The following is a 45,725-nucleotide window of genomic DNA, read 5'->3' on the forward strand; positions in this document are numbered from 1 at the left end:
GACCCAACCTCCCCATACACCTCCGTCAACTCGAAAAAACTCCACGAAGCCGCCGAACGCGCCCTCGATCATTACCTCTGCCCCGGCGCCCACATCATGGGCAGCGTCAACGAACCCGCCCCGATGTACCTCGCCAACCCGGCCTACAACACCGAATCCCTGCTCGCCAACGCCAGTGAATCCCTGGGCTCTGCCAGCGAAATGCTCAACAACTTCGCCGCCACCCTCGACCCCGCCCACCGCAAGACCGCCCTGGGTATCGCCCAGATCCTCATGCTGGGTGAACTGGCCGTAAATCAGGCCTTGGATCACGTCGAGCTGAAGGGCTGATCCAGCACATGCCCAATAAAAAAACGCGGCCCAGCAACGGGTCGCGTTTTTCACATTCAAACTGGAGTCACCATGGATCCCCTGATCTCCACCATCGTTTCAGACTTCGAAAGCGAAGAGCAGGCCGCCAGCTACGACCGGTGGTTCCGTGCCGAAGTCCAAGCGTCAATCGACGACCCGCGTCCAAGTATTCCGCATGAGCAAGTGATGGCTGAAATACAGGTATTGATGGAAGAGGTTCAATGCAGGTACCAGACACTTGAGGCGTCGAACAAGGACTGCACCGCAGCACCAAATTGATCGTTCCCACGCTCTGCGCGGGAATGCAGCCCCTGACGCTCCGCGTCAAATTCGCGAGTTGGAACGCGGAGCGTCCCTTGAGGCATTCCCACGCAGAGCGTGGGAACGATCAATACCCAATCATCAGCGCAAAAAAAACCGCGACCTCAAGATCGCGGTTTTCCAACACCCGACACTTACTGCTGCAAAACCGTCGCCTGGTTAGCCGACCCGAACTGCTGAATCGTCGCGGTCTGCGTCATCCCGCTCTGATCCACATTGGCAATGTTCCCGGTGCCGCCCTGGGTTACATACGCCACGTTCATGGTGTCAGCCTGTTTCACGGTGATCATGTTGTCGCTGCCATACAGCTGCGCGGTGTAGGCCTGGTTGCCGGTGCCGGATTGATCGAATTCGGCGCTGTTGCCCGAGCCGTTCGACGAGCCTTGAACCAGGTTGGTGGTGCCGCGTTGGTCGGCGATGAGGATGTTGTCGCTGCCGTTCTGGTCGAAGTACAGCTCGTTGTAGGAATCAGCCTGGCTGACCGTGGTTTTGTTGCCAGTGCCGGTCTGGTTAGTGGTCATGATCTGGCCGATGCCGTCCTGGGTGAAGCTGGCGATGTTGCCGTTGCCGGTCTGATTGACCGTGGCGCGCTGGTTGCTGCCGAACTGGCCGCCATGTTGCGGGCCTTTCCAGTTGCTGGCGTAGACCTTGTTGTCGTTGCCCACCGAGGTGGCGTTGAGGGTGTGGCTGTCGCCGTTCTGGTAGGTGAAGTGCACGTTGCCGTTGCCGACTTGATACAGGGCCAGGGTCGAGTTGACCGATTCGAACTGGTCGGCATAGATGGCGTTGGTGTTGCCGACCTGGGTGACGGCGGCGGTGTTGTTTTCGCCGAAGCTCTGGTCGACCACGGTTTCGTTGCTGTCGCCGTACTGGTTGACGGTGGCCTGGCTGGCCAGTTGCGAGTCTTGCCAGATTTCGGTGCCGTTGAGGTTGCCGAACTGGTTGATGGTGATGTTGCCGCCGGTGCCGTTGCGCTGGTCGCCGTAGGCGTAGTTGTTTTCGCCGGCCTGGTTGATGCCGATCTGGCCACCGTTGTGCAGGACCTGTTCGGCGGTGCCGTAGTTGGCGGTGCCGTACTGGGTGATCACCGAGCTGTTGCCGGTGCCTTCGTACAGTTGCTCGATGTTGGCTTCGTTGCTGTCGCCGAACTGGAAGGTCTTGCCTTCGCTGCCGTTCTGCGAGTCTTGGTAGACGAACGAGAAGTTGCCGGTGCCTTGCTGTTGTTGCAGGGCCTGGTTGCCGGCGCCGAAACCGAGAGACTGGCTGGCGTGGGCGGTGTTGAAGGCACCGGTCTGTTGTTGGGTGATGGTGCTGTTGTCTTCGAAAAGCTGCTCGGCGTAACCGGCGTTGTAATCGCCGACCGCGTCCTGGGTGATGACGCTGGTGGCGGTGTCCTGCACGGCGGCGGCGTTGTTGCCCTGGCCCAGTTGGGTCTGGGTCGCGGTGCTGAACGGGGCCTGGGTCTGCTTCACATCAGCGATGTTGGCCGTACCGAACTGGCTCTGGGTGGAAAGGCTGTCGTCGGCCATGGCCTGGGCACTGATCATGACCAGGATGGCGGCGGTGAGGGGCGTCAGTTTGAACATGATGAACTCTCCGATGATTGCAGTGCTTAGCGATATTGCTTGACCGAAACGCTCATGCCGTTGCCCGACTGGGTCACGGCGCTTTGCAGCCCCGTGCCGGCCTGCTCGATGCTGGCGTCGTTGTTGTTGCCGTTTTGCGAAATCTGCGCACGGTTGTGGCTGCCGGTTTGCGTGATGGACGCGGCGTTGCCGGAGCCGTTTTGCGTGATCAAGGCCATCAGGTCGCTGCCTTGTTGCAGGATGTACGCCTCCTGATTGCTGCCCGACTGCACGATCTTGCCCAGCAGCGACTGACCGTTTTGCGAGAGCAGGGCGAGGTTGACCTGGCCGTTCTGGTCGATCAGGGCTTGCTGGCCCACTGGAGGTGGCAGTTCGCCGAGATCGGCGCTGTTGGGCGCCAGGTCGTCGTTTTCCATCAGGTCGTCGGCGCGCACGCCCGCACTGACGCACAGGGCGAGCAGGCAAAGCAGGGCGGCGGTCGGCGTGTTCATGGCAAATATCCTCTTGGGCGTTAACCGTTGAGCGTTGCCCCGCCTGCCCGAAAGCAGGCGGGGCACTGGCTCAGAGCGTGGTCACCGACACCGTCCGCACGGTGCCCTGGGACGAACGGATAGTGGCGGTCGGGTTGGCTGATGGCACGACCAGCGTGTTGTTCAGCGTCAGCCGCCAGCGTCCGGTCACCGGTACCGTGGTGGTGCCCAGCGTTACCAGCCCGGTCGGGGTGGTGACCTGCACGGTGATGGTGTTGCCGGTGGTCACCGACGAGGTGCCGGCGAAGTCCCAGTTGAAGCGGCCGCCGGAACGGGCCTGCACGGTCGAGGTGGTGATCGTGAAGGTTTCCGCCGCTGGCCGTGGCGACACTTGCACCGTGACGGTCGCCGGCGTCGACTGGGCGTTGAAGCTGTCCCGGGCGATGTAGGTGAAGGTCGTGGTGAAGGCCGTGGTCACGGTGGCCGGTGGGGTGTAGGTGATCACCGTGCCGTCGGTGCTGACCGTGCCGCGTCCTGCCGGCGGTTGGGTCAGGCTGGCGACGCCCAGCGGCGTGTTGCCTTCCGGATCGGTGTCGTTGGCTAGGACGTTGATCGGGATTGCGACACCCAATGTGGCGACGCTGTCGGCGACGGCGGTCGGTGGCCGGTTAGGCGCGACGGTCACCGTCACGGTCGCCGGGTTGGCCGAGGCCAGGCCTTTGCTGTCTTGCGCCTTGTAGGTGAAGGTCGTGGTCAACGGTGTCGTTACCACGGCTGGCGGGGTGTAGACCACCGAGGTGGTGCCGCTCAGCGCGACGGTGCCCTGGCCGGCGGCCGGTTGAGTCAACGCGGTGATGGTCAGCGGCACGTTGTTGTCCGGGTCGCTGTCGTTGGTCAGCAGGCTGAGGGTGATCGGCACGCCGAAGCTGGTGCTGCCGGTGTCGGCGACGGCCAGCGGCGCCTGGTTTTCACCGGTGTCCGGTGCTGCACCGACTACCACAACTGGCTCGGTGTCGCTGCCGCCGACGGCGGATTTGACCGTGACGGTGGCGGGTGGCTGGGTCAGGTCGGCCACGGTGATTTTTTGCAGCGTGCCGGTTTTCGACAGACGTCCGTAGCCTTGGGCAACCATATCCGGCACCGCGACTTCATCTGTCGAGGTGGCTTCGATCAGCAGGCTGTGGTTGGCCCAGCTGTAGCGGGCGGTCTGGATTTTCACCACGTCGGTGAGCTTGGCCGAAACGGCGGTCGGACGGGTAGTGCCGGCCGGGTTGGTCGCGGTCACGACCACCACCGACGGCAGGGTGCCGGTGCCCAGGCGCTGGCCGAAGAACAACCCGTTGTTGTCACCCAGCAGACTGGTCTGGCACGGCGTCGGTGGTGGGCCGGGCAGCAACGCCACGGTTTCGCGGAAGCACAGGGTCGAGCTGCTGTCAGCCTTGGCGAACACCTCGGCGCGTACACCGGCCGAGGTCCGGCGATAGGTGGCGCGGTCGATGGCGACTTGGGTTTGCTGACGATTGTCGAGGACCTTGCCGGCGACGGTGAACAGGTTGGTCTGAATCGAGCCGGCGCCCGACGGACCATCGATCCGCAGGAAGTTGGTGTTGAACGGGCTGCCGGTCACCGCTTCGGTGAGATTCGGGTCGCCGACGAAGGTTTCGATGCCGCCGGTGTCCGGGTTCACTTCGGTATACGGGCCGTTGATGCTGCGCAGGAACGGGCCGATGGCACCGTTGAGCGCGCCACTGAAGTTGCCCGGCGCACCGATGCCGATGTCTTTGGTGATGTTGATCGCCCGCCGGCCAGGGGTGGTGACGTTGACGGTTTCAACGCCGTACGGGTGGGTGATGGTGTAGGTGCCGGCCACCGGGACGTTCACCCGGATGCGGATCCGCGCGAAGCTTTGCTGATCGCCATCGACCGGATTTTCCGAGGCGAACGCCGCTTCGATGCCTGCGACGTAGGCGTCGACACCGAAACCGGCGCCGTTGTTGGGGATCGCGGTTTCAGCCAGGAACCAGAAGGCTTCCGGCGGCCAGTTGTCCGGGAACACCATCGGCAGGCTGTCATCGAAGACGCCCGGTTCCGGCAGCAGGGTGCACATGTAGGCCGGCGGGGTGCTGGCCGGCACCCGCGAACTGGCGGCGCGCGACTGGCAGAGTTCCATCGACAGCTGATTGTTGTCCTGGTACCACATCGGGAATTTCCCGGTGGCGAAGGTGTAGGGGCCGGGATCGACAGCGGCCAGTTGCGCGAACGCACTGCCGGTCAGCGAGATTGTCAGCCCGAGCGCGTTGAGCGCGAAGCGTGGCCACTTGTTCATGATGCCTCCTGATGCGGATCTGGGCATGTGAGCGTTCATTGCACGATGACCACTTCTTCGGTATCGCTGCCGCCGTTGGACGACGTCACCCGAACCTTGGCCGGTGGAATCGGCGTGATCCCGGTGGCCAGGGTTTTCACCGCGCCATCACCGCCCAGCGCACCGATGGTGGCGCCGGTGCCGGAGGTGGCGGTGAGCACCGGTGGCGAGGTTTCGTCACTGGTCGAGGCCACCACGGTCAATTGCCCGGAAGTGAGGCTGTACTCGGCGCGCTGGATCACCACCAGGTCGGTCAGGTTCATGGGCAGGGTGGTCGGCGAGCTGGTCGCGATCGCCAGGTGGTTGTCGGCGGTCACCTGCAGCACGGAGGGCAAAGTCGGGTTGACCGCTGATTGCGCGTACCAGCTGCCGGTACTGTCGGCTTCTGTCATGTTCACCACGGGCGTGCTGCTGGTGATGGCGGCGGTGCCCGGCGCGGGCGGGGCTTTGACGAACACGTCTTGTTGGGCCACTGGTGCGCTTTCGCCGGGCTTGCGCGAGTAGGTGCTGCGCTCGGTGATCAGAGGCGTTGGCCGCACTACTGTCGACAACTTGCCGGACACGGCGAAAGTCGTGCTGCGCAGGTCGATGCCGCCCGGGCCTTCGATGCGTACGTAGTTGGTGTTGAACGGGCTGCCGGTGACCGCTTCGTTGAGGTTCGGATCGCCAACAAACTGTTCGGCCGCGCCGGTCAACGGATTGGTCTCGGTGTACGGCCCGTTGACGCTGCGCAGGAACGGACCGATGTCACCCTTGAGCGCGCCGTCGTAGGTTTGCGGGGTGCCGATGCCGATGTCGCGGGTCATGTTGATCGCGCGCCGGCCGGGGGTGTCGACGGTGAATACATCGACGCCGTAGGGGTGGGTGATGACGTAGGTGCCGGCAGTGGGCACATCGACCCGGATGCGGATTCGGGCGAAGCTGATCTGGTCGCCCTCTGCGGGGTCGCCGCCGCCGAACGCGGCTTCGATGGCGCTGACGTAAGTCAGGTCGATGCCGCGTGCTGCATCGACGACGGTGGTTTCTCCGGTGAACCAGAAGGCTTCATCGGGGAAGTTGGTGGGGAATACGAGCGGTTGCGCGTCATCGAACACGCCGGGGGTCGGCAGCAGCGAGCACATGTACGACGGGGCGCCGGGTGTGCTCGGCACGCGGGAGCTGAGCGCTTTGGACAGGCACAGATCCAGGGTGCGACCGTGGCTGTCCTGATACCAGCTGGCGAAACCGCCATTGGCCGGTGTGTAGGGACCCGGGTCGACGGCGAACAGAGCGGCCTGGGCAATGCCCTGGGCCAAAGCGCTCACGACCAGGACGGTCGCGGTTTTGGACAGTAAAGGGTGCATGAGTTAATCCCTCTATCAAGGTACCTGCCCCTTGGGGATGGGTCAGTTGCAGAGGGCTTTACAACTTCCATACCAACGACGGGCCAAACGGCGGCAAACGCCCGTGGCGCAAGGATTCGCGGCTTGTCGTGGGGGGGAAGGACGCACGTCCGGATAGGGCGACTGTCCCCAGCATTGGGGATTGTGGGGGCATGAACGCCTGGCGGTTTTCGCCTGACCGGGAAATCGGCCGAACGTGGGGCCGTTCACCCCCCGCATCCGGGCAAACACCCAACCGTGGGCTATAACCCTATAGGGACGTATCGGGAAGTCGCCGCCATGAACATGCAGTCAAAAACGCTACCGGTCGAGGAGGGCAGCCAGCGGCTGAACTCGCGCAAGCAGCCGTTCAACCTGTTGCGCTGGTTTTCATTGATCAGCATGGCGGTGATCGGCACCGTGGCGGTGGCGCTCGGGGCGGTGTCGACACGGTTCGTGATCGAAGAAAGCGTGCAGCGCGATGCCTTGCTGACCGCGCAGTTCATTCAGGCCATCGCGTCGGCGGAAGTGCGCCACGTCTCGATTCCCAATATCCGCACCATGGGGGAGTTGCTCGACCCTCGTCAGGACAACGATTTTCCCGATGTCGACCCGCAGGCCCGAGCCAGCGCCAGAGGCGAGTTTCTTGATCACATCGAGCATTTGCCGGACGTGATCCTCGCCAACATTTATGCGCCGGACCGTACCGTGATCTGGTCGACCAACCCGGCGCTGATCAACACCCGGATTCATGCCGACGAAGACCTCGACCGGGCCTTCGATGAAAAGATCCCGGTCTCGGCCAGCTATCACGACGTCGACAAGGCCCGCGAAGAACAAAAGTTCGTGGTGCCGCCGGAATACATCTTCATCGAAAACTACATCCCGCTGTTCGACGCCGAGGGCAAGAACGTCACGGCGATGGTCGAGATCTATAAAGAGCCCAAGGACCTGATCGCCCGCATGGAACGCGGGCTGACGCTGATCTGGCTGGCGACCGCGCTGGGCGGCGGGCTGATTTACCTGGGGCTGTACTGGATCGTGCGGCGGGCGGCGATTCTGCTGGCGGCCCAGCAAAAACAACTGATCGCCAACGAAACCTTTGTCGCGCTGGGCGAGATGTCCTCGGCGGTAGCCCACAGTCTGCGCAATCCGCTGGCGACCATCCGCTCCAGCGCCGAGCTGGCGCTGGAGTTCGACGCGGGGCCGGCACAGAAGAACATCAAGGACATCATCGGCCAGGTCGACCGCATGTCGAAGTGGGTGCGCGAACTGCTGCAATCGTTGCGACCGCTCAATGACGACCCGGAACCGGTGAACCTGGTGGCGGCGCTGCACGACAGCCTGATGGCGTTCGAGCAGCAGATCGCCAGGGCCGGCGTGCAGGTGGTGTTTCAACCTCAGCAGACGCCGATGGTGCTGAGCCAGCCGGTACAACTCACGCAAATCCTCAACAGCCTGCTGGCCAACGCGCTGGAAGCCATGGATAAGGGCGGCACGCTGACCATCACCCTCGAACCGAGCGACAGCCGTGGCGTGAGCGTCATGCTCAGCGACACCGGCAAAGGCATGAACGAGGAACAGCGCAGCATGGCGTTCCGGCCGTTCTTCACCACCAAGCAGGGCGGCCTCGGCGTGGGGCTGGTACTGGTCAAACGGATCATGGAACGCTTCGGCGGGGGCGTGAGCCTGGACAGCCGCGAAGGCGAGGGCACCACCGTTCGTCTGGCGTTTCAGCTCATTCAGTAAATTGGGGTGAACTTTCCCCCAGCAGTGGGTGTCAGGCCCCGGTCACCGGGGAGTGGGGAATGCAACAGCGCGTCCAAGTCCCTGTTACAACTGGAAATGATTTTTTGGCGAGGTAATTGCAAAACACCATCACCCCTTCCTTAGATGAGGCGGCTGGTGATGGACAGAGCAATGCGTGACCCCAAAAAGCTGTTCCTGTTGACGCCACTGAGCGTCTTTCTGATGTTGACCCTCGGCCAGATGACCGCGGTTCGAGCGAGCCCGATCGACGACGAAAATCAGCCGGAGGCCTCTGACCCGTCGGCCTATTACGACGAGCCCGCAGACCGCGCCGGTGCGCTCAACGCGATCCTGACCATGCCCGAGGCCAACGAAGACTCCTTCGATCTGCCCGACGGGGTCAAAGGCACGCGCAACACGACGCGCACGGAAAACATCCTGCCGCCCACCGTCCAGACCAGTTTCAATTACCCCACCAACGGCAAGCCGAGCCCGCTGTACGGTGCCCAGCCGTTCACTCAGCAACTGGTGCTGTTCGAAGAGTTCGGCCCGGAAAAACTCGACCCGACCACACCGGCCGCGCCGTTGAGCTTCCCGCCTGCGGCCATCGGCCCGGCACCGGCGCAAGACCCGAACAACATCGCCCGCAGCGCGCCACCCGGCACCGCGCTGGATGCATTCCTGCGTCAACCGGGGCTCACGCCATTTCCGAGCCAGTACGCCAACGTGGTTGACCGCAACCCTTGGCAGGCGCAGATCGAACTGTTTCTCAACCGTCACATCGGTTCGTCTGCCGAAGGCCGGCCACCGGGAAAAGGCTGGGCTCATCAGCGCTGGAACGAGTTCTACCCGCAAGTGGCCTACAAGACCGTACAGACCGGTGCGCGGCTGAACGGCGGTCTGCGTGACAGTCGGCAGATGCACGGTTATGCGGTGGGCGAATTCGGCCCCGGTGGTCTGTACCACAACGTCGCGGGCGTGCCGGCGACCGATGGCACGGCCAAGGGTGTCGACCCACGGTTCCACCCGGCGATGCCGGTGCAGGATCACAACTCGGTGTGGACCTTCGACGGCACGCTGCCGCCGAAACTGTTGATGGTGCGCTACGGCCAACCGGTGCTGATGCGGCACTACAACGGCTTGCCGATCGATCCGTCGGCCAACCGCGGTTTCGGTCTGCACACCATCACCACCCACGAGCACAACGGTCATGCGCCAGCGGAAAGCGACGGTTATGCCAACGCGTTCTTCTTCCCCGGCCAGTTTTACGACTATCGCTGGCCGATCCAGCTCGCCGGTTACGACAGCATCAACACCAAGGCCGAAGATCCACGCGCCGCATTCCCCTGCGCACCGGGGGAAACCCTGTGGGTCAACGACCTGCAGCCTGCGAAAAAGACCTGCGACCACGGCACCATCAAGATTCGTGGCGACTGGCGCGAAACCATGAGCACCCACTGGTTCCACGACCACATGCTCGATTTCACCGCGCAGAACGTCTACAAGGGCAACGCGGCGATGATGAACTACTACAGCGCCCTGGACCGTGGCAACGAATCGGTGAACGACGGCGTCAACCTGCGTTTCCCCAGCGGCAGCGCCTTGCCGTGGGGCAACCGCGACTATGACGTCAACCTGGTGTTCGCCGACAAAGCCTGGGATCAGCAGGGTCAGCTGTGGTTCAACCCGTTCAACACCGATGGCTTCATCGGCGATCAGGTGCTGGTCAACTGGCAATGGAAACCGACCCTCGACGTGCGGGCGCGCAGTTATCGCTTCCGCCTCCTCAATGGTTCGGTGTCGCGCTACTTCAAGCTCGCGCTGGTGCGTGAAGTCAAAGGCACCGGCGGCGAATTCCAGGGGCCGAGAAACTCCGGTGTGTCGTACAGCCGCGTGCCGTTCCACATGATCGCCAACGACGGCAACATCATGGAACACAGCGTGCCGTTCGACGGCTCGATGGACCTGGATGCCGACGGCGACAAGCAGAACCACAACGCGATCCTGCCGACTCAGGGCATCGCCGAGCGGTTCGACATCATCGTCAACTTTGCGAAAAACGGCATCAAACCGGGCGACAAGCTGTTCTTCGTCAACCTGCAGGCCCAAGACGACGGCAAGGGCCCGAAAGAAGTGATCCCGCTGGCCGACGTGCTGTCGGAGAAATACCTGGCAGTCATCAAACAGACCAGCAAGGGCCCGCAATGGGATCGGGGTGACCCGGTGGTAGGCAAGGTCCTGCAACTCAACGTCAAGGCTTATACCGGCCAGGATCTGTCGATGAACCCGGCGGCCTACGAACCGGCCAAACCGGGCAAGGCGGAAGGCCTGGTGATGATTCCGCTGAAGATCCACCGTGACAACGCTGCCGACAAGGCGCTGCTGGCCAAGGCGCTGCACCGGACCTTCACCTTCGGTCGCGCCGACGGCACCGATGAAGCGCCGTGGACGATCAAGACCGATAGCGGTTTCGGCTTCCACATGGACCCACGCCGGTTGAATGCCTCGACCAAACTGGCCAGCGGCCCGACCGACGCCGGAGTCAGCGGCATCGGCACCCTGGAAGTGTGGAACATCAAGGCCGGCGGCACGGGCTGGAGTCATCCGGTGCACGTGCACTTCGAGGAGGGGATCATCCTCAGCCGTGGCGGCAAGGCCCCGCCTGAATGGGAAAAATGGGCGCGCAAGGACGTCTATCGCATCGGTTCGGAGGCCGACGGGCTGGACAGCGTCGAGATGGCGATCAACTTCCGCGAGTTCGCCGGGACTTACATGGAGCACTGTCACAACACCCAGCATGAGGACAACTCGATGCTGCTGCGTTGGGACCTCGAGAAACCCGGGCAACTGCAGTTGATGCCGACACCGCTGCCGAGCTGGGATGGCGTGCGCTACGTCAACTCCGCCGCGCTGCCAACCTTCCGCACCGGCGACGGCTTCGGCCCGCAAGTGACCGTGAAACCATGAAAAGGGAGGGAGCCGACACGACCCAGCCAACGCCGCGCTCCCGCGCCCTGGGCATGCACCTGATTCTGGTGCTGGTTACCTGCCTGCTCGGCAGCCAGGTGCTCATCGCCCATCAGGCGCAGCCCGAAGGCGCCAGTGAGTCCGCCACCCCGTGGGGTGGCGACTATTTCCCCAACACCCTGCTGACCGACCAGGACGGTCGGCAGGTGCGCTTTTTCGATGACCTGATCAAAGACAAGGTGGTGGTGATCAACTTCATCTTCACTTCGTGCAGCGACTCCTGCCCACTGGAAACCGCACGCTTGCGCCAGGTGCAGAAACTGCTGGGGGACCGGGTCGGGAAAGACATCTTCTTCTACTCGATCACTATCGATCCGCTGAGCGACACCCCCGCAGTGCTCAAGGCCTATGCGCAACGCTTCAAGGTCGGCCCCGGCTGGAAATTCCTCACCGGCGAGTTCGAAGACGTCACCGAGCTGCGCAAGAAGCTCGGGCTGTTTATCGAAGGCGTCGACAACGGGCGCACCAAGGACCACAACCTGAGCCTGATCGTCGGCAACCAGAGCACCGGGCGCTGGATGAAAGCCTCGCCGTTCGAGAACCCGTGGATCCTCGCCGACCAGCTCGCCAACACGCTGCAGAACTGGAAACAGGCCAGCACCGAAGAAAGCTACGCCGACGCTCCGCAGATTCGTCCGCCGAGCAATGGCGAAGAACTGTTCCGCACCCGCTGCGCTTCGTGTCACAGCCTCGGCCCGCAGGATGGCGAAGGCATCGGCATGCGCAACATCGGCCCGGACCTGATCGGCGTGACCCGTCAGCGCGACACGGCCTGGCTCAATCGCTGGATCCGCGAACCGGATCGTGTGCTGGCGGAGAAAGATCCGGTCGCACTGCAACTGTTCGAGCAATACGAGCGTATCCCGATGCCCAATCTGCGCCTGGACGAGGCCTCGGCGCAGTCGATCATCGACTTTCTGAGTGCCGAAACCGAGCGTCAGCATCCGTCCGTGCAGCCCTTGGCCGACGGGGCATTGACGCCAGTAAAACCGGCTTCTGCCAGCGAAACGGTGAGTCGAATGCAGTAGCGGCTAAATAGCATCATTGAACCGTGTGTCACGGTCATTGCCACCTACACTCATTCGAGAGAGGGCGGCTGTAACCGGCTCGATACCATAACGCCAGGGCATCCCCATGCAACGACTGGAAGAACAGAAAACATCGGCACCGAACCTCGCGCTGGCGGCCATCAAGAGCTGGGGCGGGCAGTTCAATCTGCTGCGCTGGTTTTCGCTGGCCAGTTTTTTCATCATCGCGGCCGTGGCGCTGGGGCTGGGGTATATCTCCACGCGCTTCGTGGTCACCGAAAGCGTGGAGCGCGATGCGCTGCTCACCGCGCAATTCGTGCAGGCCATCGGCGATGCAGAAATGCGCCATGCCAACATCACGCCGCAACGGACCATGGGCGAGATGCTCGACTCGCGCCAGGACGGGAACTACCCCGACGTCGATCCGCTGTCCCATGCAATGGCCCGTGCCGAGTTTCTCGATCATGTCGAACATTTACCGGATGTTCTGCTGGCCACGGTGTACGCCCTGGACCGCACGGTCATCTGGTCGACCAACCCCGAACTGATCAACGTCAAGTTTGAAGACGACGACGAGCTGGATGAGTCGTTCGAGATGAAAGTCCCGGTGTCTTCCAGTTATCACAAGATCGACGATGAAAAACCCGAGCAGCGGCTGTCTCGCGAACCCAAATACCTGTTCATCGAAAACTATATTCCGATGTTCAACGCCGACAAAAGCAAAGTGGTCGCCATGGTCGAGATTTACAAGGAGCCGGCCGATCTGGTCGACCGTATCGACCGAGGGTTCGCCTCGATCTGGGCTGCGACGATCCTCGGCGGCGCGGCGATTTACCTCGGCTTGTTCTGGATCGTGCGGCGCGCCTCGACGCTGCTGCAGAGCCAGCAGCAGCAACTGATCAGCAATGAAACCTTTGTCGCTCTGGGCGAGATGTCCTCGGCGGTGGCCCACAGCCTGCGCAACCCGCTGGCGACCATTCGTTCCAGCGCCGAGCTGGCCCAGGAAATCGCCAGCCCCGGCGCGCAACGCAACATCGGCGACATCATCAGCCAGGTCGACCGCATGTCGCGCTGGGTTCGCGAACTGCTGGTGTCGTTGCGCCCGATGAGTGACGACGGCGAGGCGGTGGACCTGCTGGCGGCGGTCGAGGACACCTTGGGGGCGTTTGATGCGCTGATCCGGCGCAACGGCGTCGAAGTGCGATTCGCACCACAAGATTGCCCGCCGGTGGTCAGTCAACAGGTGCTGCTCACGCAAATTCTCAATAGCCTGTTTGCCAATGCCCTGGAAGCGATGCCCAGAGGCGGCGTACTCAGTGTCGAGATTGAAACAGCGCAGGCCGGTCAGGTGCGCATGACCCTGAGCGACACCGGCAAAGGCATGAGCGCGCAGCAGCAACAACTGGTGTTCAAACCGTTTTTCACCACCAAGCAGGGCGGCCTCGGGGTCGGCCTGGCGCTGGTCAAGCGAATCATGGAGCGGTTTCAGGGTTCGGTCATGCTGACCAGCCGCGAGCAGGAAGGAACCCGCGTCAGTCTCAACTTTAGAGTGGCATCGGGAGGGGAATATGGAACACAGCATTCTGCTGGTCGAGGATGACGAACTGCTGGCCGAAAATATTCAGACCTACCTGGAGCGCAAAGACTTCGAGGTGACGGTCTGCCACTCGGCCGAGGACGCGCTGGGGCAACTGGAAAGCTTCATGCCGGACATCGTCCTGACCGACAACTCGCTGCCGGGCATGAGCGGTCACGATCTGATCCAGAAGCTGCGCATCAGCGCGCCGGACCTGAAAGTGATCATGATGACCGGCTACGGCAACGTCGAAGACGCGGTGGTCGCGATGAAGGAGGGCGCCTTTCATTACGTCACCAAACCGGTCGCGCTGCCGGAACTCAAACTGCTGCTGGACAAGGCCCTGGCCACCGAACGGATGGAACGCACGCTGTCGTTCTACCAGGAGCGCGAGGCGCAGAAATCCGGAGTGCAGGCGCTGATCGGCGAATCGGCGCCTATGCTGCACCTGAAGAACACCATCGGTCAGTTGCTCGACGCCGAGCGGCGCATGGCCAACGGCGATCTGCCGCCGGTTCTGGTGGAGGGCGAAACCGGTACCGGCAAGGAACTGGTCGCCCGCGCGCTGCATTTCGACGGCGCGCGCAGCAAAGGCCCGTTCATTGAATTCAACTGCGCGTCGATTCCGGCCAACCTGGTGGAGTCAGAGCTGTTCGGGCATGAAAAAGGCGCGTTCACCGATGCCAAGGACCGCCGGGTCGGGTTGGTGGAAGCCGCAGATGGCGGCACGCTGTTTCTCGATGAAATCGGTGAAATGGATCTGGTGCTCCAGGCCAAGCTGCTGAAATTGCTGGAGGATCGCACCATTCGCCGGGTCGGCTCGGTGAAGGAGCGCAAGGTCAACCTGCGGGTGATCAGCGCCACCAATTGCAACCTTGAGCAGATGGTCCAGCAGGGCAAGTTCCGCCGCGATCTGTTTTTCCGCCTGCGGATCATCTCGATCAAGGTCCCGCGCTTGTACGCCCGTGGCGAAGACATCCTGCTGCTGGCCCGGCACTTCCTCGCCAGCCACGGCAAGCGCTATGGCAAACCGAACCTGCATTTCAGCGATCAGGCCGAAGAGCTGCTGCTCAGTTACACCTGGCCGGGCAACGTGCGCGAACTGCGCAACATGCTCGAACAGACCGTGCTGCTGGCGCAGGGCGATACCATCGCCGCGCACCAGTTGAACGTGTGCATGAGCCTGTGCGATGACCTGCCACCGCAGCATCAGCACGAGGTGCCGCACCCGCACTTCGAACCGCGCCCGGCGAGCAATACCGAATCGATGAACCTGCCGGAAGTCGAACGCGACATGGTGCGCAAGATGCTCGACAAGACCGACTGGAACGTCACCAAATCGGCGCGCCTGCTGGGCCTGAGCCGCGACATGCTGCGCTACCGCATCGAAAAACTCGGCCTGGCACGCCCGGACAAGCGTCAGTGGTAGACCGCGTTGCTGCGTGGGCTGGGCGTGCCGAGGCATTCGAGCACGCACGTCGGGTCCAGCACTTCGTCGTTGACGTAAATGCCGCGCTCGGCATCGTAGGTGCGGATAAACACCCGCACCGTCGCATCGGCCACGGTCGGCAGTTGCGAGTCCTGGAAAACACGGCGATCCGGGATGACGATGAAGTCCTGTGGCGGCGTGTCATCGAACGGCCGGGGCGGCTGAGCGGACAGCGACGGCGGAGCAGGGTGGGCAAAAGGCTGGTCCGACCCGTAGTAGTCGAAGTTGCTGTCCAGCGCCTGCGCCTGGGTGGCGGCGAGCAGACAGGCGGACAAAAGCAGTCGATTGAACATTCCCATGGCAGCACCTGTGGAAGCGGATTTCCCCAAGGCTATTAACTATAGCTGTCCGTGGTGCAGGCGTTGGTGCAGGTGTTGTCGGCTTACAAGTTCGCAACAACCTGCTGCGCGAGGCTGATCTAGACTCGGGCCGCTCAATTGTGAGCATCGCCCGGAGTGCGCCATGGAAGTGCCAAACAATAAAAACGCCGTCGAGAGCAATCGTCAGGCGTGGAACGATTCCGCCCGTCATCACCAGGACTCCCCCGAGTGGCAGGCCTTGCTGACCGACGTCGCGCAGGCTGATTTTTCCTGCCTCGACGACACCCTACGCGGCTTGCTCGAGCAGGTCGGTGTCGATGGCAAAGACGTCGTGCAGCTGTGTTGCAACAACGGCCGCGAAAGCCTGTCACTGTTCGCCCTCGGCGCACGGAACGTGGTCGGTATCGATCAGTCGAGCGCGTTTCTCGAACAGGCCCGCGAACTGAACAAACGTTCGCCGCACAACGCCGAATTCATCGAAGCCGATATTCATCATTTGCCTGAATCGCTGCGCGGCCGTTTTGACGTTGCACTGATCACCATCGGCGTCCTTAACTGGATGCCCGACATCGGCGAATTCTTCCGCCACGTCGCCTCGACTCTCAAACCGGGGGGACAACTGGTGATCTACGAAACCCACCCGTTCCTGGAAATGGTCGACCCCGAGGCCGAGGACCCGTTTCGTTTCGCCAGCTCGTATTTCCGTAAAGAACCGTTCGTGCTTGAAAAACCGATCGTCTACGTCGGCAAGGTCGAACAGCCGGCGGCCAAGTCCTACTGGTTCGTGCACAGCCTCGGCGCGATCTTCACCGCCGCCCTCGAGGCCGGCCTGAACATCTCGCACTTCAAGGAATACCCGCACTCGAACCGGGAAGAAGTGTATGACCAGTACCAGAACCGCGAGGCGCAGATGCCGATGTGTTTTACGTGGGTGGGGGTGAAGCGCTGAGTAGCGCAGCTTTCAGGACGTGGAGTGATTCAGCACATGTCCCGGTTGTGCACACAGATCGATGCCAAGGGCATGAATGACTTTAAGAACCGTGTCGAAGCGAGGCTTGGCTCCTGGTGCGAAAGCCTTGTACAGACTTTCGCGCCCCATGCCCGAATCCTTCGCAATCTGCGTCATGCCACGCGCCTTGACGACATAACCGATTGCACGAAGAAACTCTTCGTTGTCACCGTCGGCCAACACTTGGGATAGGTATTCACTGATGGCTTCATCACTGTCCAGCAGTGCTGCCATATCAAAAGCTGTCAAAGTCTGGCTCATGGTTAAACCTCCTTTGCCATTTTTTTTGCACGTCTGATGTCCGCGCTTTGTGTGGATTTGTCGCCGCCGGCCAGCAAAACGATAACTACACCGTTACGCATCGTGAAGTAGACCCGATACCCGGCGCCGACATCAACGCGCATTTCCGACACACCATCACCTACGGGTTTAATGTCGCCTAGATTACCTGCTGATGCACGATCTATGCGACGGGCAATAGCTACCTTGGCACGGAGATCTCGAATAGAGGCATGCCAGGTCACGAACACGGATGTCTGTTGCACGAAATAGTTCATGGCTCGACTGTATCCATTTGGATACGGTCGAGCAGTCAGCCGGTTCTGTTATCGGCCTTGGATGTGTCGTCTGCAGGTGTAGGCAAGTAGTCTCAGATTATGTAGGAGCTAGCGTCTCCGATAGCTCCCACAGTGCTGCTTTGGACCTTCAAGCCTGCGCAGCCGCCGTCACCACCGGCCGTCCCGGTTTGCGCAGCGGATCGAGGCGTGAACCCTCATAGCGCGTTTCGCGGAAGAACCGCCATTTGCCGAACAGGCAATAGACGTGGGTGACGCGGCCCTGTTCGTGGTAGCCCATGCGGATGTGCAGTTTCAGCGCCGGGATGTTGTGGGTTTCGCAGACGTCCACCACCTTGTTGCAACCCTGGGCGGCCATGGCTTCCCAGAGGGCGACCTGCACGTCCACCGACAGGCTGCTGCCGAAGTAGGCGCGGATCATTTCACCGCCGAACTCGAAGAACTCGCCGGGTTTGACCGGGAAGGTGCAGCCGTAATAGTGGCGGTCGTGGTAGTCACGAGTGCTGCCCCAGATAAATCCCACCGCATGGCCGTCGGCATCCAGGTACATGTGCCCGGTGTGGCCTTCGTTGGCCAGTTCGGCCATGGTCTGCACCCGGTCACCGAAGTGTTTGGCGAACGCGCCGGCATTCTCGGCGGTGATGTCGACTTTGCGCAGGCCGTCGTAGGGGCGCAGCTTGTGCGGCGGTACCGGGCTGACCAGGTCGCGCTCCATCCACAACAGTTCCCAATGGAAGAACACGTAGCGTTTCCACAACGTGCCGAAGGTACGGCCCAGGCCTTTTTGCTTGATACGTTCGCGCAGCTTTTCAATGACGCTCATGATGCCCTCCGAGGCCGGAGCCCGGGTGTTGTGGATGACGCTTTTGTGGGTATAGATCAAGCCGGCAAATTCATGTCAAAGCGCCAGCTTTGAAAGTATTGCAAGTTGTGTAACGGCTCAGATCGCCTCGGCACCCCGCAAAAAATCCTTGTTCAGATCGGCATAGGAAACCCGTGGAACCCCCGCCAGCCGCTGCTCTAGCAAGCGGCTCAGGGACTCTTCGGGTTGCAGATAGGCGTCGCCGAAATCCGCCCCGAGCTGGTTCGGATGGGCGACGATTTCCAGCACGCCGTCGGTCGGCGCGGGGGCGTTGCGCAGGTCGACCGGCGTGCAGACGTAATCCGCCGTCACCCCGGCCAATCCCTGCAATCGGCGGTTGAGCAACCCCTTGAACAGGCGCTTGGGCAGGCTGAGGTTTTGCCCCAGGTTGCGCGCCAGGCGCACCGGCACACCTTGATGGGCAGCGAAGCGCGCGACGATCTCGCCGATCGGCCAGATGTTGTGCACGTGCTGATGCGAATCGAGGTGGCTGGGACGCACGCCGTGATCGACGCAGCGCTGCCACTGCGCCTGCAATTCTTCCTGCACCGCTTCGCGATCTTCCCGGCCCAGCCACAGGCTGTGGCGCGCCAGGCTGAGGTCGAACACGCCGTGGCTGTCGCAGAAGGTGCGACGCTCAAGAATGGCTCGGCTCAGGGGCCGGCCATAGGTCAGGTTGAAGTGCAGACCGATCCGGCCTTCCAGCAGCGGCAGCCGGGCCATGGCGCAGGCTGCTTCGAACGCCGGCATGTTGGCCATGGCCGTGGCGGAACTGATGACCCCGGCCTGGAACGCACCGAAGATCACCGCGTTTTCGTTCGGGCTCAGGCCGAAATCGTCAGCGTTGACTATGACTTGGCGAGGCATGTTCGCCCTCCTTGCTGGGGTTGATCACAGGTGTCGCAATGACCGCCGCTTTGGCCGCCGCACGCTTCGCCCGCCATTGTTGCAACCCAGGCTTGAGCCGGTGCCAGACGCGCAGCCCCAGCCCCAGCAACAGGCCGCTCGGGCGCCACGAGTAGAAGCTCCAGCGCCAGTGTTCCAGTTGCCCGGTCATGCGTTCGTGCAATTGATGGCTGGAATTTTCCAGGCTGACCCGCGAGGCATCGATCCAGTGCCAGTTGTCATCCAGCCCCCAGCGAATCCATTCCTCCAGCAACACCCGGCCGCTGCCAAGGTCCGCGTATTGCGGCAGGAAGGCGAGGTTGTAATCGTAGAGCCGGCCCTGTTCGAACAGACCGAGTCGATAGCTGATGCAACGTCCGTTGAGTTCCAGCATCACCACGCGCACCCGGCCCGAAGCGGCGAGGGCGGTGAAGGCGTTTTCCATGCAGCGGCGGCTGCGGTCGCTGGCAAAGATTCCGACGCCTTCGTCGCCTTTCCAACTGACCGCTTCGACTTCGCTGATGACCTGCAGCAACGGGCCCATGCTGGTCGCGTCGGGCGTGATCCGCCGGACTTCGGCGCCGCACGCGGCAATCCGTTTGCGCGCCCGGCGCAGTTTGTAGCGCGGGTCGCCCGAGACTTCCTGGCGGTCAGCCTCGCTGATCAGGTGCACCGGCACCCGGCAGCTCAAGCGACGTTCGCCGGTGGAGCTGTGGACCATCCATTCGGTGAGCACGCTTTCGGCACCGACCGGCTCGGTGATTTCATTGAGTTGCAGCAGGGCGTGGGGCACTCGATGGCGAATCAGCCGCAGGGCTTGGCGCATGTCGTCGGCGTTCAACTGTGATAACAACGCCAGGCGATCGGCCAGCGGATAACCCAGGTGATGCACTACCCGAAACGGCAATCCGAAAAATCGTTCACGGCTCGCCACCAGTGGCAGGCACAGGCGCAATTCGTCTGCTTCCCAACCCAGCAATACATGCAGCCGCTCGTGCGCATCGAGCGCCTGCTCTGCCGCACACAGCCAGTCGAGGCTGTTGAACGGCGTGTGATCCGTCACCCGCAGGCGCAGCGCTTCAAAGGCCGCCGCCGGGAAGTCAGGTGCGCACAACGAGGTGCGCCATTCGAATCGCGCCATAGGCTCAGGTCGCCGTTGCTGTGACAGGTGGACGGGAAGGTTTGCGCAGCGCCTCCAGGCGCGATCCGCTGTAGCGGGTTTCGCGGTAGAAGCGCCAGCGACCGAACAGTTTGTAGATGTTTATGATCCGGCCCTGTTCGGTATAGCCCATGCGCAAGTGCAGCTTGAGCGCCGGGATGTTGTGGAACTCGCAGACGTCCACGACCTTGTCACAGCCCTGGGCGGCCATGGCTTTCCACAGCTCCAGTTGCAGATCCACCGACAGCTCGGTGCCCCAGTACGAGCGGGTCAGTTCGCCGCCGAACTCGAAGAACTCGCCGGGTTTCACCGGGAACATGCAGCCGTAGTAGTGACGGTCGAAGTAGTCCCGGGCGCTGCCCCAGATGAACGCCACCGCATGGCCCTGATCGTCCAGGTGCATGTGCCCGGTGTGATTCTCCCGGGCCAGCTCGGCCATGGTGCCGACCCGGTCACCGAAGTGGCGGGCGAAGGCGCTGACGTTGTCCGGGGTGATCTTCACCACCCGCAGTGGCGGGTAGGGTTTGAGGCTGTGGGGCGGCACCGGGCTGACAAGGTCGCGCTCCATCCACAGCAGTTCCTGATGAGAAAAGACGTAGTGTTTCCACACCTTGGCCAAGGTGGCCCGCAGGCCTTTGTGTTTGATGTGATCGCGGATTTTTTGCAAAACATTCATGGTCTTGGCTCCTGATGACGAGTCATCGCGCGGCACAGGCCAGCGCGGCCGGATATCAACAGGGCGGTCATGAGGCGCTCCAGCGCAGGGCAAACAGGGTCTGTCCCGGCAGCTCGAAGCGCACGCGGCCGTCCTGGCAGCGAAATGGTGCGTCGCGGCTGCGGTTGTCGGCGCCGAAGTAGCGCAGCGCGCCGTTGTTCAATGGGCATTTCGCGCCCGCGAGGTCGACATGCTGCAAGCGCGTGCCCTTGTTCACGCCGAGCAGCCCGCGCTGATCGTCGCCGGCCATCGCCAGCACATCGACTTCGAACGCATCGTTCTCCAGCCACAGCACCTTGTGCAGCCAGTGCTGCTGGATGAACTGCTGCGCCAGGCCCACCGGTTTCAACTCGAAGCGATCATCGCCCAGCACCCGCAACATGCCTTTGGGGTACTGCGGCTCATCGGCGGCCTGAAACCAGTTGAGCATCGTCAGCAAACCGTCCTGGGAGGCGTTGATCACCACCGAGGCCCACCACAGCGAGGTGAAATGGGTTTCCTGATCGTAGGGGCTCAGGCTCGAGCCGCTGGACAGGTTGGTCTGATCCAGCAGCAACGCTTTGCGCGGCTGGCCCTTGGCATCGAGGCCGACCAGATCGGCAGCGCGGCGCACGCTGTCGCGGTACACGCGAGTGGCGAGCAGGTCGCGAATCATCCATTCGTGCCAGGCCAGCGCATCGACCTGATCGGCGGATTCACTCAGCAGTCGCCGGGCCCAGTCGATGCCACGCTTATTCGCTGCGTTGTCCGCGAACGGCCCGTTGACCAATCGCGAACTGGCCGGCATCGCGATGCGCACACCGGCCCTGGCATTGGCCGGATCGCTGCGCACTTGGCGGGCCATGCTGGTGAAGATCGAACGGTATTGCTCGTAGCTTGAATAATTCAGGTTGGGCTCGTCGGCGAACCCGATGTAGTGCGTGCCTTTGCCGCCCAGCGCACGGGTGCCGGCGAGCCAGGCATCGAGTCCGCTGTTGCTTTGCACGTCGGCGCGCAGATCGGCCTGACGCTGACTGCCGGCGAGCAAGGTGATGTCCTGACGAATGCCGAAACGATCCTGATAGACCTGGCGAAACGCATCTTCGAAGTGCGGCTTCTTCGCCGTCACGTCGACGAAACTGTAGTAACTGGCGGCCGTCGGTTTCAGCGCATCGAGCAGCGGATGACTGGCGGGCGGCGGCATCACGTAGGGCAGGGCGATGCCCAGATCCGGGGTGCGGCCGAGGACTTTGTCGTGCAGGGTCAGGCGCATCTGGCCGTCGTCTTCGTGCAGCGGTTTGAGCTGTTGCGGGGTCTGCGCGAACAGATTGGCCGTACCGTCGAGCCAGAACGCCGCTTTGCCGCTGCCTTGCAGACGCAGGCGCCAGACCTGTTCGCGCTCGCTGACCGGCAACGCCACCTGATCGAACTGCCAATAGGCGCGATAGGGTTTCAGCGCCAGTGTCAGGGGCTGACCGTCACCGACCCGCTGCGCTTGCAGGGCGCTGACTCCGCCGTGGAACTTGCCCGCCAATATCGCGCGCTCACCCGCTGCGACCTTGAAATACAGTTCATCGCCGTTACGGGTTTCCGCACTGAAATGCACCTTGGCCGGGGCGAACAGCGCCACGGTGGTTTCGTCGTGCTCGACCCGGTAACTGCGGAAGCTGTAGCCGGGGATTTCCAGCTGATAACTCGCGGCCCCCGGCGCCAACGGCCAGCTCTGGCTGCCACGGGTTTCACTGGCCTTGATGAAGCGCTCGCCCTGTAACTGGCCGCGGCCGTCGAGCAGGTAAATGTGCTCTTCGTTGGCCTCCGCCTGCCACGCCGGCGCCCAGCGCACGGTCACCGTGTCGGGGCGATCCGCTTGCAGGTACAGACTGCCGTCGCGAATGTCGCCCCAACGCATCGACGCCGCGAAGGCGTCCAGCGACAGGCCGAGACCGAGCAGCAGGGCCAGGCCTTTCATGCTGCCTTCCGACGCTGCAACATCAGCCACATCGGCGTGAGGTCGCTGGGCAGAATGATCAGGGTTTGCCAGAACGCCACGCCGCTCAACCGGCAGTACAACACCAGCATCGCCACGGTCACCGCCAGATAGGCAATCGACGACGCTGCCGCTGCACCGACGATGCCGTAGGCCGGAATCAGCAGCAGGTTCAGCGCAAGATTGAGCAGCGCGCCGATCCCCATCAGCAGCGACACCGTGCCGGGGCGGTTCTTGCCGATCAGGTCCAGGCGCAGGATGCTCGCGTAACACAGGCCCAGCAGCCCCGGCAGTAACGCCAGCAGCGCCGGATACGCCGGCTGGTAGGCGACGCCGAACAGGGTGACGATCAGCCATTCGCCGATCACGGCCATGGTCAGGCAGGCGCCGAGCATCACCGTGGCGGTCAGACGCAGGGCCAGTGGCGTGACCTTGTCCATGCCTTCATCCTGTTGCAGCAGGCGTTTCATCAGCGGCGTGGTCACCGCTTCCGGAACGATCAGCAGCAATTCGGCGGCGGCGCTGGCCATCGCGTAATGCCCGAGGGCGGTGCTGCCGAGCAGGGCGCCGATGAACAGGTAATCGGAACGCAGGATCACTTGCTGGAACAGCAGATCCGGATGGCTGCGCGCACTGAAGCGCAGCAGTTCGTTCTGGCTGGCGCGATCCCATTGCAGCTGCAACGGCTGCGCGCGTTTGAGCCACAGCCAGCCGACCAGCACCACCAGACTGATGCCGGCCAGCCAACTGATGAGTGCAGCTTCAAGGGCCGCTTCTTTCCACATCCAGAACAGCGCGAGAAACAGCAACAGCGGCGCGAAAGATTCCACCAGCCGCAAGGCATTGAACGCGACCACCCCGCCGGACGCATTGTGCAAGGTCAGCAAGCCGCTTTTCAGCACGGTCAACGGCACCGCCAGCAGCAACAGCCACGCCAGCAGACCGAGTTGCATCGTTACGTCCAGTTCACTGCCGAACTCGCGCACCAGCGCCACCACCAGCAAAGTCAACAAACCCGCCAGCAGACAGCCGAACACCAGCACTTGCGCGAGCAACAAGCCCATCGGTCGTTGCTTGGCGGCCTGATAACCTACCGCCGAATTGAGGCCGCCGCTGGTGGCGGCGCTGATCAGGTCCGGCAGGGTGCTGAGCAGGGCGAACAGGCCCCGTTCGCTGGGGCCGAGAATCCGCGCCAGCAGCACATTCCTCAGCAGCCGCAGGGCGATCATCGCCAGTTTGGTGCCCATGCTCAGCGCCAGATGCTTGAGGTAACTGCCTCGACTCATGGCCGCGCCCCGCGATAGATCCGCCACGACAGCAGTTGCGGATTGCGCGCGGTGCGCTGGCTGACTCCGAATCGCGGCAGGTTCAGCGGATCGCCCGTGCCGCGATAGAGGCCGGTGCCGGTGCCGAGCGCGAAGGGGTAATCGTGATTGGCGATCTGCTCGCGCACCCGCTCATCGTTGTCGCCGTTGGGGTAGCAATACACCGGCAGCGGCCGGTTGCAGCCATTGAGCAGGGCATCGCGGCTGCGGCTGATTTCTTCGCCCAGGCGCACATCGTCAAGGCCGGTGAGGATGGCGTGACTGGCGCCGTGGGGGCCGAAACGCACCAGCCCCGACGCTTCCATTGCCCGCACCTGATGCCAGTCCAGCGCTTGTGGCAACGACTCCTGCGGACACTCGTCGGTCAGGCGTTCGAGTCTCTTCGGATCGAGCGCCTTGAGGCTTTGCAGATAATGCAACAGGGTCAGACTGCGGCGGTCCACATCAATGTCGTCCAGCAGCACTGGCAACGGCTGGCCGGCGGCACGCAGGCATTCGATCAGGTGCGTGCGGGCTTTTTCACCATGACTGCCCCACAGGGTTTCGCCGATGCTTTCCCACCAGAAGCGCTGGCGGCTGCCGATGAAATCGGTGGAGAGAAAAATGCTCGCCGGCACCTGATGTTTCTGCAGCAGCGGGAAGGCGTTGGCGGCGTTGTCGCGCCAGCCGTCGTCGAAGGTCAATGCCACTTGCGGACGCTCGGTGCGCAAGGCATTGGGTTGCAGGATCTCCATCAGCGGCACGCAATCGAAATGCTTGCGCAGCCACACCAGCAAGTGTTCGAAGGCCTTGGGCCCGACGCACAGTTCGTTGCGATGCGGCAGGTCGGCGGCGCGGTCGTTGGACAGCACCCGGTGCAACATCAGGATCACGCCGGCGCCGTGCAGCTGGTTGCGCCCCACGGACGAGTTGAGATAGAGCCAGCCGCTGGTGCGTTTAATCAGTTGTTTGATCGCCATGGCTCGATCCCTCTCAACGGTTTTGGTCAGGGTTCCACTGGGCATAACGCTGGCCGCGCAGGAACTGCCACAGGCCGATGCTCATGCCCGCCAGTGTCACCAGCAGGAACGCGGCAAGGCGGAACGGCTTGGGCAAGCGGTGTTGCGAATCCAGCAGGCCGGCAATCGCAATGGCGTAGCCGACCAGTTGCGCGATCAGGCAGAGGCGATAGAAACCGTGGTCTTCCCACAGCCAGAAATTGCTCAGCAGCAGCGGCAGCAACAGGATCGGCGCCAGGCGACGGATCAACTTGTGGCTGATCAACGCAATCGAATACAGCCCATGCTTGAACGGATTGAGCAGTTCGCTGCGTTGCGCCAGGCTTTGCAGGCCGCCGACGGTGACCCGCTGGCGCCGGCGGAATTGCTTGTCCGCTTCGTCCACGCCGTGGTCGATCACTTGCGCTTCGGGCACGTAGACGATGCGTTTGAATTTGACCGGGGCGCAGGTGCTGATGAAGAAGTCGTCGTTGACTTCGGCCGGCACGTTCTCGAACAGTTCGCGGCGCAGGGCCAGCAAGGCGCCGTCGGCGGAGACCATGCAGCCGGTACGGTTCTCGACCCGACGCAACCAGCCTTCGTAGTGCCGATAAAGGCTGTCGCCGATGCTCAAGCCACCGCCGGTGACTGGAATCACCATGTGTCCGGCACAGGCGCCGACCTGTGGGTCGCTCAGGGGCGCCAGCAGGTAGCCGAGGGTTTCCCGCGACCATTGGTTGTCAGCGTCGGTGAACACCAGAATGTCGCCCGTGGCCAGCGCCGCGCCGGCATTCAGGGTGGCGGCCTTGCCCTGGCGAGGCAGGTCGAGCACGGTGATTCGCGGGTCGACGACCTTGTGTGCGCAGGCCACGGTGGCGTCGGTGGAACCGTCGCTGGCCAGAATGATTTGCAGGGTCGCCGGCTGATAATCCTGGGACAGCAGCGAGCGCAGCTTGTGTTCGATGTGTCGCGCTTCGTTGTGGGCGGCGATGACGATGCTGACGTTCAGCGGCGGTGCCGGGCTGTGGCGCCACGCCGGGAACAGCGGCGCGAGCAGCGTCAGCAGCAGCGGGTAGCCGACATAGGCGTAGGCCGGCAGCAGCAGGCACATCCAGAAAATGAATTCAGCCACGGGCAGGCCTCCTGGCGTTCCAATGACACAGACTGAGAATGAACGCGGCGCCCGCCAGGTGCAGGCGCAGCCAGTGCAGGCCCCACAGTTGCAGGGTCAGGCAGACGTTGTGGTGCTTGGCGCTCTGGCGCACGCTGAGCACCAGCCCCGGCACCAGCGTCAGCATCACCATGATCGCGGCGTGATGGGGAAAGCCGTCGAGCAGCGCGGATATCGCCAGGAAATCGAGAATCCAGACGAAGATCGACAGCATCGGAAACCGCAACAGGCGCAGGCTGAAACCGTGGCTGCGCAGCAATTGCAGATGACTGCCCTGACGCCACAGTTCCTTGCCCATCCACTCGCGCCAGTTCATTTCGTAGCCCCAGTGCAGAGCCACGCTTTCATTGATCGAGAGCAGTCGCGCGCCGTGTTCTCTCAGGCGCAAGGTGAACTCCTTGTCTTCGCCGGTGCGCAGGGTTTCGTTGAAACCGCCGACCTTGTCGAACCAGCGCCGACGCATCAGCAGGTTGGCACTGGGCAGCCAGTCGACGACGTGGCTGGTGTGGGTGGTCGGGCGCAAGGTCCGGCGCTGCCAGGCGGTGGCGTACCACGGCGCGGCGGCGGGGGTGTGCAGGTCGAGACCGAAGACATCGGCCTGGCCACTGGCTTCGATGTCGAACAATGGGTGCAACCAGTCTTCCGGCATTTCGATGTCGGCATCGATGAACGCCAGCCATTCCCCGGTGGCGATGGCGGTCCCACGATTGCGCAACGCGCCGATCAGCAGGCCTGGCATCACCAGTACGTGGGCGCCGAACTGCCGGGCGATCTGCGGGCCTTCGTCGCTCGATCCGTTGTCGACCACGATCAGTTCACACTCGACATCCGCCGCGTGCGCCGCTTTTTGCGCAGCCAGCAGGGTGCGGCCAATGTGCCGGGCCTCGTTGAACATCGGGATGACGATGCTGATCCGGCTCATGCTTTGGCCTCCGTCATCGGTGCCTGCTCGGCTTTGAGGCGCAAGACGCTGGTCATGGCGAGCATGATCCACAGGTATTTCTGGTTCGGTGCGCTGAGGAACATCAGGAACAGCGTCAGCGACAGAAAACTCACCCCCAGGTGGGTCATCAGATCCGCCTGTTGCCAGTCACGTCGCAGCATCCACGCCTTGCGCGCCTGCATCAGGTTGTACAGACCCAGCGCGAGCATGCCGACGAACATCAATCCGGCGGGCACCCCCAGTTCGCTGAAGATTTCCAGGTAGGTGTTATGCGCCCGGCGATACAGGTCGCCGATCTTGCGGTTGGCGGAAAACGCCTTGGCGTAACCGGTGGTGGCGTAGTGCAGCGGGAAAGTGCCGGGGCCGGAGCCGAGCAGCGGGTTCTCGCGGATCATCTGGCCACCGACCACGATGTATGAGGCGCGGCGACCGAGGGATTCGTCGTTGTGGCCCTTGGCGCCGGCGCTCAACACGCTGAGGGACTGGATGCGCGCGATGTAACCGGCGGGCATTGCGTAGATCGCCAGCGGAATCACGATCGCCGCACCGAGCATGGCAAAACCGAGGTGACGTGGACGAATCCGCGCCAGTTGCGCGCGGTAGTGCCAGCAACCGATCACCAGACTCAAGGCCAGCACCACCAGCCCGGAACGCGATTCGGTCTTGGTCATGCCGCCGAGCAACAGCAGGCAGCATCCGCCCCAGAACAGCCGATGCAACAGGTTCGGGCTGCGGATGACAAGCAATAGCCCCAGCGGGATGGCGAAGGCAATCAGCAGGGCGAAAGCGTTGGGGTCTTCGAGCAAACCGGCAGCCCGCCCCTGATCCTGGAATTTGCTGGAGAACATGGCCATGGCGCAGGTCGTGCTGACGGCGAGGGTCACCAACCGGGCGAACAGGTCGAGGTTCAGCTCGCGGCCGATCAGCAGGGTGATCACAAACAGAATCAGGCCGACGCTGATTTCCCGCAGGTGGCCGAGCGACATGCCCATGTCATCGGTGTTGAGCAGGCTGAGAAAGTACAGGGTCATGAAGGCGATCAGAAAGCGCCAGATATTGCTGCGCAGGCGATCCGAGGGAATCTGGTGCATCGCCAGTTGCAGCATCAGGATCACCGCCAGCGACGCGCCGATCAGTTTGCTGCCCGACAGGGAACTGTCCTTGAAGAAACCCTCGAACGGCACCAGGGCGACGATGCCGAGCAGGCCCCAGGTCGGTTTGCGGTACAACACCGCGAACCCCACCAGACCGAGCACTGCGCCTGGCGCGAGGTAGGGCCAGGGGCTGGCCAGCAGAGCAATGCAGGCCAGCCCCAACAGACTGACGATCGAGAGCGGGAAAATCATGCGCGTGCCTCCCGTGCCGTGCGGATGTACAGCTGCGACCAGCGTTCGGCCAGGGCCTTGAGGTCGTAGCGATCCTGTTGCGTGCGTTTTGCGTTGTCGCGCAGTTGCCGTGCCAGGCCAGGCTCGGACAGCAAGGTGTCGAGCTGGCGGGCGAGGGCGGCGCTGTCGGTGGGGGCCGCAAGCAAACCGTTGTGACGGTTCTCCAGCACGTCGGGAATCCCGCCGACGCCGAATGCCACCACCGGCACCCCGGCCTGCATCGCTTCCAGCAGAATCATCGGCGTACCTTCGGTGCGCGAGCTGATCACCAGCGCATCGAGTTGCTGCCACCAGTGACGCATGTCGGTCTGGTAACCCGGCAAGCGGATGCGCTGTTGCAAACCGGCGGCGTCGATTCGCGCCTGCAAGTCTTCGCGTTCCGGGCCGTCGCCGAGCATCACCGCGTCGAGTTGCGGGTGCTGGTGACACAGCGGGATCAGCGCGTCGAGAAACAGATCCGGGCCTTTCTCACTGCTCAAGCGCCCGACGTATCCGGCGAGCCAGCGTTGTCTTGGCGCATCGGAAAGCAGCGCGGCGGCTGCCGGCAATCCGTTGGGAATCACCTGCAATTTCTCCGCGCGGACGCTGGCCTGACGGTGCAACACCGCGATGCTTTCGGCGACACACACCACCCGATCCACCGACGCCGTGCGGCACAGTTGCAGGCTCAGCCAGGTGTAGAACTTCTGCTTGCGGCTGCGCGGGGTGAAGCCGTGTTGAGTGATCACCAGCGGCAGGCGCAACAGCGTGGCGCCGACCCAGCCGAACAACAGGCCTTTGAAATTGTGGGTATTGATCAACGGACGTTCACCGCGCCGCTGACCCAAGTGCCGCAGCAGGGCACCGAGCCCTGCGCAGCCTTGTGCATCGACGCCGGCCTCGCGAAAGCGCGCGATCAATTCCGGCGGCGCATCGAGGAACAGCACCTGGTGCTGCCCCGGCGTCGCCAGGCAATGATCGAGCAACATCCGCTCGGCCCCATAGAAGCCACCGCTGCTGAGCAAATGCATGATCGGCAGGGCGGCGTTCGGGGTGGCGGACGTGTTCAATTGCGCACCCAGTGCACGAAGCTCGGCACGGTCCAGTTCTTGTGCGGGTTGCTCGGTTGCGCGTTCTGGTCGTTGATCACCAGCAGCACCGGCAGGCCCAGCTCGTGGCTGATTTGCGCCGGATGTTTGAAGCGGTGATCGAAGAACTCACGCACGTAGACCAGTGCAATCGCCAGCAACAGACCGGTGAACAGCCCGAACGGAATGATCAGCATCGGCTTGGGAAACGCCGGTTCGGTCGGTTCGAACGGTGGGCTCAAGACCCGGGCGTTGGACAGGTCGTCGCTCAGCGAACGGGTGGTGCTACTTTCGGCAAAACGCTGGGCGTAGGTCGAGAACGCGGCGTGCAGCGCGTCGATCTCGGTGTCCATCTGCCGCAGTTTGCTCTGGGTTTGCTGCAACTCGTGGATGCGGTTCTTGAACTCGGCAATGCGCGCGGTTTTCTGATCGATCACCTGCTGGACCACCGCCAGATCGTTGGTGCGTTCCTGAATACGATTGCTCACCACCTTGAGGAACTGCTGGCGAGTGCGGGCAATCTGCTCGCGGGTCAGCAACATCGGTTCACTGCCCGGCTGGAACACCGCCAGATCATTCATGTAACGGCTGACCTGGGTGGTCAGTTGCTCGCCCATCTGTTTGATTTCCCGATCCTCGAACGCCACGTTGTCGACCGTGGTGGTGAAGGTGTAGGGGAAGGTGTAGTCGTTGAGTTTGCTGTTACTGGCGGCAGCCAGCGCGGTCTTCAGGTACTCGAGCCAGCGCTGGCTTTGCAGCAGGCGGTCGCGATACAGGTTCAGCGCCTGCTCTTCGGTGTTGATCGCGTTGAGGCGGAAGGTGATTTCCTCCTTCGGATCCGACGCGCCGACACTTTCCAGCAACGCCTGGCGATTGCCTTCCAGTCCATCAAGGCGCACCTGATACAGGTGTTTCTTGGTTTCGTAGAACGATTGCGGCAAATCGATCGATTGCAGCGCCTGACGGCTCACCAGGTAGTTTTGCAGCAGGGCAGAGACGAAGGTCGTGCCTTGATGCGGGTCGGGGAAGCTGTAGATGATCGAGATCACGTTGGAGCCAGGCAGGGTCTCGATTTTCAGGCTGTCTATCGCATCCTGGGTCAGCGCGTCGAGCGCGGTGTCGCGCACCGGATCGGTTTCAAGCCCCAGGGTGTTGCGCACGGGGTTGATCACGTACTGGCGCAGCGGCGAACTGATGTAGCGCTTGAACGGTTCGCCCACCAGTTTGCTGAACATGCCGGGCGAAGGGGTGTATTCGCCCTTGTCGCGCAGCTCGCTGATGGTCTGACGGATCAGCGCCGGCGAACGCAGGATGTTGCTCTCGGTTTCCATGTCCGCCAGCGACGGCGGGATGAAGGTGGCGTTGTCCACGGTGAGCGATGTGGTGGCGTCGCCCTGTGAAAGTTTTTTCGACTGCACGATTACCTGAGCGGTGATATCGAAGCTCTGTTTGAGCAACAGCGGCAGCACCAGCGCGATCACTGCAAAGACCAGGAAGACCCGTTTCACCAATTGCTTGTTGGCGAAGAAGATCCTGAAGAACTCATGCAGGTAGTTTTCCTTTGGATTCATGGTCGGTCACCTGAGAGTCAGTTGTTGTTGCTGTCTTTGTTGTCGACGCGGTAGCCGAAGCTGAAGCCCACGCCCTGGAACAGCACCACGTCGGCCAGTTGCCGGGCGAGTTCGCCGGCGCTGGCCAGTTTGGTTTTCGGCACGTACAGCATGTCGTCCGGTTGCAGGTAGGCGATTTGCGGCGCCTCGCCCGACAACGCTTTCTCGACGTCGTAACGCACGGCCTGCACCTGATTGCCGTTGCGCCGCATGATCACCACCGAATCGAGCCGCGCCTTGACGTTGGTGCCGCGCGCCAGGGTCAGCGCCTCAAGCACCGACACCGGCCGGCGGATCGGGTAGGAGCCCGGCTGGCCGACTTCGCCCAGCACGTAGATCTCGTTGCCGGCGGTGGACTTGAGCAGCACGTCCACGGTCATCCGGCCCGGCAGTTGCGCGTACTTTTTGTTGAGGAAGGCTTCGAGCTGGTTGACGGTCATGCCTTGAAGCGGCACCGCGCCGATTTCCGGGAAGCTCGCGTAGCCGTCGGTGCCGACGGTGATCTCGCGGCTCATGCCGGTGGCCGGGTGGTTGAGCGCGCTTTTCAGGTTCTGCTCGTTGGTCAGCGGGCTGATGATCTGCACCGTCAACTGATTGCGGTTGGGCTGGAACAGCTGTTTGCGTTGATAGGCGCGCTGGATTTCCTGGCGCGCTTCTTCGCTGGTCAGCCCGGCGATTTTCACCGAGGTGTTGGCGCCCGGCAGTTCGATGGTGCCGTCCGGCAGCACCAACTGGTTGCCATTGAGCTGGCTGGCAGCAGTGAAGTTAAGTCCGATCTGGTCCCCCGACTGCACGCGATAAGCGTCCGAGCCGCTGGTGCTGATGTGGAAGATCACGTCCAGCACATCCTGCGGGCGCAGGGTCTGCTCGATCTTCGGCATGTCGGTGGCCTGGGAGTTGGCCGGGGTGGCGGTGAGAATGTTCACCGGCATGTTCTGGGTTTCGGAGGTGCTCGAGCAGCCTGCAAGCGGCAGCATCAGCAGCACAAGAATCCTGGCGTTCATGGCGTCATCCTTTGCGGTTGCTTACAGGTTTTTGTAGAGCCATTTAGGCATGTAGTACTTGCGCCGGTTGAACACGCTGCCGACCACTTTGGCCCCGGCCTGGGTCAAGCGCTGCACTGCCGCCTGGGCGACTTCCCAGCGGGTGTCTTCGGCGCGTACCACGAACACCACGCCGTCGACCTGGGTGCTGATGACCAACGTGTCGGCGGCCGAATACACCGCGTCGCCATCGATCACCACAAAGCGGTACTGAGCGCCCAGTTGATCCAGCAGCGGGCTCAGGCTCTCGGCAGTCAGGTGTTCAGTAGTGCGGATCGGCCGGCCATTGGGCAGCACATGAAACGGCAGGCTCGACACCTGCACCACGCAGTCCTGCAGCAGCGGCGGGTTGTCCGGGTTGAACAGCAGGTCGCGCAGGCCGCGCTCCTTGCTCAGGTTCAGTTGCTGGGTCAGGTTGCTCGCCGACTGGCTGGCGTCGACGTACAGCACCTGGCCGCTGCTCATCTGCGCCAGTTGACTGGCCAGCGCCAGGGCGCTGGTGGTGGTGCCGGCGCCGGGGTTGGCGGCGGTCAGAAACAGGATCCGCAGATCCAGGTCCAGCACGGTCGAGGTCAGGTTCGACTCGCTGGGGCTGGCAATGCTCAGGCTTTTGTTGGTTGAACCGTCCATTAGCTTGCTCCGTGGCCGCTGAATACTTTGAAGGGGGTTTTCAACAGAATCTTCAGATCAAGCAGAAGGCTCTGCTCGGCGATATAGCTGAGGTCCAACTCAACGCGCTGGTCGAAGTCGATGTTGCTGCGTCCTGAGATCTGCCACAGGCCGGTCATGCCGGGGTAGATCGCCAGACGGGCGAGGTGACTGTCCTTGTAGCGGTAGGCGTTGAACGAGGTCGGGCGAGGGCCGACCAGGCGCATGTCGCCGGTCACTACGTTGATCAGGTTGGGCAGCTCGTCGAGGCTGGTACGCCGCAGGAAGCCACCGATCCCGGTGATGCGCGGATCCTGGTCGATCTTGAAGTCGATGGCGTCGGCACCGTGCTTGTTCAGGTGACGCAGCGACTCCTTGAGCTCTTCGGCGTTGGCGACCATGGTCCGGAACTTGTACATACCGAACTTGCGCCCGCGATAACCGGTGCGTTTCTGCACGAACATCACCGGGCCCTTGCTGGTGAATTTGATGGCCAGCGCCAGACCGATCAGCAGCGGCGAAATCATCAGCAGAATCGTCAGCGCACCGAGGCAGGCGACCACCCGATTGGTGCGCGACAGTTGCCACGGCCGACCGCCCTCGCGACCGGTCATCCAGCCCTGGCCCTGGCGATGGATGGCCGCGTCCAGGCGCATTCGCTGTTCCGGATCCATGCGTTTGTCACGCACCAGTTGTTGGATCGGTACACCTTTCTCAAGTCCAGTCATGGAGTCCTCCGCTGATGTTCAGCCGCGAACGGCGCGTGGGCGATAGGCAGTGGGGTAGTAATCGCGGAACCAGGCGATGAACCGCCCCAGTCCCTCATCCAGCTCTATCCGGGGCTGAAACCCGGTGGCCTGGGCCAGGTCGCTGGCCTCGGCGCAGGTATTGAGTACGTCGCCCGGCTGCAGCGGCAGCAGCTCGACCACGGCTTTCTGGCCGAGGTGTTTTTCCAGTAGGGCGAGGTAGGTTTTCAGCGCCACCGGGTGCTGGCCGCCGATGTTGAACAAGCGCCACGGCGCCATGCTGCTGGCCGGGTCGGGTTGTTCGCGGTTCCACTCGGGATTGGCCCGGGGCGCCCGCTCGATCAGGCGCGCGATGCTTTCGATGATGTCGTCGATGTAGGTGAAATCGCGCTGATGCTCGCCGTAGTTGAACAGCTTCAGTGGCGAGCCTTCGCTGATCGCCTTGGCGAACTGGATCGGCGACATGTCCGGCCGGCCCCACGGTCCGTAGACCGTGAAAAAGCGCAGCCCGGTGCAAGGGATGCCGAACAGGTGGCTGTAGCTGTGGGCCATCAATTCATTGGCTTTCTTGGTCGCGGCGTACAGTGACAGCGGGTGATTGACGCCGTCCTGCACCGAGTAGGGCGTGCGCTGGTTGGCGCCGTACACCGAACTGGACGAGGCGTAAATCAGGTGCTCGACCGGGTGCCGGCGGCAGCACTCCAGAATGTTCAGGAAACCGTCGAGGTTGCTGTCCAGATAGGCCCGTGGATTCTCCAGCGAATAGCGCACCCCGGCCTGCGCGGCGAGATGGACCACGACTTGCGGCCGCTCGCTCGCGAACAATGCTTCCAGCGCCGCAGCATCTGCCAGATCAACCGTGGCGAGCTGGACATCGCCAATTTGCCCGCGCACCCAGTCCACCCGATCGCGCTTGAGCTGCGGGTCGTAGTAGCTGTTGAAGTTGTCCAGGCCGATCACCTGATGGCCGTCGCGCACCAGCCGCAGCACGCCATGAGCACCAATGAACCCGGCCGCACCGGTGACGAGGATTTTCATGGCCGCAACCCGTCAGGCGCGATGTGGCGCAGACCGATGCCGCTGTAGTGCAGGCCGGCGGCTGCCACTTGTTCCGGGTTGTAGAGATTGCGTCCGTCGATGATGACTTTCGAGCGCAGCTTGCTGGCCAGCAGCTCGAAATCCACCACGCGGAAATTCTTCCACTCGGTGCAGATCACCAGTGCGTCGGCGTCTTCCAGGGTGTCGTCGCGGGTGGCGCACAGGTGCAGGTCATTGCGGTATCCGTAAATGCGCCGGCATTCGGACATCGCTTCCGGATCGTAGGCCTGCACGCTGGCGCCTTCGGCCCACAGCGCCTCCATCAGGTAACGACTCGGGGCTTCACGCATGTCATCGGTGTTCGGCTTGAACGCCAGGCCCCAGATCGCGATCGACTTGCCGGCCAGGCCCTGAGGGAATTGCGCCCTGAGTTTGCTGAACAGGATGTGCCGCTGCGCATCGTTGACATCGGTTACGCTGCGCAGCAGTTTCAGCGGCATGCCATTGTGTTCGGCGGTGTGCAGCAGGGCGCGCAGGTCCTTGGGAAAGCACGAGCCACCGAAGCCGCAGCCCGGGTAGATGAAGTGATAGCCGATGCGCGGGTCGGAGCCGATGCCCTTGCGCACCGCTTCGATGTCGGCGCCGAGTAGTTCGGTGAGGTTGGCCAGCTCGTTCATGAAGCTGATGCGGGTGGCGAGCATGGCGTTGGCTGCGTACTTGGTCAGCTCGGCGCTGCGGTTGTCCATGAACATCAGTTTTTCGTGGTTGCGGCAGAACGGCGCGTACAGCTCGCTCATCTGCTCGCGGGCCAGGTCATCGTGGGTGCCGACGATGATCCGGTCCGGCCGCATGCAGTCGGCGAGGGCGCTGCCTTCCTTGAGAAATTCGGGGTTGGACACCACCCGCACTGCCAGAGCGCTTTTGCCACGCCGTTGCAGTTCTTCTTCAGCAGTGTGCAGCACCTGATCCGCCGTGCCGACCGGCACCGTGGATTTGATGATCAACGTGCGATCGTCTTCCATGAAGCTGGCGATCTGCCGCGCCACGTTGAGCACATGGCTGAGGTCGGCGGAGCCGTCTTCGTCGGCCGGCGTGCCCACGGCGATGAAGATCAGCCCGGCATGTTCCACCGCATCGCTGGCCTGGGTGCTGAACAATAAACGCCCGGCCTTGATGTTTTCTTCCAAAGTTGCCGAAAGACCCGGTTCGCTAATAGGCGGTACCGCCTGTTGCAGTTGTTTAATCTTGTTCGGGTCAATATCGACGCACAATACGCGATGTCCGACATCGGCAAGTGCGGCTGCTTGTATCAGGCCAACATAGCCCGTACCAAATACGCTCACGTCCATATTGGCGTGCCTCGTAAGACGGTGATGGAAGATCGAAAATGGAACTGTCAAAAGGGGTATAGCGCAGCGTGGGAAAAGCGTGTCAGCAAAATGACATGTTGCAAGGGTATAACACCCCCATTTTTGGGGGCGAAAGGCCATCAAGTGCTTGCTGTAGATGGATTTGTCCCGTTCTTGACGCGTTCGAAGAAAACGATAAACGGTCGTAGGCCACGAATTTCAAGGGTTTTAGCGACTTGGGTGTGTCAGATTTGAGTCAACGGTTTTTTGACGCTTTTTGATTATGTCCGACATTTCTTGCGCTTTAATGGCCCGGTGCTAGTGTCAGATTTTGACCGACAAACCCTTGACAACCTCTCGTCGGACGCGCCCCGGAATCGCCATGTTTCGATATCTGAAAGAACTGCTTTTAATTATTTATCTGTTGCTTTATTTCGAATATTACCTTGACCGCTTAAATGCGATGGGTATTGGTCTGGCAGTACTTCTTTTTGGCGCGATGTTTTTGACGCTGACTTTCGCATTATTACTAACAGCCTATATACGTCAGACTTTCATTCGGCATTTGTTCGCATTAACCCTGTTTATTTCGGCGGTGTTTTTCGATGTTTATACGAGGGTGACGGCCGATTACCTGACCTACAGCAGTTTCGTCTCGCTGGTGTATTCCGGCGGCTTCATTCAGGAAGCGGCGTATCAGTACCGGGGGGCGATCATCCACGGACTGCTCAACGGCTTGCTGCTGTTGTTCGGAATCGGCCTCAAGCCTCGGCACGCGATGCCCGTACCCAATGCCTTGCGGATTGCTGCGCCGCTCTGCGGTGTGTTGCTGCTCAGCGCCGTGTTGTTCGTGCGCGCCGGCGAGGGTGCACGCGGGTTGCCGATCATGTACACGCCGCTGGCCTATCTGAATTTGTTCGGCTACGAAGCGCTGCACAACACCGTCGGCCCGCGTGAGCCGGTGACCCTGGCGCGCAATGGCCCGGCGGTTGGTCACGACATCGTGCTGATCATCGACGAGAGCATTTCCGGCAATTACCTGGACATCAACGCGCCATTCGGTGTGCACAGCAACCTCAAGCAGGTCCGTCCGGGCGTGCAGATCTTCAATTACGGCTACGCGGCGTCCATCGCCAATTGCAGCGCCGACACCAACATCACCCTGCGCTACGGCGGCACCCGCGCCGACTACATGCGGATCAACAGCACGCTGCCGTCGATCTGGCAGTACGCGAAAAAGGCTGGCCTGCGCACGGTCTACATCGACGCTCAGCGCACCGGCGGCAACCTGCAGAACCTGATGAACGATGCCGAGAAAAAGGACATCGACGAATTCCTGCAATTCGACCAGACCAGCGTGCGCGACCGCGACATGGCTGCCGCCGCCAAGCTGATCGAACTGCTCAACGACGGTAAACCGGAGCTGGTGCTGATCAACAAGGTCGGCGCGCATTTCCCGGTACACGACAAATACCCGGACGCCTTCATGGCCTACCGCCCGACCTTGCCCCGCGGGCAGTTCACGGAAGTCGCCGACACCGGTGAACGCACTGGCTTCAACGGCCAGCCGGATGACTGGGTGCTGTATCGCAATGCCTACAAAAACACGGTGCTGTGGAATGTCGGCGAGTTTTTTTCGCGGGTGTTTGCCCAGGCCAATCTGAACAACGCGCTGCTGATCTACACCTCCGACCACGGCCAGGATCTGCACGAACGCGGCAATCCCGGGCTCAACACCCACTGCGGCGGCGACCCGGTGGAGGAAGAAGGGCTGGTGCCGCTGGTAGTGATTCAGGGCGATCAGTTGCAGACACTCGACTGGTCGGCGCAACTGGCGGCGAACAAGGATCGCTCCAGTCACTACAACATCTTCCCGACCCTGTTGCAGTTGATGGGCTACGACCTGCCGGGAATCGAAGCGGTGTACGGCAAACCGCTGAGCGTGGCGACGGCGGATGAATTCACCTTCAATTACCGCTTCAACGCGCGGCTGGGGGCCAAACCCGAGTGGAAGCACATCGACCTGAACAGCATCGTCACGCCGGGTGAGGCGCCGACGAGTGTGGCGGTGGGGCAGTAACGCGTCGGTATCCGCTATCCTTGGCCCACACGGATCGATCGGATGGCGGCATGCTCCAGGTTCAAAACGTCTTCAAAAGCTACCTCACCCCGCAAGGCCCGTTGCCGGTGCTGCAAGGCATCGACCTGACGCTCAAGCCCGGCAGCAGTCTGGCGCTGATGGGCGAGTCGGGCAGCGGCAAGAGCACGCTGCTGCACCTGATCGCCGGGCTCGACAAAGTCGACAGCGGCATCATCAGCAGCGGCGAACATCGGCTGGATCGCATGAACGAGGCGCAACTGGCCAATTGGCGGCGCACGGAAATCGGTCTGGTGTTCCAGCAGTACAACCTGATCGGCAGCCTGCGGATCGAGGACAACCTGGCGTTTCAGGCGCGGCTGGCCGGGCGGCATGATCCGCGCTGGCAGCATCATCTGGTGCAGCGCCTGGGGCTGGGCGAGTTGCTCAAGCGCTATCCAGAACAACTCTCCGGCGGCCAGCAACAGCGGGTCGCGCTCGGTCGGGCGCTGGCCGCGCAACCGAAACTGCTGCTGGCCGACGAGCCCACGGGCAGCCTCGACGAAGCCACCAGCGACGAAGTGTTGCGGCTGTTGCTGGAATTGCTCGACGACACCCCGACCACTTTGCTGATGGTCACCCACAGTCAGCGCGTGGCAGCTCGGCTGGCGGAGCGCGTGGTGCTGTCCAGCGGTCGGTTGACGTGAAGGTTTTCCGTCACGCGCTGATGGCGCTGCTCAGTCACTGGCGGCGCCATCCGGTGCAGTTTTTCAGCGTGCTGACCGGTTTGTGGCTGGCCACCAGTCTGTTGACCGGGGTCGAAGCGCTCAACAGTCAGGCGCGGGACAGTTACGCCCGGGCCAGCCAGTTGATTGGCGGCGAACCCCAGGCCAGCCTCAGTACGCCAAACGGCGCGACGTTTCCGCAGCAATGGTTCGTTGATCTGCGGCGTCTGGGCTGGCCGGTGTCGCCGGTGCTGCAAGGGCGCCTGATTCTTAAAAATCACGAAAACCAGCGCCTGCAATTGATGGGCATCGAACCGGTGTCGTTGCCCGGCGACAGCGCGGTGGCCGGACAGGCGATGCCGATCGAGCGCATCGTCGAGTTCTTCAGCCCGCCGGGCAGCACCTGGATTTCTCCCGAAACCTTGCGGGCGCTGAACCTCGCCGAGGGCGCGACCCCGGCCAGCGAAACCGGCCAGACGCTGCCGCCGCTGCGGGCGCAAACCGACATGGCCCCCGGCGTGCTGCTGGTGGACATTGGCGTCGCTCAGCGCGTGCTCGAACAGCCCGATCAACTGTCACGCCTGCTGCTGCCAAAGGATTTTCACGCCGACGTCCCGGCCGCGTTCAAGGGCCAGTTGCAGCTCAAGAGCAGTGGCGAGGAAAACAACCTTGCGCGACTGACCGAAAGCTTCCACCTCAACCTCGATGCGCTCGGGTTTCTCTCGTTCATCGTTGGATTGTTCATTGTTCACGCGGCCATCGGTCTGGCGCTGGAACAGCGCCGGGGATTGCTGCGCACCTTGAGAGCCTGCGGGGTCAGCGCGCGGATGCTGATCGCTTGCCTGATCGTAGAACTCGGCGCGTTGGCGTTGATCGGCGGGTTGTTCGGCGTGGTCAGCGGTTACTGGCTGGCGAGCGTGCTGTTGCCGGACGTCGCTGCCAGCTTGCGCGGTCTGTACGGCGCGGAAGTGGCGGGGCAGTTGCGCCTGAGTCCGTGGTGGTGGTTCAGCGGCATCGGCTTGAGTCTGCTCGGCGCGTTGCTGGCCGGGGCCAACAGCCTGCTGCGGGCGGCGCGTCTGCCGTTGCTGGCAGTGGCGGATCCGCAGGCCTGGCATCAGCAACATGCGCGCTGGTTGCGGCGTCAGGGTTGGGTCGCGGGTATCTGTGCAGTGATTGCGCTGGCGGCGTTGGTGTGGGGCAACAGCCTGGCCAGTGGGTTTGTGTTGATGGCGGGGCTTTTGCTCGGAGCCGCGCTGGCGCTGCCGGTGTTGCTCAGCGCGCTGCTCAACGGTTTGCTCGGTCGCAGCCGCTCGGTGCTCGGGCAATGGTTTCTCGCCGATTGCCGCCAGCAATTGCCGGCGCTGAGTCTGGCGTTGATGGCGCTGCTGCTGGCGATGGCGGCAAACATCGGTGCCGGCAGCATGACCGCCGGTTTCCGCCAGACCTTCAACGACTGGCTCGAACAACGGCTCACCGCCGAGCTTTATCTGAACCCAAGCAACCCGGCTCAGGCGCGAGAGCTGTACACCTGGCTCAAACAGCAACCGAGCGTCACCGCGATCATGCCCAACTGGCAGGTTTCGGTGTCGCTGCAAGGCTGGCCGGCGGACGTGTTCGGGATCATCGATCATCCGCACTATCGTCAGCACTGGCCGTTGCTCGAATCTCGAGGAGACGACCCGTGGGCGGCGCTGGCCAATGACGATGCGGTGATGCTCAGCGAACAACTGGCGCGGCGCTTGAAAGTGACGCCGGGCGATCACCTGTCGATTCCCACGCCGGGCGGGTCGTGGTCGCCGCGCATCGTCGGCATCTACGCCGACTACGGCAATCCCAAGGGCCATGTGCTGGTCAACAGCAATCACCTGTTGCGCGGCTGGCCACAGCTGACGCCAAACCGCTTCAACCTGCGCATCGACCCGCCGAACATCCCGGCGTTGCTCACGGCCTTGCAGGCACGCTTCCAGCTTGATGACAGCCGGATCGTCGATCAGGCGCGGCTCAAGGGCTGGTCGGTGCAAGTCTTTGAACGCACCTTCGCCGCGACCGCTGCGCTGAATAGCCTGACGTTGGCTGTCGCCGGTGTGGCGCTGTTCATCAGCCTGCTGACCCAGAGCCAGAGCCGTCTCGGCCAGCTCGCACCGTTGTGGGCGTTGGGTGTGACGCGGCGGCAATTGATGCTGCTCAACCTCGGGCAAACGTGGCTGTTGGCGCTGCTGACGCTGGTGCTGGCCTTGCCGTTGGGCATCGGCCTGGCGTGGTGTCTGGACGCGGTGATCAACGTTCAGGCCTTCGGCTGGCGTCTGCCGCTGCGGGTGTTTCCATTGCAGTTGCTGCAACTGATGGGGCTGGCGCTGCTGGCGACGTTGCTGGCCTCGGCGTGGCCGCTGTATTCGCTGTACCGCACGCAACCGGCGGACCTGCTGAGGACGTTTGCTCATGAAGACTAGGTTTGCGCTGGTGTTTTTGGCGTTGTTGCTCAGTGGTTGCGATAACTCCGCACCGGAGCAGAAGGGCTTTGCCGGGATGGGCGCTCAGGCGCAGGCGTTTACGCCGGTGGTGCCGGGTCGGGTGTTCAGCTTCCCGGCGGATCACGGCGCCCATGACGGTTTTCGTATCGAATGGTGGTACGTGACGGCCAATCTCAAGGATGCGCAGGGCAACGATTTCGGCGTGCAGTGGACGTTGTTTCGCAGCGCTCTGAACGCCTCGCCGCCGCAGCCGGGCTGGGCCAACCAGACGATCTGGCTCGGGCATGCGGCGGTCACCTCGGCCAGCGTCCACCATGCCGCCGAGCGTTACGCCCGTGGCGGCGTGGGGCAGGCCGGCGTGCGTGCAGCGCCGTTCGAGGCGTGGATCGACGACTGGCGTTTCGTCAGTCAGGCGAGCGATCCGCTGGCCGACCTGCAACTCAGCGCCCGGGACAAGAACTTCAGCTACCAGCTGCGCCTGACCTCCAGCCGCCCGCTGGTGTTGCAAGGCGACAAGGGCTTCAGCCCGAAATCCGAACAGGGCCAGGCGTCGTATTACTACAGCCAGCCGTTTTTCCAGGCCAGCGGCACCCTGCAGATCGACGGCCAGACCTATACCGTCAACGGCCCGGCCTGGCTCGACCGCGAATGGAGCAGCCAGCCGCTGACCGCCAACCAGACAGGGTGGGACTGGTTCTCCCTGCATCTGGACGGCGGCGAACATGTCATGCTGTACCGCATGCGCCAGAAGGAAGGGGCGCCGTACCTGACCGGCACGTGGATTGCCGCCGATGGCCAGACCGAAACCCTGCACGCCGAACAGATCAAGCTGACCCCGAAGGACACTGCGAAGGTCGCCGGCCGTTCGATGCCGGTGCGCTGGTCGATCGACATTCCGCAAAAAAAACTGCAGATCACCCTTGATGCAATCAACCCCGACGCCTGGATGAACCTGCGCATTCCGTATTGGGAAGGGCCGGTGCGCCTGAGCGGCAACCGGGGCGGGCAGGGCTATCTGGAGATGACCGGGTATTGATTCCACGCGCCGTGCCGCGAAGGAATCGATTGGAACTCTGTCCGGGATGCCCCCTCTACCGAGGAACATGGCCGAGGATCCGATCCATGAGCGAGGAACTGAAATCTCCAGACCTGACGACCTGGCAGCAGATGTTTGACGATCAGACCTACTGGCAACAATCCCCGGATGCCCATTACTTCGATCTGCAGCGCATTGCTGACGATTTGCTTGGTCAAGGTGCCATCGATCTTGAGCAGTGGCAGATCCTCAGAGCCAAGGCCGATGACCTGCACAAGGACTCACCCGCCGTAAACGTTGCGCGGGAACTCGATGACCCGGAAGCCTGAGGAGGTACGAGATGAAGACTGTTCCTGATAGCGAGCACCCCGACGAACCTCGTCCGCCGGGTGAAACCGAGCGCGACAACGACGCACTGCGTCCCACCGATCCCAAACAGCGGCAGAACTCCGGTAAAGGCACCCCCAGTGGCGAGTCAACCGCGCAGGACACCGCGCAACGATCGCGGAGCAAACCCTGAAGGGCGTCTATGCTCAGTGGCACATCCGTCGCTGACCGCGTTGGCGATGGGTGCTGCCATCCATCACAGGGAATGTATCGCTTATGAAGCTCCAAGCACTGACGCACGCCATTGCACTTGCCACTGTCCTTTCTACTGCCAGCTTTTCGGCGGTGGCCGCCGATATACCGCTTTCGGCCGCTGTCGAGGCCGACCGGGTCACCACCAAAGTGCTGGCGGTTGACCCGGCCAATCATCAAGTGGTCCTGGAAGGCGCGGAAGGTCGCCAGGTGCACATTCAGCTCAGCGACAAGGCGAAAAACCTCGGTAATTTGAAAGTGGGTGATCTGGTTCAGATCGAAGTGACCCGCTCTGTGGCCGCTTATCTGGACACCGACGTGGATAAAGGTCTGCCAGGCTCTACCGAGCGCACGGGTGAACTGCGCAACGCCGTGGGCAGCAGCAACCCCGGTGGCGAGGCCTTCCGCCAGGTTCAGGTGCAACTGAAAATCACCAAAATTGATTTGGCGACAAACCAGGTCACCCTGGAAAACCCGTCGGGCCAGTCGAAAACCCTCAACGTCGAAAAGCCTGAGATTCAGGCCAAACTGAAAGATTTGAAAGTCGGGCAAAGCGTCGTGGTCACTTACACCGATGTATTAAAAGTGACCAGTCAGCATGAAAGTTGAGTATTGACTCTACAGAATGGCTGTTCTTGTACAAGTAATTGTATGAGAACAGTCATATGAAGTATTCGAGGTGATGATGTCAGAAAGTTTGTCGGGAAAAATCGGTAAGCAATGTCCTTTAACTTTTCAGTACATAAATTTCATCTTCAATTAGCACGACATATCCGCCAACTTCCATTAAAATCCCTCCCGTTCGCCCAGTGTCGGGGCTCTTTACCGGTGCATGGATTGCCAGGCCATTACACTGGGCGAACACCTCCTCGGAGTGGAAGCCAAAGAATTCAGATGCAGAAAGGGCGACTTTGAAGTCGCCCTTTTTTATTGTCTTACGATCTGGCGGGTCGCATGCGCTGTTGTAACTGAAGGCGCTTGAGCGTTTCCTGATACATGGTGGTGCGGCGGTGCTGTTTGCCGTATCCACCGATCGCGGCCACGGTGCCGGCCTGAATGTGATCCAGGTAGCGGAAGATCGTCCGCGGCGAGAGGCATTTGATGCCGTAGCCAAGGTTGCTTAAACGATCCTGCAGCGTGTATCCCGGGACCCGGTCGTCCATCGAAAAATGCAGCCCGTGAGCCTTGATCAGCCGTGCATTCCACAAGGTGCAGAAGCTTTTCAGGTGAGTTTCCCGGTAGGGTTTTGGATCTCGGGAGGGTAACCCCAAGTGCTGTTTTGCTCGGCGGAAATAGTGTTTGAAATAACGCGAAGACAAACGCCAGCTGTCTCTAAGGACGCCGCGATCCAATTGTTCGACGCAACCGACCGCCGCGGTATCCAAAGATTGCATGCACTCATTCATCATCATCGAAAAGACAGTACTGTCAAAAACGAAAGTGTCGGTGTGCAGCAAAAACAGGTAATCGGTTTCAACTTTCGCAAGTGCCAGATCAAGTGCCTTGCCATGAGCAATATGCCCCGCTTCCTTGCCGGGAGAAGGGCGCTCGATCAAGTTGATCCAGTCCAGAGAGCGCAAGTAAATCAGGCTTTCATCGGCGGAATCGTTGTCCACCACCCACACCGGAATTTGATGCTCCTTGACGTACTGCTGGAGAAACTCCAGGCACATCCGGGTTATTTCCGGCGTCTTGTAATTGACCAATACAAGACTGAAGGCGGGCAGTTGTTTAGAGGTGGAATCGATCGCACTCATGGTCCGGGCTCACTTCAAGTTGAAGGGTTCTGCTGACGGCAATCAGCACACAGAACCGCTGCTTTGTGGCCTGGATGGTAGGGACGTAACCTTAGTTGAAGCTTAATTTCCGAGCGCCCGGGCCGGGCGACTTGTTACGGCTTGCGACACCGGCGAGGCGCTTGGCGATCAAGCGCGGTTCCACGGTAAGATGCGCCGCCATTTCAAGTTCAAGGAAGACAACGGCCCGCGCCGTTCGCCAAGGATGAAACCACTTTCCCTCTACCACCCGGCCCTTTACTGGCTGCGCGTGTGGCAAAAAAGACTGTTCCGCCACATCGCCTGGCACTGCTCGAGCAAACGCTACGCGCGGCCTGCCACGACGTCCGAGCGCCTGCCTTACCGCTACCTCAAACACACCTCAAAACTGGTCCGCAAACTCGGCGACTCCGACCTCGCGCTGCAACACAACAAAGTCATCAACCTCAAACTCGCCGTCGCCGCCATCGACGGCGTCACCATCGCCCCCGGCGAATATTTCTCCTTCTGCCGCCTCGTCGGCCGCCCGACCCGCCAACGCGGCTACGTCGAAGGCATGGAACTCTCATTCGGCGAAGCCCGAACCGGCATCGGCGGCGGCATCTGCCAACTCAGCAACCTCATCCACTGGATGGCCATTCACTCACCCCTGGTCGTCATCGAACGCGCCAACCACAGCTTCGACCCCTTCCCGGACGACGGCCGCGTCCTGCCATTCGGCTCCGGCGCGGCGATCTTCTACAACTACATCGACCTGGTACTGCACAACCCGACGGATCGCAGCTTTCAGCTGAAGCTGAAGGTCGGGGAGACGCAGCTGGAGGGGGAATTGTTGTGTGATCGGGAGCGGGCTTATCGGTATCACGTGTTTGAAGTGGGGCATCGGTTTGTGCGGGAGGGGGCGCGGGTGTATCGGGAGAATGAGATTTGGCGGGAGGTGAGGGAG

At 62.1% G+C, this 45,725-nt stretch carries 41 protein-coding genes; 16 read left to right on the forward strand and 25 right to left on the reverse strand.

The annotated features are described in order from the left end of the window. Together C1X29_RS24520 and C1X29_RS24525 are read left to right on the forward strand one after the other, a co-directional pair. A partial coding sequence (locus C1X29_RS24520) for a DUF6124 family protein (RefSeq protein WP_102718570.1) occupies positions 1–330 on the forward strand: 330 nt, incomplete at its 5' end. Between the two features lie 72 nt (positions 331–402). Beyond that, the gene (locus C1X29_RS24525) at positions 403–630 is read left to right on the forward strand and encodes an antitoxin (protein WP_102688527.1); all 228 of its coding nucleotides are present in this window, start codon (positions 403–405) and stop codon (positions 628–630) included. 176 nt (positions 631–806) lie between these two features. Here the strand turns inward: C1X29_RS24525 and C1X29_RS24530 are convergent, their stop codons facing one another. From C1X29_RS24530 to C1X29_RS24545, 4 genes are all read right to left on the reverse strand, one after another. Continuing rightward, on the reverse strand, positions 807–2,258 hold the full coding sequence (locus tag C1X29_RS24530) for a curlin (RefSeq protein ID WP_102718571.1): 1,452 nt from the start codon (positions 2,256–2,258) through the stop codon (positions 807–809). A 26-nt stretch (positions 2,259–2,284) separates the two neighbouring features. After that, a complete protein-coding gene (locus C1X29_RS24535; RefSeq protein ID WP_007956150.1) occupies positions 2,285–2,749 on the reverse strand; it encodes a curlin in 465 nt (154 codons plus the stop codon). A gap of 70 nt (positions 2,750–2,819) precedes the next feature. Then, entirely contained in the window at positions 2,820–5,054 is a 2,235-nt protein-coding gene (locus C1X29_RS24540) for an Ig-like domain-containing protein (protein WP_102718572.1), read from the reverse strand. A gap of 35 nt (positions 5,055–5,089) precedes the next feature. Continuing rightward, positions 5,090–6,436, reverse strand: coding sequence for a hypothetical protein (locus C1X29_RS24545; protein WP_085748456.1), 1,347 nt, complete (start codon positions 6,434–6,436; stop codon positions 5,090–5,092). Between the two features lie 318 nt (positions 6,437–6,754). Between C1X29_RS24545 and C1X29_RS24550 the strand changes: the two genes are divergently transcribed. The 5 genes from C1X29_RS24550 to C1X29_RS24570 all read left to right on the forward strand — a co-directional run bounded on the left by C1X29_RS24550 (position 6,755) and on the right by C1X29_RS24570 (position 15,263). Continuing rightward, positions 6,755–8,203, forward strand: a complete 1,449-nt coding sequence (locus C1X29_RS24550) for an ATP-binding protein (RefSeq protein WP_102688530.1) — start codon at positions 6,755–6,757, stop codon at positions 8,201–8,203. A 159-nt stretch (positions 8,204–8,362) separates the two neighbouring features. Then, positions 8,363–11,170 carry a multicopper oxidase domain-containing protein gene (locus tag C1X29_RS24555; RefSeq protein ID WP_102718573.1) on the forward strand — a complete coding sequence of 936 codons (2,808 nt, stop codon included), beginning with the start codon at positions 8,363–8,365 and terminating at the stop codon, positions 11,168–11,170. Further along, the gene (locus C1X29_RS24560) at positions 11,167–12,258 is read left to right on the forward strand and encodes an SCO family protein (RefSeq protein ID WP_102718574.1); all 1,092 of its coding nucleotides are present in this window, start codon (positions 11,167–11,169) and stop codon (positions 12,256–12,258) included. The genes C1X29_RS24555 and C1X29_RS24560 overlap by 4 nt, the downstream gene beginning before the upstream one ends. A gap of 106 nt (positions 12,259–12,364) precedes the next feature. After that, a complete protein-coding gene (locus tag C1X29_RS24565; RefSeq protein ID WP_085748452.1) occupies positions 12,365–13,858 on the forward strand; it encodes a HAMP domain-containing sensor histidine kinase in 1,494 nt (497 codons plus the stop codon). Further along, a complete protein-coding gene (locus C1X29_RS24570) occupies positions 13,827–15,263 on the forward strand; it encodes a sigma-54 dependent transcriptional regulator (RefSeq protein ID WP_085748451.1) in 1,437 nt (478 codons plus the stop codon). Before C1X29_RS24565 ends, C1X29_RS24570 begins: the two co-directional genes overlap by 32 nt. Here C1X29_RS24570 and C1X29_RS24575 read toward each other — a convergent pair. After that, positions 15,254–15,622, reverse strand: a complete 369-nt coding sequence (locus tag C1X29_RS24575) for a hypothetical protein (protein WP_085748450.1) — start codon at positions 15,620–15,622, stop codon at positions 15,254–15,256. The two genes, C1X29_RS24570 and C1X29_RS24575, sit on opposite strands and share 10 nt — an antisense overlap. Positions 15,623–15,785: 163 nt before the next feature. Here C1X29_RS24575 and C1X29_RS24580 point away from each other — a divergent pair, with 163 nt between their 5' ends. Then, positions 15,786–16,592, forward strand: a complete 807-nt coding sequence (locus C1X29_RS24580; protein ID WP_085748449.1) for a class I SAM-dependent methyltransferase — start codon at positions 15,786–15,788, stop codon at positions 16,590–16,592. 12 nt (positions 16,593–16,604) lie between these two features. On the opposite strand, the gene C1X29_RS24585 is transcribed toward C1X29_RS24580, so the two are convergent. The 19 genes from C1X29_RS24585 to C1X29_RS24675 form a co-directional block, all read right to left on the reverse strand. After that, positions 16,605–16,913: an addiction module antidote protein gene (locus C1X29_RS24585; protein ID WP_085748448.1), complete on the reverse strand. Its 309-nt coding sequence runs from the start codon at positions 16,911–16,913 to the stop codon at positions 16,605–16,607. Between the two features lie 2 nt (positions 16,914–16,915). Continuing rightward, on the reverse strand, positions 16,916–17,209 hold the full coding sequence (locus C1X29_RS24590) for a type II toxin-antitoxin system RelE/ParE family toxin (protein WP_085748447.1): 294 nt from the start codon (positions 17,207–17,209) through the stop codon (positions 16,916–16,918). Positions 17,210–17,357: 148 nt separating this feature from the next. Next, positions 17,358–18,050: a GNAT family N-acetyltransferase gene (locus C1X29_RS24595; RefSeq protein WP_085748446.1), complete on the reverse strand. Its 693-nt coding sequence runs from the start codon at positions 18,048–18,050 to the stop codon at positions 17,358–17,360. A 117-nt stretch (positions 18,051–18,167) separates the two neighbouring features. Further along, positions 18,168–18,956 (reverse strand): ChbG/HpnK family deacetylase, encoded by a 789-nt coding sequence (locus C1X29_RS24600; protein WP_102718575.1) that lies wholly within the window; start codon positions 18,954–18,956, stop codon positions 18,168–18,170. Continuing rightward, a complete protein-coding gene (locus tag C1X29_RS24605; protein ID WP_102718576.1) occupies positions 18,928–20,115 on the reverse strand; it encodes a GNAT family N-acetyltransferase in 1,188 nt (395 codons plus the stop codon). The genes C1X29_RS24600 and C1X29_RS24605 overlap by 29 nt, the downstream gene beginning before the upstream one ends. A 4-nt stretch (positions 20,116–20,119) precedes the next feature. Next, positions 20,120–20,809, reverse strand: a complete 690-nt coding sequence (locus C1X29_RS24610) for a GNAT family N-acetyltransferase (protein ID WP_102718577.1) — start codon at positions 20,807–20,809, stop codon at positions 20,120–20,122. Positions 20,810–20,876: 67 nt separating this feature from the next. After that, the gene (locus tag C1X29_RS24615) at positions 20,877–22,796 is read right to left on the reverse strand and encodes a hypothetical protein (RefSeq protein WP_102718578.1); all 1,920 of its coding nucleotides are present in this window, start codon (positions 22,794–22,796) and stop codon (positions 20,877–20,879) included. Continuing rightward, the gene (locus C1X29_RS24620; protein WP_085748442.1) at positions 22,793–24,100 is read right to left on the reverse strand and encodes a lipopolysaccharide biosynthesis protein; all 1,308 of its coding nucleotides are present in this window, start codon (positions 24,098–24,100) and stop codon (positions 22,793–22,795) included. The genes C1X29_RS24615 and C1X29_RS24620 overlap by 4 nt, the downstream gene beginning before the upstream one ends. Then, positions 24,097–25,098, reverse strand: a complete 1,002-nt coding sequence (locus C1X29_RS24625) for a polysaccharide deacetylase family protein (protein WP_102718579.1) — start codon at positions 25,096–25,098, stop codon at positions 24,097–24,099. The genes C1X29_RS24620 and C1X29_RS24625 overlap by 4 nt, the downstream gene beginning before the upstream one ends. 13 nt (positions 25,099–25,111) lie before the next feature. Further along, on the reverse strand, positions 25,112–26,248 hold the full coding sequence (locus C1X29_RS24630) for a glycosyltransferase (protein ID WP_102718580.1): 1,137 nt from the start codon (positions 26,246–26,248) through the stop codon (positions 25,112–25,114). Then, positions 26,241–27,209, reverse strand: coding sequence for a glycosyltransferase (locus C1X29_RS24635; RefSeq protein ID WP_102688542.1), 969 nt, complete (start codon positions 27,207–27,209; stop codon positions 26,241–26,243). Before C1X29_RS24635 ends, C1X29_RS24630 begins: the two co-directional genes overlap by 8 nt. After that, positions 27,206–28,576: an O-antigen ligase gene (locus tag C1X29_RS24640; protein WP_102718581.1), complete on the reverse strand. Its 1,371-nt coding sequence runs from the start codon at positions 28,574–28,576 to the stop codon at positions 27,206–27,208. Before C1X29_RS24640 ends, C1X29_RS24635 begins: the two co-directional genes overlap by 4 nt. Continuing rightward, positions 28,573–29,664, reverse strand: a complete 1,092-nt coding sequence (locus C1X29_RS24645) for a glycosyltransferase family 4 protein (protein ID WP_085748437.1) — start codon at positions 29,662–29,664, stop codon at positions 28,573–28,575. Before C1X29_RS24645 ends, C1X29_RS24640 begins: the two co-directional genes overlap by 4 nt. Further along, a complete protein-coding gene (locus C1X29_RS24650) occupies positions 29,661–31,253 on the reverse strand; it encodes a Wzz/FepE/Etk N-terminal domain-containing protein (protein WP_102688545.1) in 1,593 nt (530 codons plus the stop codon). Before C1X29_RS24650 ends, C1X29_RS24645 begins: the two co-directional genes overlap by 4 nt. 17 nt (positions 31,254–31,270) lie before the next feature. After that, a complete protein-coding gene (locus C1X29_RS24655; protein WP_085748435.1) occupies positions 31,271–32,296 on the reverse strand; it encodes a polysaccharide biosynthesis/export family protein in 1,026 nt (341 codons plus the stop codon). A gap of 21 nt (positions 32,297–32,317) precedes the next feature. Beyond that, positions 32,318–32,965, reverse strand: a complete 648-nt coding sequence (locus C1X29_RS24660) for a CpsD/CapB family tyrosine-protein kinase (protein WP_102718582.1) — start codon at positions 32,963–32,965, stop codon at positions 32,318–32,320. Next, entirely contained in the window at positions 32,965–33,711 is a 747-nt protein-coding gene (locus tag C1X29_RS24665; RefSeq protein WP_085748434.1) for a sugar transferase, read from the reverse strand. The genes C1X29_RS24660 and C1X29_RS24665 overlap by 1 nt, the downstream gene beginning before the upstream one ends. Positions 33,712–33,729: 18 nt before the next feature. Next, on the reverse strand, positions 33,730–34,767 hold the full coding sequence (locus C1X29_RS24670; protein ID WP_102718583.1) for an NAD-dependent epimerase/dehydratase family protein: 1,038 nt from the start codon (positions 34,765–34,767) through the stop codon (positions 33,730–33,732). Next, a complete protein-coding gene (locus C1X29_RS24675; protein WP_102718584.1) occupies positions 34,764–36,116 on the reverse strand; it encodes a UDP-glucose/GDP-mannose dehydrogenase family protein in 1,353 nt (450 codons plus the stop codon). The genes C1X29_RS24670 and C1X29_RS24675 overlap by 4 nt, the downstream gene beginning before the upstream one ends. Positions 36,117–36,498: 382 nt before the next feature. Between C1X29_RS24675 and C1X29_RS24680 the strand changes: the two genes are divergently transcribed. The 7 genes from C1X29_RS24680 to C1X29_RS24710 all read left to right on the forward strand — a co-directional run bounded on the left by C1X29_RS24680 (position 36,499) and on the right by C1X29_RS24710 (position 43,613). Continuing rightward, entirely contained in the window at positions 36,499–38,196 is a 1,698-nt protein-coding gene (locus C1X29_RS24680; RefSeq protein ID WP_102718585.1) for a sulfatase-like hydrolase/transferase, read from the forward strand. 50 nt (positions 38,197–38,246) lie between these two features. Further along, positions 38,247–38,900, forward strand: a complete 654-nt coding sequence (locus C1X29_RS24685) for an ABC transporter ATP-binding protein (RefSeq protein WP_102718586.1) — start codon at positions 38,247–38,249, stop codon at positions 38,898–38,900. After that, on the forward strand, positions 38,897–41,368 hold the full coding sequence (locus C1X29_RS24690; RefSeq protein WP_102718587.1) for an FtsX-like permease family protein: 2,472 nt from the start codon (positions 38,897–38,899) through the stop codon (positions 41,366–41,368). Before C1X29_RS24685 ends, C1X29_RS24690 begins: the two co-directional genes overlap by 4 nt. Next, entirely contained in the window at positions 41,358–42,425 is a 1,068-nt protein-coding gene (locus C1X29_RS24695; protein ID WP_102718588.1) for a lipocalin-like domain-containing protein, read from the forward strand. Before C1X29_RS24690 ends, C1X29_RS24695 begins: the two co-directional genes overlap by 11 nt. 86 nt (positions 42,426–42,511) lie before the next feature. After that, positions 42,512–42,754 (forward strand): hypothetical protein, encoded by a 243-nt coding sequence (locus tag C1X29_RS24700; protein WP_007956199.1) that lies wholly within the window; start codon positions 42,512–42,514, stop codon positions 42,752–42,754. 11 nt (positions 42,755–42,765) lie between these two features. Continuing rightward, a complete protein-coding gene (locus tag C1X29_RS24705) occupies positions 42,766–42,945 on the forward strand; it encodes a hypothetical protein (RefSeq protein ID WP_102688551.1) in 180 nt (59 codons plus the stop codon). An 83-nt stretch (positions 42,946–43,028) separates the two neighbouring features. Further along, the gene (locus C1X29_RS24710) at positions 43,029–43,613 is read left to right on the forward strand and encodes a hypothetical protein (protein WP_102688552.1); all 585 of its coding nucleotides are present in this window, start codon (positions 43,029–43,031) and stop codon (positions 43,611–43,613) included. Between the two features lie 326 nt (positions 43,614–43,939). Here C1X29_RS24710 and C1X29_RS24715 read toward each other — a convergent pair whose 3' ends face one another. Then, positions 43,940–44,761 carry a glycosyltransferase family 2 protein gene (locus C1X29_RS24715; RefSeq protein ID WP_102718589.1) on the reverse strand — a complete coding sequence of 274 codons (822 nt, stop codon included), beginning with the start codon at positions 44,759–44,761 and terminating at the stop codon, positions 43,940–43,942. A 244-nt stretch (positions 44,762–45,005) separates the two neighbouring features. Here C1X29_RS24715 and C1X29_RS24720 point away from each other — a divergent pair. Next, positions 45,006–45,725, forward strand: a 720-nt coding sequence (locus tag C1X29_RS24720) for a VanW family protein (protein WP_102718590.1), incomplete at its 3' end; no start/stop codon positions are given.

Origin of the sequence: Pseudomonas sp. GW456-12-10-14-LB2, from assembly GCF_002884345.1 — a bacterium.
GTDB classification, from domain to species: domain Bacteria; phylum Pseudomonadota; class Gammaproteobacteria; order Pseudomonadales; family Pseudomonadaceae; genus Aquipseudomonas; species Aquipseudomonas paraglycinae.

Bases quoted from the DNA above. Each gene is read 5' to 3' on its own strand.
- C1X29_RS24525 (WP_102688527.1), top strand. From the start codon at position 403: ATGGATCCCCTGATCTCCACCATCGTTTCAGACTTCGAAAGCGAAGAG.
- C1X29_RS24530 (WP_102718571.1), bottom strand. From the start codon at position 2,258: ATGTTCAAACTGACGCCCCTCACCGCCGCCATCCTGGTCATGATCAGT.
- C1X29_RS24535 (WP_007956150.1), bottom strand. From the start codon at position 2,749: ATGAACACGCCGACCGCCGCCCTGCTTTGCCTGCTCGCCCTGTGCGTC.
- C1X29_RS24540 (WP_102718572.1), bottom strand. From the start codon at position 5,054: ATGAACAAGTGGCCACGCTTCGCGCTCAACGCGCTCGGGCTGACAATC.
- C1X29_RS24545 (WP_085748456.1), bottom strand. From the start codon at position 6,436: ATGCACCCTTTACTGTCCAAAACCGCGACCGTCCTGGTCGTGAGCGCT.
- C1X29_RS24550 (WP_102688530.1), top strand. From the start codon at position 6,755: ATGAACATGCAGTCAAAAACGCTACCGGTCGAGGAGGGCAGCCAGCGG.
- C1X29_RS24555 (WP_102718573.1), top strand. From the start codon at position 8,363: ATGGACAGAGCAATGCGTGACCCCAAAAAGCTGTTCCTGTTGACGCCA.
- C1X29_RS24560 (WP_102718574.1), top strand. From the start codon at position 11,167: ATGAAAAGGGAGGGAGCCGACACGACCCAGCCAACGCCGCGCTCCCGC.
- C1X29_RS24565 (WP_085748452.1), top strand. From the start codon at position 12,365: ATGCAACGACTGGAAGAACAGAAAACATCGGCACCGAACCTCGCGCTG.
- C1X29_RS24570 (WP_085748451.1), top strand. From the start codon at position 13,827: ATGGAACACAGCATTCTGCTGGTCGAGGATGACGAACTGCTGGCCGAA.
- C1X29_RS24575 (WP_085748450.1), bottom strand. From the start codon at position 15,622: ATGGGAATGTTCAATCGACTGCTTTTGTCCGCCTGTCTGCTCGCCGCC.
- C1X29_RS24580 (WP_085748449.1), top strand. From the start codon at position 15,786: ATGGAAGTGCCAAACAATAAAAACGCCGTCGAGAGCAATCGTCAGGCG.
- C1X29_RS24585 (WP_085748448.1), bottom strand. From the start codon at position 16,913: ATGAGCCAGACTTTGACAGCTTTTGATATGGCAGCACTGCTGGACAGT.
- C1X29_RS24590 (WP_085748447.1), bottom strand. From the start codon at position 17,209: ATGAACTATTTCGTGCAACAGACATCCGTGTTCGTGACCTGGCATGCC.
- C1X29_RS24595 (WP_085748446.1), bottom strand. From the start codon at position 18,050: ATGAGCGTCATTGAAAAGCTGCGCGAACGTATCAAGCAAAAAGGCCTG.
- C1X29_RS24600 (WP_102718575.1), bottom strand. From the start codon at position 18,956: ATGCCTCGCCAAGTCATAGTCAACGCTGACGATTTCGGCCTGAGCCCG.
- C1X29_RS24605 (WP_102718576.1), bottom strand. From the start codon at position 20,115: ATGGCGCGATTCGAATGGCGCACCTCGTTGTGCGCACCTGACTTCCCG.
- C1X29_RS24610 (WP_102718577.1), bottom strand. From the start codon at position 20,809: ATGAATGTTTTGCAAAAAATCCGCGATCACATCAAACACAAAGGCCTG.
- C1X29_RS24615 (WP_102718578.1), bottom strand. From the start codon at position 22,796: ATGAAAGGCCTGGCCCTGCTGCTCGGTCTCGGCCTGTCGCTGGACGCC.
- C1X29_RS24620 (WP_085748442.1), bottom strand. From the start codon at position 24,100: ATGAGTCGAGGCAGTTACCTCAAGCATCTGGCGCTGAGCATGGGCACC.
- C1X29_RS24625 (WP_102718579.1), bottom strand. From the start codon at position 25,098: ATGGCGATCAAACAACTGATTAAACGCACCAGCGGCTGGCTCTATCTC.
- C1X29_RS24635 (WP_102688542.1), bottom strand. From the start codon at position 27,209: ATGAGCCGGATCAGCATCGTCATCCCGATGTTCAACGAGGCCCGGCAC.
- C1X29_RS24640 (WP_102718581.1), bottom strand. From the start codon at position 28,576: ATGATTTTCCCGCTCTCGATCGTCAGTCTGTTGGGGCTGGCCTGCATT.
- C1X29_RS24650 (WP_102688545.1), bottom strand. From the start codon at position 31,253: ATGAATCCAAAGGAAAACTACCTGCATGAGTTCTTCAGGATCTTCTTC.
- C1X29_RS24655 (WP_085748435.1), bottom strand. From the start codon at position 32,296: ATGAACGCCAGGATTCTTGTGCTGCTGATGCTGCCGCTTGCAGGCTGC.
- C1X29_RS24660 (WP_102718582.1), bottom strand. From the start codon at position 32,965: ATGGACGGTTCAACCAACAAAAGCCTGAGCATTGCCAGCCCCAGCGAG.
- C1X29_RS24665 (WP_085748434.1), bottom strand. From the start codon at position 33,711: ATGACTGGACTTGAGAAAGGTGTACCGATCCAACAACTGGTGCGTGAC.
- C1X29_RS24670 (WP_102718583.1), bottom strand. From the start codon at position 34,767: ATGAAAATCCTCGTCACCGGTGCGGCCGGGTTCATTGGTGCTCATGGC.
- C1X29_RS24675 (WP_102718584.1), bottom strand. From the start codon at position 36,116: ATGGACGTGAGCGTATTTGGTACGGGCTATGTTGGCCTGATACAAGCA.
- C1X29_RS24680 (WP_102718585.1), top strand. From the start codon at position 36,499: ATGTTTCGATATCTGAAAGAACTGCTTTTAATTATTTATCTGTTGCTT.
- C1X29_RS24685 (WP_102718586.1), top strand. From the start codon at position 38,247: ATGCTCCAGGTTCAAAACGTCTTCAAAAGCTACCTCACCCCGCAAGGC.
- C1X29_RS24695 (WP_102718588.1), top strand. From the start codon at position 41,358: ATGAAGACTAGGTTTGCGCTGGTGTTTTTGGCGTTGTTGCTCAGTGGT.
- C1X29_RS24700 (WP_007956199.1), top strand. From the start codon at position 42,512: ATGAGCGAGGAACTGAAATCTCCAGACCTGACGACCTGGCAGCAGATG.
- C1X29_RS24705 (WP_102688551.1), top strand. From the start codon at position 42,766: ATGAAGACTGTTCCTGATAGCGAGCACCCCGACGAACCTCGTCCGCCG.
- C1X29_RS24710 (WP_102688552.1), top strand. From the start codon at position 43,029: ATGAAGCTCCAAGCACTGACGCACGCCATTGCACTTGCCACTGTCCTT.
- C1X29_RS24715 (WP_102718589.1), bottom strand. From the start codon at position 44,761: ATGAGTGCGATCGATTCCACCTCTAAACAACTGCCCGCCTTCAGTCTT.